Annotated in this window: 48 protein-coding genes and 2 pseudogenes (1 of these 50 running past the window's edge); 34 read left to right on the plus strand and 16 right to left on the minus strand. The window is 58.9% G+C overall.

The window, feature by feature from the left end; all coding sequences use genetic code 11:
• Positions 1-161: 161 nt before the first annotated feature.
• Complete coding sequence (locus OKC27_RS10995) at positions 162-1079, plus strand: FRG domain-containing protein (protein WP_182969154.1); 918 nt, start codon at positions 162-164, stop codon at positions 1077-1079.
• A gap of 155 nt (positions 1080-1234) precedes the next feature.
• On the opposite strand, the pseudogene OKC27_RS11000 reads toward OKC27_RS10995, so the two are convergent.
• Positions 1235-1366: pseudogene (locus OKC27_RS11000) on the minus strand (transposase family protein); the annotation flags it as partial.
• Positions 1367-1577: 211 nt separating this feature from the next.
• Between OKC27_RS11000 and OKC27_RS11005 the strand changes: the two are divergent.
• The 4 genes from OKC27_RS11005 to htpG all read left to right on the plus strand — a co-directional run bounded on the left by OKC27_RS11005 (position 1578) and on the right by htpG (position 7189).
• On the plus strand, positions 1578-2963 hold the full coding sequence (locus OKC27_RS11005) for an AlbA family DNA-binding domain-containing protein (protein WP_270806245.1): 1386 nt from the start codon (positions 1578-1580) through the stop codon (positions 2961-2963).
• Positions 2964-3057: 94 nt separating this feature from the next.
• Positions 3058-3834 (plus strand): hypothetical protein, encoded by a 777-nt coding sequence (locus OKC27_RS11010; RefSeq protein ID WP_182969152.1) that lies wholly within the window; start codon positions 3058-3060, stop codon positions 3832-3834.
• Positions 3835-4493: 659 nt separating this feature from the next.
• Positions 4494-5096, plus strand: a complete 603-nt coding sequence (gene recR, locus OKC27_RS11015) for a recombination mediator RecR (protein WP_042062229.1) — start codon at positions 4494-4496, stop codon at positions 5094-5096.
• A 179-nt stretch (positions 5097-5275) separates the two neighbouring features.
• A complete protein-coding gene (gene htpG / locus OKC27_RS11020; RefSeq protein WP_042657608.1) occupies positions 5276-7189 on the plus strand; it encodes a molecular chaperone HtpG in 1914 nt (637 codons plus the stop codon).
• A gap of 104 nt (positions 7190-7293) precedes the next feature.
• Here the strand turns inward: htpG and OKC27_RS11025 are convergent, their stop codons facing one another.
• The 6 genes from OKC27_RS11025 to pspF form a co-directional block, all read right to left on the minus strand.
• Complete coding sequence (locus OKC27_RS11025; protein WP_182933976.1) at positions 7294-8079, minus strand: peptide ABC transporter ATP-binding protein; 786 nt, start codon at positions 8077-8079, stop codon at positions 7294-7296.
• Between the two features lie 34 nt (positions 8080-8113).
• Positions 8114-9112, minus strand: a complete 999-nt coding sequence (locus OKC27_RS11030) for a peptide ABC transporter ATP-binding protein (protein WP_042657607.1) — start codon at positions 9110-9112, stop codon at positions 8114-8116.
• The gene (locus OKC27_RS11035) at positions 9112-10005 is read right to left on the minus strand and encodes an ABC transporter permease subunit (protein ID WP_042657606.1); all 894 of its coding nucleotides are present in this window, start codon (positions 10003-10005) and stop codon (positions 9112-9114) included. Before OKC27_RS11035 ends, OKC27_RS11030 begins: the two co-directional genes overlap by 1 nt.
• A 35-nt stretch (positions 10006-10040) precedes the next feature.
• Positions 10041-11000: an ABC transporter permease gene (locus tag OKC27_RS11040; protein WP_042657605.1), complete on the minus strand. Its 960-nt coding sequence runs from the start codon at positions 10998-11000 to the stop codon at positions 10041-10043.
• Positions 11001-11002: 2 nt separating this feature from the next.
• Positions 11003-12598, minus strand: a complete 1596-nt coding sequence (sapA, locus tag OKC27_RS11045) for an ABC transporter substrate-binding protein SapA (RefSeq protein ID WP_182939732.1) — start codon at positions 12596-12598, stop codon at positions 11003-11005.
• A gap of 108 nt (positions 12599-12706) precedes the next feature.
• Positions 12707-13735: a phage shock protein operon transcriptional activator gene (gene pspF / locus OKC27_RS11050; RefSeq protein ID WP_182939471.1), complete on the minus strand. Its 1029-nt coding sequence runs from the start codon at positions 13733-13735 to the stop codon at positions 12707-12709.
• A 196-nt stretch (positions 13736-13931) separates the two neighbouring features.
• Between pspF and pspA the strand changes: the two genes are divergently transcribed.
• The 17 genes and pseudogenes from pspA to OKC27_RS11135 all read left to right on the plus strand — a co-directional run bounded on the left by pspA (position 13932) and on the right by OKC27_RS11135 (position 30516).
• Positions 13932-14618, plus strand: a complete 687-nt coding sequence (gene pspA, locus OKC27_RS11055) for a phage shock protein PspA (protein WP_182939472.1) — start codon at positions 13932-13934, stop codon at positions 14616-14618.
• Positions 14619-14621: 3 nt separating this feature from the next.
• Positions 14622-14858 (plus strand): envelope stress response membrane protein PspB, encoded by a 237-nt coding sequence (gene pspB, locus OKC27_RS11060; RefSeq protein ID WP_005333672.1) that lies wholly within the window; start codon positions 14622-14624, stop codon positions 14856-14858.
• On the plus strand, positions 14855-15259 hold the full coding sequence (gene pspC, locus OKC27_RS11065) for an envelope stress response membrane protein PspC (protein ID WP_021231384.1): 405 nt from the start codon (positions 14855-14857) through the stop codon (positions 15257-15259). Before pspB ends, pspC begins: the two co-directional genes overlap by 4 nt.
• A 158-nt stretch (positions 15260-15417) precedes the next feature.
• Positions 15418-16824, plus strand: coding sequence for a YcjX family protein (locus tag OKC27_RS11070; protein WP_182939473.1), 1407 nt, complete (start codon positions 15418-15420; stop codon positions 16822-16824).
• A gap of 65 nt (positions 16825-16889) precedes the next feature.
• A complete protein-coding gene (locus tag OKC27_RS11075) occupies positions 16890-17921 on the plus strand; it encodes a YcjF family protein (protein ID WP_182939474.1) in 1032 nt (343 codons plus the stop codon).
• A 190-nt stretch (positions 17922-18111) separates the two neighbouring features.
• Complete coding sequence (locus tag OKC27_RS11080) at positions 18112-19035, plus strand: LysR family transcriptional regulator (protein ID WP_005346246.1); 924 nt, start codon at positions 18112-18114, stop codon at positions 19033-19035.
• A 197-nt stretch (positions 19036-19232) separates the two neighbouring features.
• Positions 19233-20378, plus strand: coding sequence for an ABC transporter substrate-binding protein (locus tag OKC27_RS11085; RefSeq protein ID WP_042657598.1), 1146 nt, complete (start codon positions 19233-19235; stop codon positions 20376-20378).
• A gap of 142 nt (positions 20379-20520) precedes the next feature.
• Complete coding sequence (locus tag OKC27_RS11090) at positions 20521-21534, plus strand: ABC transporter ATP-binding protein (RefSeq protein WP_058051635.1); 1014 nt, start codon at positions 20521-20523, stop codon at positions 21532-21534.
• Complete coding sequence (locus tag OKC27_RS11095) at positions 21531-22499, plus strand: ABC transporter permease (protein ID WP_182939475.1); 969 nt, start codon at positions 21531-21533, stop codon at positions 22497-22499. The genes OKC27_RS11090 and OKC27_RS11095 overlap by 4 nt, the downstream gene beginning before the upstream one ends.
• Before the next feature lie 35 nt (positions 22500-22534).
• Positions 22535-23362, plus strand: coding sequence for an ABC transporter permease (locus OKC27_RS11100; protein ID WP_182939476.1), 828 nt, complete (start codon positions 22535-22537; stop codon positions 23360-23362).
• A 29-nt stretch (positions 23363-23391) separates the two neighbouring features.
• Positions 23392-24822, plus strand: a complete 1431-nt coding sequence (locus OKC27_RS11105; RefSeq protein WP_182939477.1) for a gamma-aminobutyraldehyde dehydrogenase — start codon at positions 23392-23394, stop codon at positions 24820-24822.
• 153 nt (positions 24823-24975) lie between these two features.
• A complete protein-coding gene (phhA, locus tag OKC27_RS11110; RefSeq protein WP_182939478.1) occupies positions 24976-25770 on the plus strand; it encodes a phenylalanine 4-monooxygenase in 795 nt (264 codons plus the stop codon).
• A gap of 63 nt (positions 25771-25833) precedes the next feature.
• Positions 25834-26322, plus strand: a pseudogene (locus tag OKC27_RS11115) (4a-hydroxytetrahydrobiopterin dehydratase).
• 148 nt (positions 26323-26470) lie between these two features.
• On the plus strand, positions 26471-28018 hold the full coding sequence (gene tyrR, locus OKC27_RS11120) for a transcriptional regulator TyrR (protein ID WP_058051631.1): 1548 nt from the start codon (positions 26471-26473) through the stop codon (positions 28016-28018).
• 188 nt (positions 28019-28206) lie between these two features.
• Positions 28207-28764: a YfiR family protein gene (locus OKC27_RS11125; protein ID WP_139405984.1), complete on the plus strand. Its 558-nt coding sequence runs from the start codon at positions 28207-28209 to the stop codon at positions 28762-28764.
• Positions 28761-29999, plus strand: a complete 1239-nt coding sequence (locus OKC27_RS11130; RefSeq protein ID WP_182939479.1) for a diguanylate cyclase domain-containing protein — start codon at positions 28761-28763, stop codon at positions 29997-29999. Before OKC27_RS11125 ends, OKC27_RS11130 begins: the two co-directional genes overlap by 4 nt.
• Positions 30000-30027: 28 nt before the next feature.
• Positions 30028-30516, plus strand: a complete 489-nt coding sequence (locus tag OKC27_RS11135) for an OmpA family protein (protein WP_182939480.1) — start codon at positions 30028-30030, stop codon at positions 30514-30516.
• Positions 30517-30613: 97 nt separating this feature from the next.
• Here the strand turns inward: OKC27_RS11135 and OKC27_RS11140 are convergent, their stop codons facing one another.
• On the minus strand, positions 30614-31351 hold the full coding sequence (locus tag OKC27_RS11140) for a TerC family protein (protein WP_005352619.1): 738 nt from the start codon (positions 31349-31351) through the stop codon (positions 30614-30616).
• A gap of 120 nt (positions 31352-31471) precedes the next feature.
• Here OKC27_RS11140 and OKC27_RS11145 point away from each other — a divergent pair, with 120 nt between their 5' ends.
• The 3 genes from OKC27_RS11145 (at position 31472) to OKC27_RS11155 (ending at position 34727) form a co-directional block, all read left to right on the plus strand.
• Entirely contained in the window at positions 31472-32587 is a 1116-nt protein-coding gene (locus OKC27_RS11145) for an ATP-NAD kinase family protein (protein WP_270806246.1), read from the plus strand.
• Positions 32588-32686: 99 nt separating this feature from the next.
• Positions 32687-32965, plus strand: coding sequence for a YfcL family protein (locus tag OKC27_RS11150; protein ID WP_042062259.1), 279 nt, complete (start codon positions 32687-32689; stop codon positions 32963-32965).
• 97 nt (positions 32966-33062) lie between these two features.
• Complete coding sequence (locus tag OKC27_RS11155) at positions 33063-34727, plus strand: AMP-binding protein (protein ID WP_182939482.1); 1665 nt, start codon at positions 33063-33065, stop codon at positions 34725-34727.
• A 112-nt stretch (positions 34728-34839) separates the two neighbouring features.
• Here the strand turns inward: OKC27_RS11155 and OKC27_RS11160 are convergent, their stop codons facing one another.
• The 3 genes from OKC27_RS11160 to OKC27_RS11170 all read right to left on the minus strand — a co-directional run bounded on the left by OKC27_RS11160 (position 34840) and on the right by OKC27_RS11170 (position 38268).
• Positions 34840-36003: a trans-sulfuration enzyme family protein gene (locus tag OKC27_RS11160; RefSeq protein ID WP_182939483.1), complete on the minus strand. Its 1164-nt coding sequence runs from the start codon at positions 36001-36003 to the stop codon at positions 34840-34842.
• Between the two features lie 139 nt (positions 36004-36142).
• Complete coding sequence (locus tag OKC27_RS11165; RefSeq protein ID WP_182939484.1) at positions 36143-37186, minus strand: isopenicillin N synthase family dioxygenase; 1044 nt, start codon at positions 37184-37186, stop codon at positions 36143-36145.
• Between the two features lie 443 nt (positions 37187-37629).
• Positions 37630-38268: an NAD(P)-dependent oxidoreductase gene (locus OKC27_RS11170; protein ID WP_182939485.1), complete on the minus strand. Its 639-nt coding sequence runs from the start codon at positions 38266-38268 to the stop codon at positions 37630-37632.
• A 101-nt stretch (positions 38269-38369) separates the two neighbouring features.
• Between OKC27_RS11170 and OKC27_RS11175 the strand changes: the two genes are divergently transcribed.
• The gene (locus tag OKC27_RS11175) at positions 38370-39260 is read left to right on the plus strand and encodes a LysR family transcriptional regulator (RefSeq protein WP_182939486.1); all 891 of its coding nucleotides are present in this window, start codon (positions 38370-38372) and stop codon (positions 39258-39260) included.
• A gap of 63 nt (positions 39261-39323) precedes the next feature.
• Here the strand turns inward: OKC27_RS11175 and OKC27_RS11180 are convergent, their stop codons facing one another.
• Complete coding sequence (locus tag OKC27_RS11180; RefSeq protein WP_139405969.1) at positions 39324-40226, minus strand: LysR family transcriptional regulator; 903 nt, start codon at positions 40224-40226, stop codon at positions 39324-39326.
• 83 nt (positions 40227-40309) lie between these two features.
• On the minus strand, positions 40310-41233 hold the full coding sequence (locus OKC27_RS11185) for a LysR substrate-binding domain-containing protein (RefSeq protein ID WP_182939487.1): 924 nt from the start codon (positions 41231-41233) through the stop codon (positions 40310-40312).
• A 301-nt stretch (positions 41234-41534) separates the two neighbouring features.
• Between OKC27_RS11185 and metE the strand changes: the two genes are divergently transcribed.
• Both metE and OKC27_RS11195 read left to right on the plus strand, forming a co-directional pair.
• Positions 41535-43799, plus strand: coding sequence for a 5-methyltetrahydropteroyltriglutamate--homocysteine S-methyltransferase (gene metE, locus OKC27_RS11190; RefSeq protein WP_182939488.1), 2265 nt, complete (start codon positions 41535-41537; stop codon positions 43797-43799).
• Between the two features lie 174 nt (positions 43800-43973).
• Positions 43974-44723 (plus strand): substrate-binding periplasmic protein, encoded by a 750-nt coding sequence (locus OKC27_RS11195; RefSeq protein WP_182939489.1) that lies wholly within the window; start codon positions 43974-43976, stop codon positions 44721-44723.
• Between the two features lie 36 nt (positions 44724-44759).
• Here the strand turns inward: OKC27_RS11195 and OKC27_RS11200 are convergent, their stop codons facing one another.
• Entirely contained in the window at positions 44760-45623 is an 864-nt protein-coding gene (locus OKC27_RS11200; RefSeq protein ID WP_182969147.1) for a LysR family transcriptional regulator, read from the minus strand.
• Between the two features lie 167 nt (positions 45624-45790).
• Here OKC27_RS11200 and OKC27_RS11205 point away from each other — a divergent pair, with 167 nt between their 5' ends.
• From OKC27_RS11205 to OKC27_RS11225, 5 genes are all read left to right on the plus strand, one after another.
• Positions 45791-47224, plus strand: coding sequence for a glycoside hydrolase family 1 protein (locus OKC27_RS11205; RefSeq protein ID WP_270806247.1), 1434 nt, complete (start codon positions 45791-45793; stop codon positions 47222-47224).
• A 193-nt stretch (positions 47225-47417) separates the two neighbouring features.
• Positions 47418-49178 (plus strand): 30S ribosomal protein S12 methylthiotransferase accessory factor YcaO, encoded by a 1761-nt coding sequence (ycaO, locus tag OKC27_RS11210; protein ID WP_182939492.1) that lies wholly within the window; start codon positions 47418-47420, stop codon positions 49176-49178.
• Positions 49179-49559: 381 nt separating this feature from the next.
• Positions 49560-50408, plus strand: a complete 849-nt coding sequence (gene focA, locus OKC27_RS11215; RefSeq protein ID WP_042062281.1) for a formate transporter FocA — start codon at positions 49560-49562, stop codon at positions 50406-50408.
• Positions 50409-50454: 46 nt separating this feature from the next.
• Positions 50455-52737, plus strand: a complete 2283-nt coding sequence (gene pflB, locus OKC27_RS11220; protein ID WP_042062283.1) for a formate C-acetyltransferase — start codon at positions 50455-50457, stop codon at positions 52735-52737.
• A 155-nt stretch (positions 52738-52892) separates the two neighbouring features.
• Complete coding sequence (locus OKC27_RS11225; protein ID WP_075112995.1) at positions 52893-53327, plus strand: YcgN family cysteine cluster protein; 435 nt, start codon at positions 52893-52895, stop codon at positions 53325-53327.
• 250 nt (positions 53328-53577) lie between these two features.
• On the opposite strand, the gene OKC27_RS11230 is transcribed toward OKC27_RS11225, so the two are convergent.
• Positions 53578-55194 (minus strand): peptide ABC transporter substrate-binding protein, encoded by a 1617-nt coding sequence (locus tag OKC27_RS11230; protein ID WP_182939493.1) that lies wholly within the window; start codon positions 55192-55194, stop codon positions 53578-53580.
• A gap of 382 nt (positions 55195-55576) precedes the next feature.
• On the opposite strand from OKC27_RS11230, the gene fbp reads away from it, so the two are divergent.
• Positions 55577-56611, plus strand: a complete 1035-nt coding sequence (gene fbp, locus OKC27_RS11235) for a class 1 fructose-bisphosphatase (protein WP_005336993.1) — start codon at positions 55577-55579, stop codon at positions 56609-56611.
• A gap of 217 nt (positions 56612-56828) precedes the next feature.
• On the opposite strand, the gene mfd is transcribed toward fbp, so the two are convergent.
• Positions 56829-57671 carry the 3' end of a transcription-repair coupling factor gene (gene mfd, locus OKC27_RS11240; RefSeq protein ID WP_182939733.1) on the minus strand. The gene runs 2625 nt beyond the window's last position, so only the last 843 of its 3468 coding nucleotides appear in the window; the start codon falls outside the window, past its right edge; the stop codon is at positions 56829-56831.

Here is a 57671-nt window from a genome sequence, read left to right on the forward strand (position 1 = left end):
AAGAGCCGGCTGGAATGACGACTATCGGGCTCAGTTATTCTTTGGTTAAAATATCAACAAAGTGTGCTCCCGCCCTGTACTGGAATCTGTGCTCTCGCCCTAGTACGAATATTGGCCGCCTGAGCCAGTAGATGGCGTTTAAATAAAAATAAGGAGTGACATTGGAAATAAAAGAAACACAGCTAGGGAGCCTGAGAACTCTACTTGGGATTATGCCAGAGCTGGAAGATAGAGATAGTTTATTTTTCTTTCGTGGGCATGCTAATAAAGAATTCTCGCTACTGCCTTCGATATATCGAAATCAGCGTTGGTTTTCAAATGAAGACAAGATCATTCGAGAGATTATCATGCGCTGCCCTAACGAATTCATCTCTATGAAGAGCAGTTTTGAAAAGCTAGTAAAAATGCAGCACTATGATTTACCTACAAGATTGCTTGACATTACAGAGAATCCATTGGTTGCGCTTTATTTTGCTTGCGTTGGCGAATATGAAAGGGATGGGGAAATTATTTTCTTTAAAATCCCTAAGTCAGAGGTTAAATATTTCGATAGCGATACTGTCAGCGTTGTGTCTAACGTTGCATGGGCTAAAGCTGATTTTGAAGTGGCTGAACGATTTGATGGAGATTATAGTAAGTTTCATCATAAAGAAAATCATCATGCTTTAAAGCTAATGCATGATATTAAACAAGAAAAACCACATTTTTTGGAAAGAATAAACCCGAATCATGTAAAAAGTGTAGTTTGTGTAAAGCCAAAAATGGATAACCCTAGAGTCGTCCGGCAAGATGGTGCGTTTTTATTGTTTGGTATCGGGCAAAATAAACACATTCCAGCTACTCTTCCCGATGAGTGGATTTTTAGGCCGAAACATAAGCGATACATTATCAAGTCATCAGATAAGTTGAGCATTTTGAAACAGTTATCTGGGGTCGGCATTTCAAAAGCAAAACTATTTCCTGAGATGGACATGGTTTCACAGTTTATTAAAAATGATTATGGTTTGGATAATGTTGAATTTTCTTCAAGCATTAAAGAATACGTACCGTTCAGCATTAAAGTATCATATTCCCGCTGAGTTGAATGCTATGTCCTTTAATTAAGGACGCTATCTATGTCCATTGAATTGATTAGAAGGGTGCAACGCTTTAGAACTAAATCGTCGGACATTAGTTTCCCAGAACACATAATCGACTTTGAAAGTGGTAACTTTTCTATTTCATGCATCCCCTAGCCGTCGGCGCCCCCGATCACCGCGCAAACGGTAAGAAACAGTACGTCATAGAAGGCATAATTAATTTTTGCGTTTTGGCGACGATCATGAATGTCAGCAAAAAACTGAGTTAGAACGGCATCAATCGGCATGGAGAGTCCCTAAAAAGAGAGCATAAGATCACAAGCTGATCTTGAGGTCAAATCAAAATCACAGGCAACATTTTTACATCATATTGCCAACTGTAAGTTCACGGTCTCGCCCTGATATAGTATATGGTGTTATATATAGATATATTAATTTTAATTAAAGCCAAATATCAATTGTAGTTCCAGCCATTTGGTAGGTATAGGGAGAAATGCGTTGCTTAATTACTCTTATTATCCATTTGAAAGTCATCTTGATGATATTGACGAGGAGGATCTTCTTTTATTAAGGGATGTTTCAGAGGGTTGGTATATTGACTATAAGATTCAGGGGTTGAAAATTGTCGACTATGCAAAGCATATGTCTGCTTTTGCCAATCAATATGGCGGTTGGTTAATCCTTGGTGTTAGTGAAAGCTCTGATGGGTGCCGTACTGCTGCGGAATTCATTGGTGTACAAAGAAGTGATTTAGAAAAAATATCTAGAGATATTAGAGAAGCGGCCTCGGCCCATATTAACCCTGAGGTTTTATATGTAGAAAAAATAATCCACGGACCACTTGTTGATATTGGGCTAGCAGAGGGGAGATCAATTCTAATTATTGGAATTCCTATGAGCCATAACACCCCTCATATACACTCTTCTGGCAGAATATATCGAAGGTTGGCTGATCAATCTAAGCCCAGAGAAGAGACAGATAGATATATTCTTGATGAATTGTGGCAGCGTGGTCATGATAAAAAAATTAAAATGTCTAAATTTCTAACAGATGTCCCTATGCTTCCATCCAACCAAGCCGACGCGCCATGGGCATATATCTATTTAAAACCGGCACAGGGACAGCTTGGGCCTTCAAAAAAACTGTCATTTTCTGAGTTTTCTAATATTGTAAGAAATACAAATAAAAACATTTTAGGTGTACATGCCCCAATGACTGGAGTTAACTCAACTACAGATGGGTTTATTGCAAGACAAATACAGGTTAGTGATCCAAGTCAACCGACACTTACATTGAGGTGGTGGCATGATGGCGTAGCACGATTTGATATTCCATTGAATTTGTTTGATTTGAGTCAGTTTATCAAAACCCATGGTGAAAATAATTATTGCAAAGAGTACTGTCAGCTTGCCTATGACTTAGGTCACTCAAACATAAAAATAGTTGACTACTCTATTTTTGTACAAATAGTAGCTTCGTTATCCAATTGTTATCTTCACATGTTAAAAGCTACAGACGATAATCGAGATATTTTCTCATGTTTCACTCTAAGAAATGTATTTCATACATCTCCATTTGTAGACTCCGAAAAATTCATTAAAAGATCTAGAGAGTACTCTATTCCATTAACCATGGATAAAAATATTGTTGTGCCACAGGAACCTAGTGAGCAGAATATGTCTTTCCATGAGAGGGCGACGCGCATAGTTAATTTTGATTGTTATCAGGAATATCAACCTGTGCCCTATGTATTTGCAATGCCAATTGTCTTCCGAGTATTTGAAGCAGTTGGAATTACATCCGATGCAAATGAGTTAATAGATGATACCGACGCTTGGGGTTTTAGTAAAGTTCGCAATGTCCCAACAAATACTTTTCAATAGGCATACTTTTTCTTATATTAATTTATATGAATATTAATGTGGCAAAATATAAATTGATGACGCTAGATGTCATGATTATAAACAGAGTGGTCTTATGACTATATATATAGATAGTATGGAATTTAACGTTATTACAGAAAAACAAGGGGTTTCATGGAAACCTATAAAGGACATTGAGATAAAAAATGATAAGCGTTATTTAATATCAGATAGAGAGTTTGATTATAAAAGTACAAAAATAAATGTTGTAGAAGTACTTGATGGGAAATATCGGAGAGTATCTACTAGAAAGACTTCAAAAGGTCCATACCTTAACTTTGATGTTACTATATCAGCTGATACAAATAGAGTGAAACGCTCAAAATCTTTACTTCTTCATAGAGCGAGATTAATAGCGTTTATTGGCGAGGATATATCTAAGCCGTATGCTAGACACGGGAGCTTGGGGCGACATAACAATGATATAAATAACTTGCAGTGGGGGACTCATCAAGAAAACATGAATGATACCAAAGAACATGGAAGTCATAAAGGAGCAAATAACACCCAATCAAAGATCACAGAGGAGTTAGCATTGTCTATTTATGTTCTTTCTAGATTAGGCCTAATAGATTCTACAATTTTAAATTCGTTACCAATTGGAAAGGGGGCTGTAGCCGCGATCAAAGCGAATAGAAAATGGGCGCATTTAGTCACGGATGACATAAAATCTTTAGTTGATAAAAGTATAAAGCTGAACGAAATAAAGTGTAAGTCTATGGTTGAAAAAGCTTTATTAGAGCAAAGTGTTTTGTTTGAACAAGAGCGAGCGTTACTAAAAAAGAAAATAAAACAAAAAATTATGACTAGTCTTTCAGCGGCTTTAGAATAATAAATGGCTACATATTTTATGCTATACGTCATTTATTACTAGAAGAGAGTTTTTCTCTAAATTAATAAGTATGCTGAAGCTATTGCGTTTGGAATATAATGTAATTGGTATGAAACATACCATAATTTAATGATTAATTATATTGACAGTGCAACATAAACATGACATTGTTTTGTTTTGTTTTGTTTTGTTTTGTTTTGTTTTGTTTTGTTTAAAACCGTAACTGGTTGATTCACAATGCTTTAGTGAGTGATTTCGAGGGTTCGAATCCCTCCCTCACCGCCAAATTGCAAAAACCGACCTGATGGTCGGTTTTTTGTTTTTAGGCGCCATCCAGACGTGGTGCTGGCAGTGTGGAGCGAAAAACTTCGCTTGGTTTGTCCGAAGCTGCGGCTCGTCTTAAAAAGCGGCAATGCCGAATAGTTCTGTGGCTTGTCGGCGCGGATCTGACGTTCAGCGCCATAGTGCACTGCCAGATTGAAAGCCTTGATGGAAACATCAGGGCTTTTTGCTATCCGCGTTTTTCGCGGGCGCTGTGGGCAAGCCGATGGCGATGGGGGGCTGGCTCGGGTATAGTCCTGCGCCAATGGCGTTATCCTGTTTTGCTGACCCGTCGTGGCCCTGGTGGTAGCGAGGGGCAGGCCTGTGTAAGGAGTGTTATGAAGTTCAGTCCCCTGCTCGATGAGATGATGAAAGCCCTGCAGGTATTGCCGGGGGTGGGGCCCAAGTCTGCCCAGCGGATGGCCTTTACCCTGCTCGAGCGTGAGCGCAGCGGCGGCTTGCGGTTGGCCCAGCTGCTCTCTCGCGCCCTGACCGAGATTGGTCATTGCAGCCACTGCCGCACCTTTACCGAGAACGATCGCTGCGATATTTGCGCCAATCCCAAGCGGGAAGAAAACGGCCTGCTCTGTGTGGTGGAGAGCCCGGCGGATGTGGCCGCCATCGAGCAGACCGGTCAGTTCTCCGGTCGCTACTTTGTGCTGATGGGCCATCTGTCGCCGCTGGACGGCATCGGTCCGGAGGAGCTGGGGCTCGATATTCTCGAGCGCCGGTTGAAGGATGAGCACATCAGCGAGCTGATCCTCGCCACCAATCCCACTATCGAGGGGGATGCCACCGCCTGGTATATCGCTGACATGGCCCGTCATGCCGGGGTGGAGGTGAGCCGCATCGCCCACGGGGTGCCGGTAGGGGGTGAGCTGGAGCTGGTGGATGGCACCACGCTGTCCCACTCCCTGATGGGGCGGCAGCGCTTGAAATAACAAGGTGAGCCGGTTTGTTGCCCCCGAATCAACAGGGGGCGAACTGGACAATAAATAGCCGTTTGAGCTGATTTAAAGGGGCGAGTGAGCAGGATTGCAGACTCGCCCCTTGATATTTGATTGGCCGTCCCCATCTAGGTTGGGCATATGTTCAACCCGATGTTTCTGAGGATTGGTCCATGACCCAAAGTGTTCATGCCGAAACCCACGGCTTTCAGACTGAAGTTAAACAACTGCTGAGCCTGATGGCTCACAGCCTCTACTCCAACAAAGAAGTATTCCTGCGCGAGCTGATCTCCAACGCCTCCGATGCGGCGGACAAGCTGCGCTTCAAGGCGCTTTCCGATGCCTCTTTGTTCGAAAACGACGGCCAGTTGCGTGTGCGTCTGGTGGTGGATAAAGAGAAGCGTACCCTGACCATCTCCGATAACGGGATCGGTATGACCCGTGATCAGGTGATCGAGCACCTGGGTACCATCGCCAAGTCCGGCACCGCAGAATTCTTCAAAAACCTCTCTGGCGATCAAGGCCGTGACTCCCAGCTGATCGGTCAGTTTGGGGTCGGTTTCTACTCCGCCTTCATCGTTGCCGACAAGGTGACCGTCGTTTCCCGTGCCGCCGGTACTGCTCCGGAGCAGGGTGTGCAGTGGGAATCGGAAGGGGAAGGCTCCTTCACCGTCGCTGACGTGACCAAAGAGGGTCGCGGTACCGACGTTATCCTGCATCTGCGTGCCGAGGAAGAAGAGTTCCTCGACGACTGGCGTCTGCGCTCCGTGGTGAGCAAGTACTCCGATCACATCAGCGTGCCGGTCGAGATGTTCAAAGAGGGCACCCCGGATCGTGAAGAGGATGGCGAAACCATCGTCGGTACTCCGGGCGAGTGGGAGCAGGTCAACCGCGCGACTGCACTCTGGACCCGCAACCCGAAAGATATCAAGGACGAGGAGTATCAGGAGTTCTACAAGCACGTCGCTCACGACTTCGAAGATCCGCTGCTATGGGGTCACAACCGGGTGGAAGGGGCGCAGGAGTACACCAGCCTGCTCTACGTACCGGCCCGCGCACCGTTCGACCTCTACAACCGCGAGCAGAAGCACGGTCTGAAGCTCTACGTGCAGCGTGTCTTCATCATGGATGACGCCGAGCAGTTTATGCCGACCTACCTGCGCTTCGTCAAAGGGGTGCTGGATTCCAACGATCTGCCGCTCAACGTCAGCCGTGAAATCCTGCAGGACAACAAGGTGACCGCCTCCCTGCGCAAGGCGTGCTCCAAGCGCGTGTTGACCATGCTCTCCAAGCTGGCCAAGGATGATGCCGAGAAGTACGCCAAGTTCTGGAAAGAGTTCGGCAACGTGCTCAAAGAGGGCCCGGCCGAGGATTACGCCAACCGCGAAGAGATCGCCAAGCTGCTGCGCTTTGCCAGCACCGCTGGCGAGGGTGAAGCCCAGACCGTCTCTCTTGAGGATTACGTTGGCCGCATGAAGGAAGGCCAGCAGAAGATCTACTACATCACTGCTGACTCTTATGCCGCTGCCAAGAACAGCCCGCACCTCGAGATCTTCCGCAAGAAGGGTGTCGAAGTGCTGCTGATGTGGGAGCGTGTGGACGAGTGGCTGATGAGCCACCTGACCGAGTTCGACGGCAAGCAGCTTATCTCCGTCACCCGTGGCGAACTGGATCTCGGCGATCTGGAAGACGAAGCCTCCAAGCAGGCCCAGGAAGAGGCCGAGAAGGCCAACGCTGGTCTGGTTGAGCGGGTCAAGAAGAGCCTCGGCGAAGCGGTGAAAGAGGTGCGCGTTACTCACCGTCTGACCGATTCACCCTCTTGCATCGTCACCGACGCTTACGGTATGAGCACCCAGATGATCAAGCTGATGCGCGCCGCCGGTCAGCCGGTACCGGAGCAGAAGTACATTCTGGAGCTCAACCCCGACCACGCGCTGGTGAAGAAACTCGACACCATCGAAGACGAGGCGCTGTTCGGCGAGTGGGTCACCCTGCTGCACGAACAGGCCCAGCTGGCCGAGCAGGGCGGGCTGAATGATCCGGCGAGCTTCGTCTCCCGCATCAACCGCCTGCTGCTGCAAGCCTAAGCCGCAACTCCGATAACAAAAAGCCCACTGCATGCAGTGGGCTTTTTTGATCCCGCCGTGTGAGCGCGGCGAAAACAGCGGCAAGGGAGACGGCCAGCGCCTCTCTATTTACGGTATTCGTTGTTGTAGTTCTGGATCAGACGCCGGGTCACCTCGTGCTGGGGATCGGCAAACACCTTGAGGGTCTTGCCGCGCTCCACCACGCGCCCTTCATGCATCACCAGCACCTCGTCGCTGATGTGGCTGACGATGCCCAGATCGTTGGCCACCAGCACATAGCTGAGCCCCATGGTCTCCTGCATCTCCAGCAGCAGGTTGATGATCTGGGAGCGTACCGAGATATCCAGCGTGGAGAGCGCCTCATCGGCCACCACGATCTTGGGGTTGAGGATCAGCGCCCGCGCCAGCGCCACCCGCTGCTGCTGACCGGAGGAGAGCATCTGCGGGTAGAACAGGGCGTGATCCGGCAGCATCCCCACCATGCGCAGGGTCTGCACCACCTTCTCGCGGCGCTCCTCTTCACTCATTTCGGTGTTGAGGCGCAGCGGGGTTTCCAGGATCTGGCCGACCCGGATCTTGCGGTTCAGCGAGGTGTTGGGATCCTGAAAAATCATCCGCAGTAGTTTGCAGCGAGTCTGGTAATCACCGTGCACCATCAGCTGGCCGTCGATGGCGATGTCGCCGCTGGTGGGTTCGATCATGCCAGCCAGAATGCGGGCGAGGGTGCTCTTGCCGGAGCCCGCCTCGCCGACGATGGCCAGAGTCTGCCCAACTTCGAGGTCGAACGAGAGAGGTTTGATCGCCTCCACCGCCTGACGACGGAACAGACCGGTGCGGTTCTGGTAGGTTTTGCTAAGGCCTCTGACCTGCAACAGGGATGGCTCGATCACAAGCGGGGCTCCTTCATGGGGGCATTAACGGTCATCATTTTTTCGGCTCCTCCATGTTCAGCGGGAAGTGACAGCTGAACTGATGGCCCTTGATCTTGTTCATCAGCGGGGTCTGCACGCACTGCTTCTGGGCGTAGGGGCAGCGTGGCCCCAGACGGCAGCCGATGGGCAGGTGTTGCAGCGGCGGGATGACGCCGGGCAGGGTTTCGAGGCGCGACTTGTGGCGCACCAGCTTGTCAAAGTCGGGGATCGATTTGAGCAGCGCATCGGTATAGGGGTGATGCGGGGTCTCGAGGATCTGCTCCCGGGTGCCCACCTCCACCATCTGGCCGCAGTACATCACGTTGATGGTATCGGTCAGGTTGGCGATCGCTGCGATGTCGTTACTGATGATCAGGATGGTGGTGTTGCCCAGCTTGTTCATCTTGTCCAGCAGCCGCAGGATCTGGGAGTGGGTGGTGGATTCCATGGCGCTGGTGGGCTCATCGGCCACCAGCAGGCGCGGCTTGTTGGCAATGGCCATGGCGATCATCACCTTCTGGCACATGCCATCCGACAGCTCGTGGGGATAGGCGCGCATCACCTTGCGGTGATCCTTGACGCCGACCCGGTGCAGCAGGGCGATGGCCTTCTTCTTGCGCCACTGGAAGCGCTGCCAGAATTGCCCCTCGAACGAATCGGTCGGGATCGCCTCTTCCAGCTGGGTGCCGATCTCCTCGGAGGGGTCGAGACAGCTGATGGGATCCTGAAAAATCATGGCGATCTCGCGACCCATGATGCGGCGGCGCTCCTTGGGGGCCATGGTCAGCAGATCCATGTCGTTGAAGCGCATCCGGTCGGCACGTACCGTCCAGTTATCCTTCTCGATACCGACGATCACCTTGGCCACCAGACTCTTGCCTGAGCCGGATTCACCCACCAGACCGCGGATCTCCCCCTCGGTCAGGGTCAGGCTCACCTTGTCCACCGCCTTGACCTTGCCTTGCGGGGTGTCGATCTCGATGGTGAGATTGCGTATGTCGAGCAGAGGCATCAGTCATTCCCCTCTTTGAGTGCTTCACGAATGCCTTCACCAACTAAATTGGTGACCAGCACGCTAAACAGGATGGCGATGCCGGGCAGGGTGACGGTCCAGGGGGCGAGATAGATGAGGTCGCTCGAATCGGCCAGCATGGTGCCCCACTCCGGTTGAGGGGACTGAGCACCGAGGCCAAGAAAACCGACTGCCGAGATATCGAGGATGGCTGCCGACAAGGTGCGGGTGGTCTGGGCCACCAGGGTTTCGACGATGTTGGGCAAAATGGCCAGCCGCATGATCCTGAAGGGAGGCGAGCCATCGAGGCGGCTGGCGGTGATGTACTCCTTCTGCATCTCGGCATGCACTGCGTTGTAGGTGGCCCGGATAAAGGGCGGGATCAACGCGAGGGTAATGGCAATCAGGGTATTGCCAAAACCCGGCCCCATGATGGCGACCATGATGATGGCCATCAGCAGGGAGGGGATGGAGAGCAGGGTATCGAGCAGGTGGTGCAGCACGCTCGACTTGAGCCCCTTGCTCATGCCACCGAGGATGCCGATGGCGGAGCCCACCACCATGGCGATCACCACCACCACCAGCGCATAACCGAAGGTGAGCCGCGCCCCCACCACCAGCCGGGAGAGCATGTCGCGCCCCAGATCATCGGTGCCGAGGAAGTAGTCGATATTGCCGGTCGCCGCCCAGGAGGGGGCCAGCAGCAGCTTGTCGGCATGCTGTTCATCGATGCCGTAGGGGACGACCAGCGGCCCTACCAGCGTGATGAGCAGCAACAGCAAAAAGCACCAGAGCCCCGCCATGGCCAGCGGATTGCGGCTGTAGGAGGCCCACGTCTGCTCAAGGGGCGAGAGGATCTTGAGCTCGGGATAGATGTTCGATTTATCTTGCATAGGATACCTGGCTCCTGGTCACGCCATGAGCGCGTTCAATCTTGTTTGGCATACAACTCTTTGCGCCGTGCCGGATAGATAAGGGTGGTCAGCAACTCGGTGCTGACGCTGGTCAGGATCACGAAACTGGCGACCACCAGGGTGGCGCCACGAATGGCGGCGTAATCCTGCAGGGCGATGCTGCTGATGAGCCAGCGACCGATCCCGTGCCACTCGAACACCACCTCGGTGATCATGGCGGAGGTGAGCACGCTGCCCAGTTGCAGACCCAGCAGCGGCAGTACCGGCGGCAAGGCGTTCTTCAGACCATGGCGCCAGACGATCTGCGCCTTGGAAAGCCCCCGGCTCGCCGCCGCCTTGATGTAGTTCTGCTTCATCACGTCGATGAGGGAGCTGCGCACATGGCGGATCACCTCGGTGGTGGGCACCACCGCCAGCACCAGTGACGGGAGGATCAGGTGGCGCAGGGCATCGTGCAGCGCCGCTTGCCGCCAGGGCTCGTGGCTGAGCAGCACATCGATCACCGCGATGCCGGTGATGGGCGGCACGTCATAGAGCAGGCTGATCTGACCCGATGCGGGTAGCCAGCCAAGGTCTAGCGAAAAGAGCATCACTACCAGCAGCGCCAGCCAGAACACCGGCACCGCATAGCCGATCAGACCGGCGGTCATGATGGAGAGATCCAGCGTCTTGCCCTGTGACAGTGCCGCCAGGGTGCCAAGAGGGATCCCCACCAGCAGCGAGATGGCAAAGGCGGCCAGACAGAGGATCAGGGTCGCCGGGAAGTAGTGGCGGATCTCGTCCAGCACCGGCAGCCCGGAGACGCTGGATAGCCCCAGGTCCCCTGCAAAAATGCGGCGCAGGAAGTCGGGGTAGCCGCTCCAGAAGCTGATCTGATGGCCGATCAGCCGATAGTCCAGCAGATAGGCGACGAAGGTCAGCGCCAGCAGGGTGATGAGCAGCAGGTTGATGCGGCGCAAGGTGTATAGAAGCATGCTTACTCCCTGTGAGCCTGGTTGAAGGAGGTGCCGCCAAAGGGCATCAGCGTCAGCCCCTCGATGTCGCTGCGGCTGACCTGGGTACGCAAGGCGTGCGCCAGCGGGATCAGCGGCAGCTGTTCGTTAAGCAGGGTCTGGGCATAGTAGTAGTTGCGCAGCCGGAACGAGAGCTGGGGCGTGGTGACCGCATCATCCAGCAGCTGATCGAAGGCCGGGCTGCACCAGCGGCTGTAGTTGTTGCCCCGCTCCACCGCCGAGCAGCTCAGCAGCTGGCGGAAGAAGTTGTCCGGATCGGCGTTGTCGGCAATCCAGCCGGAGAGCAGGCTGTCGTACTGCCCCTTGGTGAGGCGGCCTTCGATCACCGGCCACTCCCGTTGCACGATCTTGAGCTTGATCCCGACCTTGGCCAGATCACTGCGGATCAGCTGGGCGGTCTTGACCGCATCGGGGTTGTAGGGGCGGGCGTCCGGTTGTACCAGCACCTGCATCTCGAACCCTTTTTCCAGTCCCGCTTCCTTGAGCAGCTGGCGCGCCCGTTTCAAGTCGGGCTTGCGCTCGGGCAGGCTGGGGTTGTAACCCCATGAGAGGGGGGGCAGCAGGCTGTTGGCGGGCAGGCCGGTATCGAAATAGACCGCCTGCAACAGGTTGTCGATATTGATGGCGCTGGCAATGGCTTGGCGAACCTTGACGTTGTTGAACGGCGGCTTGCGGGTATTGAGGGCCAAAAAGGCCACGTTCATCCCCGACTGGACCGAGAGGCTCAGCTCCGGATTTTGCTTGATCACCGAGAGCTGGCTGGCGGAAGGGGTGCTCATCACGTCGCACTCGCCGGTCAGCAGCTTGGCCAGCCGTTTGGCGGATTTGGGAGTGATGTCGTAGACCAGCTGTTCAATCTTGGCATCGCCGCCCCAGTAGCCGGGGTGGCGCAGATAGCGGATGAACTCGTTGTGGCGATACTCCTTGAAGCTGAACGGGCCGGTGCCGATGGGGCGGCTATCCAGCAGGGCTGGCGTGCCCGCCTGCAGCATCTGTTCGGCGTATTCGGCGGAGAGGATCACCGCATAGTCGCTGGCCAGGGTGGCGAGGAAGGAGGCGTTCGGCTGGTTCAGCTCGAATACCACCGTCTGCGGCCCCTTCTTGCTCACCCGCTTGATCAGCAGATCTTGCCCCAGGCTGTAGAAGTAGGGGTAATCGCCGCCGGAGACATTGTGGTAGGGGTGCTGCTCGTCAAGCTGGCGGGCATAGGTGAAGACCACGTCATCGGCATTGAAGGTGCGGGTGGGCTTGAACCAGGGGGTATGGTGAAACGTCACCCCCTTGCGCAGAGTCAAGGTATAGGTGAGGCCATCCTCGCTGATCTGCCAGTTGGTGGCGAGCGCCGGCTCCAGCGCCAGGGTGTTGGGGTTCACCTCCAGCAGGCGGTCGTAGAGCGGACGGGCACTGGCATCCAGTGTCACCCCGGAGTTGGAAACATGGGGATTGAAGGAGAGGGGTGAGCCCTCAGCACAATAGATGAGTCCGGTTTTGGAGGCCTCGGGTTGCTTCTGGCAGCCGGTGACCAGCACCAGCAGACCCAGCAGCAAGGGTGTGAGCATTCTCATTGTTGAACCATGTTCTTATAGGGGCTTTGTACGCACGTTTTGATACAAATGTGCCAGCGCGAAGGCTGGCGTGTTGCTGGCGTCGGCATCAACTGCGCTCCTTCACTCTTGTTCTGCATCGTTATCGCCATCCAGCAGCTGATACTTGCGTAGCATGCCACGGAACTGGTGATAGCTTAAGGCCAGCAGTTGAGCGGCTTTGCGCTGATTATACTGGGATTGCTGCATCGCTTGCTTGAGTAAATTAATCTCGTATTCCGCCACCGCCTGCTTGAGATCGAGCGGCAGGGTGAGGGGGGATGCGGATTGTACCTCGCTTCGGGCCTCTTGCGCAGGTTGCGTAGCCTGTGGTCGCCAGGGTGAATCAAACGGGTTGATCACCAGGGTCGAGAGCGGCAGCTGGGGATTGCCCTGACGGTAGATGCTGCGCTCCACCACGTTCTTCAGCTCCCGCACGTTGCCCGGCCAGTGGTAATCAAGCAGTAACTGGGTTGCTTTACGCGAGAAACCGGCAAACAGCGGATAGCCCAGCTCCCGGGTCATGCTGTGGGCGAAGTGCTCCGCCAGCATCAGGATATCTTCCCGCCGCTCCCGCAAGGGGGGGAGGGTGATCACATCAAACGCGAGCCGGTCGAGCAGATCGTGGCGAAACTGCCCCTTGTCGGCGAGCGCAGGGAGATCCTCGTTGGTGGCGCAGACCAGCCGCACATCCACCTTGAGGGGCTTGGCCCCGCCCACCCGCTCGAACTCGCCATATTCGATGACCCGCAGCAGCTTCTCCTGCACCCGGGCGCTGGTGGTGGCCAGCTCGTCGAGGAACAGGGTGCCGCCATCGGCCCGCTCGAAGCGGCCCTGATGGCGCTTGGCCGCGCCGGTAAACGAACCCGCCTCGTGACCGAACAGCTCGGTCTCCAGCAGGCTCTCGCTCAGGGTGGCGCAGTTGATGGTGACAAAGCTTTGATCCCAGCGCGCCGAGAGATAATGTAGGCGGTGGGCGATCAGCTCCTTGCCCGTCCCCCGCTCACCGATGATCAGCACGGGTTTGCGCAGCGGGGCGAGCCGTGAGGCCTGCTCAATGATCTCGAGAAATGCGTTGGATTCCCCCAGCAGGCTTTCCGTGGCCGTGGTCATAGTGATCCCTGTCAGTTGTAAAAGCTGGTCAATCTTACCAAAAGTTGGTGAATTTAATCATCACTTGCGCGAGGTATCTTGCAATCCAGCCATTCTGCCCCATATAAATCAACAAGTTAAATTTTGTTCCAGATTGGCACACAAGTTGCCATTGTCAATGGAGAAACAACGCCATGCCAATAACAGGAGTGCAATCATGAGTATTTTTTCCCGTCTGGCCGACATCATCAATTCCAACCTGACGGCCCTGCTCGACAAGGCAGAAGATCCCCAGAAGATGGTGCGCCTGATCATCCAGGAGATGGAAGACGAGCTGGTCAAGGAGCGTTCCAATCTGGCCCGCTTCCTCGCCAGCCAGAAAGAGATTGGCCGTCAGGTCGCCCGTCATCAGGAGCGGGTCGATGAGTGGCAGGCCAAGGCCGAGCTGGCCCTGACCAAGGGGCGTGAAGATTTGGCCCGCGCAGCCCTTATCGAGAAGAAGAAACAGACCGAGTTGTCAGAGACCCTCTACCGCGAGCAGCAGGCGGTCGACAGCGGCATCGAGAAGCTGGCTGAAGAGATCCGCCAGCTCGAAGCCAAGCTGGAAGATGCCCGCGCCCGTCAAAAGGCGATGGCCATTCGCACCGAAGCGGCCAGCAGCCGTCTCAATGTGCAGAGCCAGGTAGCCCGTGGCGAGAGCCAGGCGGTGGTGAGCAAGTTCGAGCGGATGGAGCGTCGTATCGACGAAATGGAAGCGCGCGCCGATCTGGGTCAGTCCGACAAGGCGCTGGCGCAGCAGTTTGCCGAGCTGGAAGTGGACGATCAGATAAGCAAAGAGCTGGAAGCCATGCGCCAGAAGCTGGGCCAGGGCGACAGCAAGAGCGAAGGTAAACAGGGGGAGTAACAGATGGAAGATCTGCTGGGCGTATTGATGGTTCCCATGGTGGTCTTCATGGTGGTGGTGGCCCCCATCTGGCTGGTGCTGCACTACCGTGCCAAGGGGCGGATTGGCGCCGGTCTTGCCGATAGCGAGCGGGAACAGCTGCAAGGGTTGCTGGCCCGCACCGAGAAGATGCAGGAGCGGGTTGGCGCGCTGGAATCGATTCTGGATGCGGAAGTACCCGGTTGGAGGAACAAGGTATGAGCAGTGTCAGTCGTGAAGGGCGTAACCTCTATCGCGATCCCCAGCGCGGCAAGATAGCCGGGATCTGTGCCGGTTTGGCAGAGTACTTCGGGGTAGAGACCTGGATCGTGCGGCTGCTCGCCATCAGTGGCCTTATCTTCGCCGGTTTCATCACCTTCACCGCCTATATCGCCGCCTGGTTCTTGCTCGATAAAAAGCCGGTCACCCTCTATTCGCAAGAGGATGCCGACTTTGCCGAGGTGCGGATGAAGGCGCGCAGCTGGCAGGCAGGTGTCACCCCTCATCAGGCGCTGGGCCGTATCGCGCAGGAACTTGACGCGCTGGAGCCGAGAGTTCAGCGGATCGAGAAGCTGGTGACCTCCAGAGAGTTCACCCTGCAGCGGGAATTTCGCAAGCTGTAGTGCCTGTCGAAAGTGCCTGCTGAAGCACCCAATGTCGATGGTGGAGTCTTTTGTGATGCGCCACCATCGACACCAACTATCCAGACGTGGATAAGTGGTCGACCTATCGCACGGCCAAACACGCCGGATGCAACCACCAAGGGAGAACGGATCAAGCCTTGATACTCAATAAACTGGAACAGAAGTTGACTCGCCTGCAACACAAGGCGAACGACGTGGTGAACCGGGTGCGGGATCGCCATATCCGGCTGGCGGTGACCGGCCTCTCGCGCAGCGGCAAGACCGCCTTTATCACGGCGCTGGTCAACCAGCTGGAACATGCGGCCATCGATGGCCGTTTGCCGTTGTGGGATGCCCTGCGTCAGGGGCGCATCCTCGGCGCCCGCCGGGTGCCGCAGCTCAATGCCCATATTCCCACCTTTGCCTACGAACGTGGCCTCGACTCCCTGTTTGGCGATCCACCGGCCTGGCCCGAGCCCACCCGCGGCGTGGCCGAGGTTCGCCTCGAAATTCGCTATCGCACCCGTCATCCCCTGCGCAAGCATCTGGGGGAGATCTCCACCCTCTACGTGGATCTGGTGGACTACCCCGGGGAGTGGCTGCTCGACTTGCCGCTCCTTGAGATGAACTACGAGCAGTGGAGTGAACAGGTGCGTGAGCAGCTGCGTCGCCCAGAGCTGCAAGCACTCGCCGCCAGCTGGCTGACACCCGGGTGGCAGGCCGATCAGCGCTTCGAAGAGCGGCCGGTGGCTGAGCTGGCCGAGCGTTACACCGCCTATCTTCATGCCTGCAAACAGGAGCTGGGATTGCACCTCATTCAGCCCGGCCGCTTCGTCTTGCCGGGGGAGTATGCCGGTGCCCCCATGCTGCAATTTGTCCCCTGGGTGTGGGAGATGCCTGCCAGCGAACCCGCCGATGGCACCCTCTACGCCACCCTCAAGCAGCGCTTCGAGCAGTACAAGCAGCATCTGGTGCAGGGTTTTTATCAGCAGCACTTTGCCGGCTTTGATCGCCAGATCGTGCTGGTGGACTGCCTGCAGCCCCTCAATGCCGGGGCAGCCAGCTTTGGCGACATGCAGCAGGCCATCGCCCGCATCATGGAGAGCTTTGCCTATGGCAAGAGCAACTGGTGGCGGCGGCTCTTTTCGCCGCGCATCGACAAGCTGCTGTTTGTGGCGAGCAAGGCCGATCACGTCACCCCCGAACAGCATGCGCCCATGGTCTCCCTGCTCCAGCATCTGGTGCGCAGCGGCCGCGGGCAGGCCCGTTTTGAGGGGATCACCACAGAGTGTCTGGCGCTCGCCGCTATCAAGGCGACCGAAGTGGGCAAGGGGGTGGCCAATGGCCGCGAGTTCCCCGCCATCCGTGGCACCAGCCTGAGCGGTGAATCGCTGCTGCTGTTCCCGGGGGAGGTGCCACCCCATATTCCCCCTGCGCAGTGGTGGAACAGTCAGGGCTTTGATTTTCAGGCGTTTCGTCCCATGCCCATGAGCGCCCATCAGGCGCTGCCCCATATCCGGCTCGATGCGGCGCTGGAGTTTCTGCTCGGGGATCACCTCGAATAACGGTGTGCGGCTCGGGGTTGTTTCCTGCGCTGCACACAGGAGACTGTTTTCAGGAGAACAAGGCGATGAACGATCAGATAAAAGAGCGGCCGCCGCTGCAGGGCAAGGTGATCCTTGAGCCTACCTTGACGGTGGCCAGTAACGAGCGACCGCCCGCACCGGCCCAGCGGCTGGAGGAGGCGAGCTTCGAGCGGCTCGACGAGCTGGACGATTTGACCGAGGTGGAGAGCACCCTCGTCATCAAACCGCGCCGCCGCCATCGGCTGCTGGCGTGGGGGCTGGGGGCGGTCGGTCTGCTCTCGTTGGGGCAATATGGCGCCTTTCTTTACGATCAATTCCTCACCACCCCGCTCTGGGGCAGCGCCTGGCTGGCAGCCTCAGCGCTGGTGGCGGCGGGGACTGCCAGCGTGGTGGGGCGCGAGTGGTTGCGACTGCGTACCCTCAAGCGGCGTCAGGATGTGCGCTCGCGGGCAGAAGATCTGCTGGCCCATCAGGGAGTCGGGCAGGGGCAGGCCTTTTGCGAAGGGTTGGCGGTCAAAAGTGGCGACAAGGGGCGCGAGGGGTATCAAACCTGGCTGGCCCAGCTCGACGAGAGCCACAGCGATCGGGAGGTGCTGACCCTCTACAGTCAGCTGGTACTCGGCGAGCGCGACAAGCTGGCACAGGCGCGGGTGGCCAAATGGTCGGGGGAGGCCGCGGTGTTGGTGGCGCTGAGCCCGCTCGCTACCGTCGACATGATGCTGATGCTGTGGCGCAACCTGCGGATGATCGAGGATATCGCCGATGTCTACGCCATCGAGCTTGGCTACTGGAGCCGCATTCGCCTCATTCGTCAGGTGTTTCGCAACATGCTCTACGCCGGTGCCACCGAGCTGGTGACCGAGGTGGGGATGGATCTGCTGGGCGCCGAGCTTACCGCCAAGCTCTCCGCCCGTGCGGCACAAGGGGTGGGGGCGGGGCTGCTCACCGCCCGCCTTGGCCTGCGCACCATAGAGGCGTGCCGCCCGCTGCCCTGGTGTGCGGACGAGAAACCGAAACTCGGTGAGCTGCGCAAGCGGCTGATCGGCCAGCTGGCGGGGTATCTCAATAAATCCTGATAGCCCTATCTGCACCTTGCTGCGATGACCCATGCCCCTGTCGTGCTCGCCAAGCCGCAGGGGCATGGTTTTAATCGTCAGATCATTGAGTTGGCAGCATGGCCCGACTTTGGCGAGGCGCCTGTTTACGGTTAAGCTGGCAGTCAATCGTATCAATCACACCAATCGTACCAATCGGCAAGGATGCCCGATGAACTTTACCTTTCGCCAGATCCGTTATTTTGTGGCCGTGGCCGACAGCTTTTCAGTGAGTCGCGCCGCCGCCGAGCTGCATATCTCCCAGTCGGCGGTCACCAGCGCCATTCGCGAGCTGGAGACCGAGCTGGGTGCCCCGCTATTCGAGCGCAACCCGCGCGGCGTCACCCTCACCACTCAGGGGCACCAGTTTTTGCTCCACGCCCGCCGCATTCTCGGCGCCATGACCGAGGCGAGCCACTCCCTCAAAGCAGTCGCTCAACAGGATCAAGGGCGACTCACCATTGGCGTGACCACCTTGGTGGCGGGTTACTACCTGTCGGAGGCGCTTGGCCGTTTTCGCCGCGCCTTTCCGGCGGTACAGATCGAGGTGAAGGAGGATGAACAGCCTTTTCTGGAGCACCAGATCGTCAACGGTGAGGTGGATGTGGGGATCCTGATGACCAACCGCACCATCCGGCAAGAGGCGTTCGATACCGAGCTGCTGACCCGCTCGCCGCTGCGGCTCTGGCTGGCCGCCAACCACCCGCTCTGCGCCGAGTCGACCCTCTCCCTGACGGCACTGGGGGAGGAGCCGATGATCTCGCTGACCGCCGATCAGCTCGATCAGATCATCGGTGGCGGCCTGCGCCGCTACGGCATCTCTCCTCGCATCGTGCTGCGCACCGCGTCGGTGGAGGCGGTGCGCAGTCTGGTGGCGAGCCAGCTCGGGGTTGCCCTGTTGCCCGATTTTGCCTATCGCCCCTGGTCGCTGGAACAGGAGCGGGTCGAGGCGCGCCCCATCAAGGAGCCCATTCCCGCCATCGATATCGGGCTGGTGTGGCGCCGTGGTTCTCGGCTGGATTGGACGGCGCGGGAATTTATCGATATCGCGCGGGATCAGAGCCGGTTGCGGGCCCGTCAGGCGCTCCCTCGCTAGCCATCTCTTGCGGGGTTGCCACTAAAATTCAGATTCATCTGCACTCGATATCGATTTAGCTGATACCTAAGCCACCAAAAATTGAAATATTCATCGTATTGCCACTCCCCTAAGCTCATTGCTGGTTAACAGGATGTTAACGCCCATGGCGGCGTTCCTTCACCTGATGCAAGTCAACACAATGCAAGGAGTGCATGATGAAATTGACCCCTCTGATGCTGGCTCTTGTGCCGGCGCTGCTGGCAGGCCAGACCCAGGCTGCCCCGACCGAGCTCGGCAAGGGTGAAGGCCAGCTCAATATCGTGGCCTGGGCGGGCTACGTCGAACGTGGCGAGACCGACAAGAACTACGACTGGGTGACCGGCTTCGAAAAAGAGACCGGCTGCAAGGTGAGCGTCAAGACGGCAGCCACCTCGGACGAGATGGTGGCGCTGATGAACGAGGGGGGCTTCGATCTGGTGACCGCCTCCGGCGATGCCAGTCTGCGCCTTATTGCTGGTGGCAAGGTGCAGCCGCTCAATCTGGCGCTCATTCCGAGCTACAGCAAGATTGATCCCCGGCTGCAAAATGCCCCCTGGCACACGGTGGATGGCAAGCACTACGGTGTGCCCTACCAGTGGGGCGGCAATATCCTGATGTACAACACCAAGGTGTTCCCCAAGGCACCGGACTCCTGGAACGTGGTGTTCGAGGAGCAGACCCTGGCGGATGGCAAGTCCAACAAGGGACGGGTGCAAGCCTTTGACGGCCCGATCCACATCGCTGATGCCGCCCTCTATCTGATGACCCATCAGCCCGCGCTGGGCATCAAAGATCCTTACGAGCTGAACGAGGATCAGTACAAGGCCTCCCTCGATCTGCTGCGCAAGCAGCGCCAGCTGGTGGGACGCTACTGGCATGATGCCTTCGTCCAAATCGATGACTTCAAGAATGAAGGGGTGGTTGCCTCCGGCTCCTGGCCGTTCCAGGCCAATACCCTGATCGCCGACAAGCAACCTATCGCCACCACTGTGCCCAAAGAGGGTGTCACCGGTTGGGCCGATACCAGCATGGTGCACAGCGATGCCAAGAACCTCACCTGCGCTTACAAGTGGCTGGAGCACTCCCTGAACAACAAGCTGCAGGGGGATCTCGCCTCCTGGTTTGGCTCGGTGCCTGTGGTGCCTGCCGCCTGCGAGGGCAATGCCCTGCTGGGCCCGACCGGGTGCAAAACCAACGGTATCGACAACTTCGATCGGGTTCGTTTCTGGCGCACTCCGGTCTCCCAGTGCAAGAGCCAGGGAACTTGCGTGCCCTATTACCGCTGGGTTTCCGACTATATCGCCATTCTGGGCGGTCGCTAAGGCAGGTTGAGCAAGGTGGTCGCAACGGCTGCCATCTTACCAACGGCAGGGGAGTTGCACCTCCTCTGCACAACCACCCAAACCGGATAACCAATGGGCCGGACAGGAGTCCGGCCCATCCCAGCACAGACAAGGACGCCCCATGAACGCCGTACAATTTGACCGGGTCAGTCGCCACTATGGCGAGGTGAAGGCGGTCGATGACATCTCTTTCCAGATCCCCTCCGGGGAATTCTTTACCCTGCTGGGGCCGAGCGGTTCCGGCAAAACCACCTGCCTGCGGATGATCGCGGGCTTCGAGTACCCGAGCGATGGGGAGATCCGCCTGTTTGGCGAACCCTGCTCCACCGTGCCGCCCTATGATCGCAACCTCAACACGGTGTTTCAGGACTATGCCCTGTTTCCCAACATGGATGTGCGCGACAACATCGGCTATGGCCTGATGCTCAAGGGGGTCGCCAAGGCCGAGCGCTACCGCAAGGTGGACGAGATGCTGGAGCTGGTGCGGCTGCCCGGCGTCGGCAAACGTCGCCCAAGCCAGCTCTCCGGCGGCCAGCGCCAGCGCATCGCCATCGCCCGGGCCCTCATCAACCAGCCACGCATCCTGCTGCTGGACGAGCCGCTGGGGGCCCTCGATCTCAAGCTGCGCGAGCAGATGCAGCTTGAGCTCAAGGCGCTGCAACGCCAGCTTGGCATCACCTTTATCTTCGTCACCCACGATCAGCAGGAGGCGCTCTCCATGAGCGACCGGATCTGCATCTTCAGTCAGGGCAAGATCGAGCAGATCGCCGCGCCAGATACCATCTACGACGCCCCGGCGACGCCGTTTGTGGCCCGCTTCGTCGGCACCGTCAATCTGTTCGAAGGAGAGCAGGCCAGACGGCTGTGCGGCGACGGCAGCCAGATGATGGTGCGCCCGGAGCGGATCCGGCTCAGTGAGGCGGGTACGCCGGGCTGGTCGGGGGAGATCCGCGAAGTGGAGTATCTGGGCCCCTTCGTCCGTTATCGGGTCAGCCTCGGGGAGCAGATCGAGATCATCGTCAACCATCCCAATGAGGGGCAGGCCCGCCTGAGCCGTGGTACCCAGGTCAGCCTCAGCTGGCCGGAGCAGGCCATCCATCGCCTGAGCGCCACTCATCAAGGGGCGCAGCCATGAGTGCCCCTCACAGTGCGAGTCTTGCCATGAACCATCAGCCCGACCCTGCCCGTTTCAGGCCGCTGCGGCGCCTCTCGACCCTGCTCTATGGCCGACCCGGCCTGCTGCTGGCGATCCTGCTGGGGCCGCCGCTGCTGTGGCTCGGCATCATCTATGTCGGCTCCTTGCTGATGCTGCTCTCCAACTCCCTGTTCGGGCTGGATGAGTTCAGCGGTCAGGTGCGCCACGAGCTGGGGCTGCAAAACTTTGTCGCCCTGCTGCGGCCGGAGAATCTCGATGTGATCGGTCGCACCGTCGGCATGTCGCTGCTGGTGACCCTGGCCTGCGCCCTGCTCGGTTTTCCGGTTGCCTACTACATGGCGCGCTACACCAGTGGCAAGACCCGGGCGCTGTTCTATGTGGGGATCATGTTGCCGCTCTGGTCCAGCTATCTGGTGCGGGTCTATGCCTGGAAGCTGATCCTGGCCAAGGAGGGTGTCATCAGTTGGTTGGCGCACAGTATGGGGCTGGAGTGGCTGCTTGATGCCATCCTCTCGCTACCTGTGATTGGGGGCCCGTCGCTCTCTTTTTCGCGGCTTGGCACCTTTATCGTGTTCGTCTACGTCTGGCTGCCCTTCATGATCCTGCCCATTCAGGCGGCAGTGGAGCGTATTCCGCGCTCCCTCCTGGAGGCGAGTAGCGATCTGGGGGCGACACCCGCCCAGACTTTTCGCAATCTGATCCTGCCGCTGGCGTTGCCCGGTGTGGTGGCGGGCTCCATCTTCACCTTCTCGCTGACCCTCGGTGATTACATCATCCCCGGCATCATCGGCAACTCGACCATGTATATCGGTCAGGTGGTCTACATGCAGCAGGGAACGGCGGGCAATCTGCCCTTCGCAGCCGCCTTCTCGCTGGTGCCAATCCTCATCATCGCCATCTATCTGGCGATTGCGAAACGACTGGGGGCTTTTGATGCGCTTTGACCCTATCGCTTTGAACCGGCAGCAAGGAGGCCGTCATGTCAGCTAGCTCAGTGATCAGTCAGGGACAGCGCCCTTCGGGCCTGCTCAAGTACGCCGCCATCGGCGGGCTGTTGTTCCTGCACTTTCCCATTCTGTTTATCTTCCTCTACGCCTTCACCAGCGAGAGCAAGAGTTACCAGTTTCCGCCCCCCGGGCTCACCCTCAAATGGTTCGAGGTGACCCTCAATCGTCCCGATGTGTGGCGTGCCATCCAGTTGTCGCTGGAGGTAGCGGGGCTGGCGACACTGGTGGCCATGATCCTCGGCACTCTGGCGGCAGGGGCCATTGTCCGCAGCCGCTTCTTCGGTCAGGAGGTTGTGTCACTGCTGCTGGTGCTGCCCATCGCGCTGCCCGGCATCGTCACTGGTATCGCGCTGCGCTCGGCCTACGGCTTGATGGAGATCCCGTTCAGCTTCTGGACCATCGTTATCGGCCACGCCACCTTTTGCGTGGTGGTGGTCTACAACAATGCGCTGGCCCGTTTTCGCCGCACCAACCAGAGCCTCATCGAGGCGTCGATGGATCTCGGGGCCGACGGCTTCCAGACCCTGCGCTACGTGATCCTGCCCAATCTGGCCACGGCGCTGCTGGCGGGGGGCATGCTGGCCTTTGCCCTGAGCTTTGACGAGGTGATCGTCACCACCTTCACGGCGGGCCAGCAGACCACGCTGCCCATCTGGATGTATCAGGAGCTGATCCGCCCCCGAGACAGGCCGGTCACCAATGTGGTGGCCCTCATCATAGTGGCCTTCACCACTATCCCCATTTTGCTTGCCTACTACCTCACTCGCGACACCCATGATGTCGCTGGCAGTGGCAAATAATGACTCAACGCGTGCGCAAGGATGCAACCATGAAACTCTCTACCCAACTCTTGATTGATGGTCAGTTTGTGACCGGCGAGGGGCAGGCCGAACCGATTCTCAACCCGGCCAACGGCGAGCAGATCGCCGCCGTGCCGGAAGCTTCGTTCGAACAGGTGAACCGGGCGGTGAACGGTGCCCAGCGCGCCTTCGCCCAGTGGAGCCGCACCACCCCGGCCCAGCGCAGCAACCTGCTGCTGCGTCTGGCGGATCTCGTCGAGCACCACGCCGAGGAGTTCGCGGCGCTCGAATCCCTCAACTGCGGCAAACCCTATCTGGCAGTGCTCAACGACGAGCTGCCCGCGGTGGTGGACTGCTTCCGCTTCTTTGCCGGGGCGGCTCGCTGCCTGCAAGGGCCGCTGGCGGGGGAGTATATCGAGGGGCACACCAGCATGATCCGCCGTGATCCCATCGGGGTGGTGGGCAGTATCGCCCCCTGGAACTATCCGCTGATGATGGCGGCATGGAAGATGGCGCCGGTGCTGGCGGCGGGCAATACGGTGGTGCTCAAACCCTCCGAGCAGACCCCGCTCACCGCCCTGCGCCTTGCCGAGCTGGCCAGCGAGATCTTCCCGCGCGGTGTCATTAACGTCATCTGCGGGCGAGGCGAGAGCGTGGGGGCGCCGCTGGTGGAGCACCCGCTGGTGCGGATGGTGTCGCTCACCGGCGATATCGCCACCGGCCAGAAGATCCTGCAAAGCGCCGCCCGCACCATGAAGCGCACCCACCTTGAACTGGGGGGCAAGGCGCCGGTGATCATCTTCGACGATGCGGATCTGGAGGCGGTGGTGGCGGGCATTCGCACCTTCGGTTTCTACAATGCAGGGCAAGATTGCACCGCCGCCTGCCGTATCTATGCCCAGGGCAAGATCTACGACAAGTTCGTCGCTGCCATGACCGATGCGGTGGCCTCCATCAAGGTGGGCAGCCAGTACGAGGAGGGGGTCGAGATGGGGCCGCTCATCTCGGACAGACAGCGCAACCGGGTCGCCAGCTTTGTCGAGCGGGCTCAGAGCAGCGGTCATGTGGAGGTGACGGCGGGCGGCAAGATCCGCCCCGGCAACGGCTTCTTCTTCGAGCCGACCCTGATTGTCGGGGCTCGGCAGGAGGATGAGATCGTGCGGCGCGAGGTGTTCGGTCCCGTGGTGTCGGTGACCCGTTTCAGCGACGCCGAGCAGGTGGTGCAGTGGGCCAACGACTCGGACTATGGTCTCGCCTCGTCGGTCTGGACCAAGGATTTGAGTCTCGCCAGCAAGGTGGCCAGCCACCTGCAATATGGCTGCACCTGGATCAACACCCACTTCATGCTCACCTCCGAGATGCCCCACGGCGGCATGAAGATGTCGGGCTACGGCAAGGATCTCTCCCTCTATGCGCTGGAGGATTACACGGTGCCGCGCCATATCATGGTCAAGTTGTAGTGGGGATTGGTTAGCGGGTTGTCACAATTTATTTACAACTATTTCCGGCAGCCGACTCATGGGTCGGCTGCTTTTTTTGTTGCCATTTCGTTACAGTGAAACCGTGATGAAACGGCAAGGCGCCTTGATGTGGCGCCAGAGGATGGAACCGCTATGGCAACCTGTTATACCGCACACCAGCCGGATGCTGACGGGGTGATCCACTACAGCAACGAGGAGCATGACACCTGGCAGATCCTGATCGAACGCCAGTTCGCCGCTCTTGCTGGCAAGGGGTGTAACGAGTATCTGGCCGGTCTCGACAGGCTGGGATTGCCCCGTGATCGCATCCCCCAGCTGGCCGAGATCAACGCCGTCTTGCAGCCTGCGACCGGCTGGTCGGTGGCGGCAGTGCCAGCGCTCATCTCGTTCGATCGCTTCTTCGCCCTGCTGGCCAATCGCCAGTTTCCGGTGGCGACCTTTATCCGGCGGCGGGACGAGCTCGACTACCTGCAGGAGCCCGATATCTTTCACGAGATCTTCGGCCACTGCGCCATGCTGACCAATCCGGCCTTTGCCCACTTCACCCACCTTTACGGCCAGTTGGGGCAGCAGGTGAGCAAGGAGCAGCGGGTCTTTCTGGCGCGGCTCTACTGGTTCACTGTGGAGTTTGGCCTCTTGGCGACACCTGACGGGCTGCGGATCTACGGCGGCGGCATTCTCTCCTCTATCGGCGAGACCGCCTATGCCCTCTCCGGCCAGCCGCTACTGCAACCCTTCGATCTGTTGACCGTGCTGCGCACTCCCTATCGTATCGACATCATGCAGCCCACCTATTTTGTGCTGCCGAGTCTCGATCATCTCTACCAGCTGACCGGGGAGGAGATCATGGCTGCTCTGGCCGAGGCCAGTCGGCTTGGCCTCTATCCGCCGCGCTTTGAGGTTGCCAGCGGCAAGCAGGCGAGCTGACCACAGGCAAACAACCCTATTTCATATTCATTAATTTTTCATTAATTCAAGCAGGAGTAACCCATGTCCGAACTGGCCAGCCAGCAGTGTGAAGCGTGCCGCGCCGATGCCCCCAAGGTGAGCGATGAGGAGCTGCGCGAGTTGATGCAGCTTATTCCCGACTGGCAGCCACTGGTGGTGGAGGGGGCGCTGCAACTGCGGCGGGAATTTACTTTTCGCAACTTCAAGGAGGCGCTGGCCTTTACCAACCGCCTAGGGGAACTGGCGGAGGCGGAGTTTCACCATCCGGCCATTCTGACCGAGTGGGGTAAGGTGACCGTCAGCTGGTGGACTCACAAGATCGGCGGATTACACCGCAACGACTTCATCATGGCAGCACGTACCGATCAATTGCCCAGATAAGTTGAGAGCAGGTTGAGGCGGATCATCCCTCTTCCTGCATCTCTGACCGAGTGGGGCAAGGTGACCGTCAGCTGGTGGACCCACAAGATTGGCGGCTTGCACCGCAACGACTTCATTATGGCGGCGCGCACGGATCAATTAATCAGCTGACGATGTGCGCAAACCGTGACTCGTGCTGGTTTGGGCCTGCCTGCGAAAGCGGGGCGGGCCCGCATTTTTATGGGCTGGCGCTCGCACTGGGGGGATCGAGACTGTATTATCCGCTCATTCATAGAGTTAGCTAGGAAGTGTGTCCCGAATGCGTCTTGAAGTCAGCTGTGAAGACCGCCTGGGCCTGACCCGGGAACTGCTCGACCGCCTGGTGGAGCACAATATCGATCTGCGCGGCATCGAAATCGATACCTCAGGCATCATCTATCTCAACTTTCCCGAGCTGGAGTTCAGTGATTTTCAGCACCTGATGCCGGAGATCCGCCGCATTCCCGGCGTCTACGACGTCAAGACCATCCCCTACATGCCCTCCGAGCGAGAGCACCACGAAATTGAGGCGCTGCTCAAGGCGCTGCCGGATCTGGTCTTCTCCCTCGACAGCAAGGGTAAGGTGACCCAGGCCAACCAGTCGGCCCTCACCACCCTCGGCTTGCCGGTGGAGGAGGTGCGCGGTGTGGCGCTCGGTTCGCTGGTCAAGGGCTTTTCCTTCACTCGCTGGCTGGAGGCGAGCGAGATCAAGCCGCAGACCTGCAAGCTCAGTTTCAATGGCGAAGAGTATCTCGCTGACCTGATGCCGCTGTTCGTGGCAGAAGCTCGCGGCAAGCAGGCGCTGGCCGGAGCCGTGGTGGTGCTCAAATCTGCCCGTCGGGTCGGCCTGCACTTCAGCGCGCTTCATGCGGTGGAAGTGGGGGGCTTCGAGCATCTGCAGGCCGAGAGCCCCAAGATGAAAGAGGTGCTGTCGCAAGCACGCAAACTGGCGATGCAGGACGCGCCGCTGCTGATCGTCGGCGAGACCGGCACCGGCAAGGAGCTGCTGGCCCGCGCCTGTCACGGTGCCAGCCTGCGCTCCAGCCACCCCTTTATGGCCCTCAACTGCGCGGCCATGCCCGATAACGTGGCCGAGAGCGAGCTGTTTGGCTATGCCCCCGGCGCCTTTGGCAACAACACCGAGGGCAAGCGCGGCGTGCTGGAGCTGGCCAGCGGCGGTACCCTGATGCTGGATGAGATCGGCGACATGTCTCCTCATCTGCAGACCAAGTTTTTGCGGGTGCTGCAGGATGGGGTATTTCGCCGGGTCGGTGACGAGCAGGAGGTGAAGGTCAACGTGCGTTTCATCTGTACCACCCAGAAGCAGTTGCTGGATCTGGTGCACGAGGGAACCTTCCGCGAGGATCTCTACTACCGCCTCAACGTGCTGAGTCTGGCACTGCCCCCCCTGCGCGAGCGCAAGGCGGACATCATGGTGCTGGCCCAGCAGTTTGTCTCCCGCTTTGCCAGCGAATTGCAGCGGCCCCGTCCGCGCTTTACCCGCAACATGGCCGACTACCTGACCGCTTACCGCTGGCCGGGCAACGTGCGCCAGCTGCGCAACTGCCTCTATCGCGCCATGACCCTGCTGGAAGGGGATGAGCTGGGGCCCGAGCAGATCGATCTGCCGGTGGCGGCCGATACCGCGCCGCTTATCGACGAGTGGTTTGAAGGGGATCTGGACGATGCGGTGAAGCGCTTCGAGAGCCAGCTGCTGGCCCGGCTCTATCCCGCCTTCCCGTCAACGCGCCAGCTGGCCAAGCGCCTGGGCGTGTCGCATACCGCCATCGCCAACAAGCTGCGGGAATATGGCATCAGCAAGAAGTGAGCTCGCGCTTGATGCCTGCTATCACAGAGCCCGTCACCAGACGGGCTCTTGCGTTTATTGACACTGCGCCCGAAAACGAGGGCAGGGGAGAGTTGTCAGAGCAGCATAAGCCACCTTACTATCAGGGTTCATTTACCCGAACCGCAGTGCCACTGCTGCGGTATTGTCAAGGCGGCCAGTATCTGATCATGCTGTTACTCGTTTCCCCCCGTCCCCTTGCTCGTCTGGCGCTCCTGTTGGTGGCGTTCGGGCTGCTGTTGCCCCGCGCACTGGCGGAAACGGCGGCGGAGAGCCGGGCGATGGCCGTCAGAGAGCTGGTGCTCGATATTCTGAGCTATACCCGCTGGCCCACCGAACCTGCGGTGCTGCGCCTGTGCGTGGCGGCGCCGACCGAATATGCCGGCGCCCTCTTTACCATCGATCGTCAGGCCAATGGCCGCACCGTTCAGGTCAATCGTTACGAGGCGAGCGACCCCGCGATCAGCGACAACTGCGATGTGCTCTATCTGGGGGTACTCGATGAACCGACCCGGCTTGCGCTGTTTGCCCGCTTGCAGGGCCACCCTGTGCTCAGCATCAGCGAATACAACCACGACTGCTCTACCAGCTCGGTGTTCTGTCTGCAGGCCTCGCCGCAGAGTGAACGGGTGCGCTTTAACGTCAACCTCGATGCCCTGGCGCTCAGTGGCGTGCGGGTGCATCCCGCCGTGCTCAAGCTGGCCCATGCCGACAAGGGGGTGCCATGAGACGACAGGTGAGCGCGGCTCCCCGCCGTCTGACCCTGCGTCAGAGCCTGGGGCGAACCCATCTGGTGGCCGCCATCACAGCCGTCAGTGTGGCGGGACTCTTCTTTACGCTGGTTGCCCTGCTGGTGGTGCGCTTTTACGCCGCCCACAATCTGGAGCTGGTAGCCCGCGCCATCAGCTACAGCGCCGAGGCGGCGGTGGTGTTCCACGATGAGGAGGCGGCGAGCGAGGCGCTCGGCGGGATTGTCGCCCACGAGGAGGTCGCCGAGGCTCGCATCGTCCTTACCGATGGGAAACCGCTCGCCAGCTGGGTGCGGCCCAGAAGCAATCCGCTGGTGACGCTCGAAGACTATCTGGCCCAACTGCTGATGCCGGGGCCGGTCAAGACGCCCATGCTGCGGGGTGGCGAGCAGATCGCCACCATCGAGTTGCGCGGTCATGGCGAGTACCTGCTGCTGTTTTTACTCTCGGCACTGCTGGCGATGGTGGTCTGTCTGGTGGTGAGCGCCTTGGTGGCTCTCTATGTGGCTGGCCGGATGCAGGTCTCCATCACCGCACCGCTGCGCAAACTGGCACGGGTTGCCCACTCGGTACGCCGGCAACGCACCCTGGGGATGCGGGCGCCACCGGCCGATATCGTTGAGCTAAACGAGCTGGGGGATGACTTCAACTCCCTGCTGGATGAATTGCAAGCCTGGCAGGCCCAGCAAGCCCGCGAGAATGCGAGCTTGCTCCATCAGGCGACCCACGATGCCCTCACCGGTCTACCCAATCGCGCCCTGTTTGAAGCGCGGCTCGCGCAGGCCATCTCCCTTGGCGAGCAAGAGGGGTTTGCGCTGCTCTATCTCGACTGCGATCGCTTCAAGCAGATCAACGATACCTTCGGCCACAACGGCGGCGACGATGTGCTGATCGCGCTCTCGAGACGGGTGCAACATCAGCTGCGTCCTGACGATCTGGTGTTTCGCCTCGGTGGCGACGAGTTTGCGGTGCTGGTTGGCCCGCTCGATCAGCGGCATGAGGTGGATGAGGTGATAGGCCGCATCCAACAGGCGATGAGCGAGCCGGTGGCGCTGCGTGATGGCCGTCAGCTGGTGGCCGGGGTGAGCATCGGCTTTGCCATCTATCAGGCAGGCATGAGTGCCAGCGCCTTGTGTGAGCAGGCCGATGCGGCCATGTATCAGACTAAACGGGGGCGTCACAGAGAGCCGGACGAGCTGGCTCAACAGGCATGAACAACATAGAAAAAGAGAGGAGCAAACCATGAAGATCACCCACCTGTTGAAAGTCACCCTGCTGGGGTTGATGTTGTCGCTGCTGGCCGGTTGCCAGAGCGCGCCCAAGGGGTTGACCCCGGAGCAGATTGCCGTGCTCAAGGAGCAGGGCTTTTATCTGACCGATGAGGGGTGGACGCTGGATCTGGCCAACCGGGTGCTGTTTGCCAACAACGTGGGGGCGCTCAATCCCCAGACTCGCCAATCCGTTGAAAAGCTGGGCAAGACCCTGCTTGGCGTAGGGCTGGACAAGGCGCGGGTGGATGGCCACACCGACAATACCGGCGAGAGCAGCTACAACCAGCAGCTCTCTCTGAAGCGGGCCCAGTCGGTGGCCGATGTGCTGGTCTCGGTCGGCATGAAGCCCACCAATCTGGAGATCCATGGCCGTGGCGAGACCATGCCGCTGGCGGATAACAAGACCAGAGAGGGGCGGGCCGCCAACCGCCGGGTCGCCATCGTCATCAGCGATCAATAACCCCTTCTTATCGTTTTGTTACCCATAAAAAAAGAGCGCCTGACCGGCGCTCTTTTTGATCGCGACAGCTGGGGTCGCGGGGGCATGTGGCGTGAGATTACTGCGCGCTGTTTTGCCCGTTATTGTCGTGATGGCTGCGCAGACGGATGTTGATCATCTCCACCACCAGCGAGAAGGCCATGGCGAAGTAGATGTAGCCCTTCGGAATGTGCAGATCCATCCCCTCGGCCATCAGGGCGAAGCCCACCAGGGTGAGGAAGGAGAGGGCCAGCATCTTGATGGTGGGGTGGGCATCGACGAAATCACCGATGGATTTGGCGGCGAACATCATGATGAAGACGGCGATCATGATGGCCAGCACCATCACCGGCACGTGATCGGCCATGCCGACCGCAGTGATCACCGAGTCGAGGCTGAACACGATGTCCAGAATGGCGATCTGGATCAGGGTGCTGATAAAGCCCGAGGCCGCTTTGCTGACACTCTCCGGCTCGGCTGCCCCTTCCAGGGTGACGTGGATCTCGTGGGCACTCTTGCCAATGAGGAACAGGCCCCCCAGCAGCAGGATCAGGTCGCGGCCGGAGATGGCCTCACCCAGCACGGTGAACAGCGGATCGGTGAGGCGCATCACCCAGGCCAGCGAGAGCAGCAGCAGGATCCGGGTACCCATGGCGAGCCCCAGACCCAGAATGCGCGCTTTTTGACGCTGCGCCTCCGGCAGGCGACCCACCAGGATGGAGATAAAGATGATGTTGTCGATACCCAGCACGATCTCGAGCAGGGTAAGGGTGGCGAGTGCGACCCAGGCAGAGGGATCAAGAACCCATTCCAGCATGATTGAACCTTGGTTGAAAATTGGTTGGAAAATTGAAGCAGCGCATTCTAGCAGGGGCGCCAGCGCTTGTCCCTGAGGGGGGAAAAGATAAAAATGGTGGCCATCGCAAGGGAGGCAGGCATGTTTCGATTAGGATTCATCATCAATCCGGTCGCCGGGATAGGCGGCGCAGTGGGGCTCAAGGGCAGTGACGGGGTGGTGGCCGAGGCGCTGGCCCGTGGCGCCGTGCCCAAAGCGCAAGAGCGGGCGCGGCAAGCCTTGTTGCCACTGTGCGAGTTGACGGCACCGTTCGAGCTGCTGACGGTGGCGGGAGAGATGGGGGAGGCGGTGGCCCGCGAGCTGGGATTGCCCTGTCGGATCATCTATCAACCGCTCGGGGGGAGCACCTCGGCCGATGACACCCGCCACGCCGCCGGGCTGATGCGCGAAGCCGGGGTCGATCTGCTGCTGTTTGCCGGTGGCGATGGCACGGCGCGCGATATCTGCGCGGCGGTGGGGGCGTCCTGCCATGTGCTCGGCATTCCGGCGGGAAGCAAGATCCACTCCGGTGTCTACGGGGTGACGCCCGCCGCCAGCGGGCGAGTGGTGGCGCGGATGATCGCCGGTGAACTGCTCAGCCTGATCGATGCCGAGGTGCGCGACATCGACGAGGAGGCATTTCGCGCGGGCAAGGTGCGGGCCCGCCACTACGGTCAGCTGAAGGTGCCCGGCGATCTGCGTTACATACAAGCAGTCAAGCAGGGGGGCAAGGAGTCTGAAGAGCTGGTGCTGGCGGATCTCGCTGCCGGTGTGGTAGAGCAGATGGAGACCGATACCCTCTATCTGATGGGCTCCGGCAGCACGGTGGCGGCCTGCATGGCCGAGCTGGGTCTGGAAAATACCTTGCTCGGTGTGGATCTGGTGGAAAATGGCCGACTTATCGGGCAGGATCTCAGCGCCGCCGAGATCCTGACCCGGATCCGCGGCCGTCGCTGCCGACTGATCATTACCCTGATCGGCGGACAGGGACATCTGTTCGGGCGCGGAAATCAGCAATTGAGTCCAGAGGTGATTCGGTGTGTCGGGCTGGATAATATCCAGGTGCTGGCAACCAAGGCCAAGCTTGCCGCTCTTGCGGGCAGGCCGCTGCTGGTGGACACCGATGATCCCGAATTAAACCGGGCGTTGCGTGGTTATCTGCGAATAACCACGGGATACAAGGATCAGGTCATCTACCCGGTGGCCAACCCGGAATAGGACGCCAGGGATGCTGCTGGCCTGGCGCCAGAGAGCCGCAATCAACCGGATTGCGGTTCCATACCCCCGAATTTTTTGCCGCAAATGAGGCTGCGTTACATGACGATTCACGATTTTGAGCACAAGTTGTTGGGACTGATCGACAGCATGGTTGCCACCGCAACCGACGATGAGCTGTTTGCGGGGGGTTACCTGCGAGGTCATATCTCATTGGCGGTTGCCCGGGCCGAGCTGGAAGGCAAGACCCTGGTGCGGGACGTCAAGAGCTATGTGTTGCGCAGCCTCAACGAGGCCATTTTGCAAGGTGAGCTCTCCGAAGAGGATGAGAAACTGGTGCAGGCAATGTGGATTCGTTTGCAACAACAGGCAGAAGCTTGATCGGATACACAGTTCAAACAGAAGTTTGAGTTTATTCTTCCCTGAAGTTAGTGAAAGGTTAATAATAAGTTTCGCCTTTTGTTTCAGGGATTAAACTATGGCCTCCTCCTCACGCATTGCCAATAAACTGCCGCTCGAGATGCTCTATCACTGGGAGCGGCAGTGTCCTGATCGAACCTACCTGCGTCAAACCATCAACCGCGAATATGTCGACTTCACCTGGGGTGAAGTGGCCGATGAAGCGCGGCGGATGGTGACGGCCTTGCGCCACCTCGGGCTGGTAGCCGGTGACAAGGTGGCGCTGCTCTCCAAGAACTGCGCCCAGTGGTTTATCGCCGATCTGGCGATGCAGATGGGGCAGTATGTGAGCGTGCCCATCTACCCGACGGCCAACGTCGATACCATCGAATATGTGCTGCGCCACAGCGAAGCCAAGGCGATCTTCGTCGGCAAGCTGGATGACTGGAAGAGTCAGGAGGCTGGCGTGCCCGCCGATCTGTTGCGCATCGCCTTCCCCTACGACACCATGCCGGCCAGCCACCAGTGGGACGACCTGCTGGAAGCGCACGAGCCCATTGCTGACAGCCCGGTGCAGGCCCCTGACTCCCTGTTGAGTCTGGTCTACACCTCCGGCAGTACCGGCAAGCCGAAAGGGGCCATGCTGAGCGTCGAGCGCTACGCCTGGTCGTGCGAGAAGCTGGTGGAGACGGTGGGGCTGTGCGCCAATGATCGCGGCTTCTCCTACCTGCCGCTGGCCCACATTACCGAGCGGGTCTATGTCTACGGCGGCAGCCTCTATGGTTGCGCCGAGATCGCCTTCCCCGAATCCCTCGACACCTTTATCGAAGACGTCAAACGCTGCCGTCCCACCGTCTTTATCTCGGTGCCACGGCTGTGGGCCATGTTCCGCATCAAGATCCACGAGAAGCTACCCCAGAAGAAACTGGAGTTGCTGCTCAAGATCCCGCTCATCTCCGGTCTTATCAAACGCAAGCTGCAAAAGGGGCTGGGGCTGGATCAGGCCCGGGTGCTCGGCTGCGGCTCGGCGCCGGTCTCCCCTGCGCTGCTGCAGTGGTATCTGAGCATCGGCCTCAAGGTGACGGAAGCCTGGGGCATGACCGAGAACCACGCCTACTCCACCATCAACTACCCGTTCCGTGCCGACAAGATCGGCACCGTCGGCAAGGCGGGGCTCGGGGTGACCATCAAGATCTCCGACGAGGGGGAGATCCTCTGCCGCTGCGAAGGGATGATGCTGGGTTACTACAAGGATCCCGAGCACAGCGCCGAGGCCATCGATGCTGAGGGCTGGCTCCATACCGGCGACATGGGCAAGCTGGACCGGGAGGGTTACCTCACCATCACCGGCCGGATGAAGGATGTGTTCAAGACCGCCAAGGGCAAGTATGTGGCACCGGTGCCCATCGAAGGGTTGCTGGGGCAGGAGCCCATCATCGAGCAGCTCTGCGTAATCGGTTATGGCATGCCCCAGCCCATTGCGCTGGTGCAGCTGGCCGAGAGCGCCATGAAAGGCAATCGGGACGAGATCAACGCCAGACTGGAAGCGGCGCGGGTACGGGTCAACGATCAGCTGGAATCCCATGCCAAAATTCGCGGCATTCTGGTGGTGAAAACCCCCTGGAATATCGAGAACGGCGTACTGACCCCCACCATGAAGATAAAGCGTCACCTGCTGGAGCAAAAATATGCCCATGTCGGGGAGCGCTGGCCTTCATCGCAAGTGGTGGTGTGGGAGGAGTAAATCCCGCATTTTCCACATCGCGACAAACAACAACGGCCCTTGATGGGCCGTTGTTGTGTTTGGGGGTTATTCACTCGCAGCTATGTGGCGGGAGTGAGAAACGAGCTCTCGGTTAGATCTGCGCCAGCGCGGCTGCCAGATCGGCGATCAGGTCGTCCGCATCTTCCACTCCGATACTGAAGCGGATGAGGTCGTCATTGACCCCGGCAGCGAGGCGACTTGCCTCGTCCATGGCGGCGTGAGTGGTACTGGCCGGATGGCAGGCAAGACTCTCGAGATCGCCCAGGCTCACCGCCTGCACGAACAGTTGCAGGTTGTCGAGCAGGGTGGCGCAGCGTGCAAACCCTCCTTCAAGTTCAATGCTCACCATGCCACCAAAGCCGCTGGCGAAGGCGCCGAGGGCATCGTGGCCCGGATGGCTGGTAAGCCCCGGGTAGATCACCTTCTTCACCGCCGGATGGGCCGCCAGAAACTCGGCCACCTTCTGCGCATTGTGCAGATGGGCATCCATCCGCAGGGGCAGGGTCTTGACCCCGCGCTGCAGCAGGTAGGCCTCCTGCGGGCCGATGGGGGAGCCGATATGCTTGAGGGCCACGGTGCGGATGGACTTCATCAGGGCGTGGGAGCCCGCTACCACCCCGGCGATAATGTCGCCGTGGCCGCCCAGATACTTGGTGCCGCTGTGCATGACGATGTCGATGCCCAGCTCCAGCGGGCGCAGCAGGTAGGGGGTAAGGAAGGTGTTGTCACACACTGTGATTGCACCCACCTTGCGGGCCGCCTCTACCACCACCCGTGGATCCACCACCTTGAGGGTGGGGTTGGTCAGGGTTTCGAACAGTACCACCTTGGTGGCGGGACGGATGTTGGCCAGCAGATCCTGATCGCTCTCGTAGGCGGTGACCTTGATACCGGCGCGGCTGAAGGTTTGCTTGAGAAACGCATCGGTGCCGCCATAGAGCGGGCCGATATAGGCCACCTCATCGCCGCTGTCGGCCAGCGCATACATGATGGCGCTCACTGCCGCCATGCCGCTCGCGACTACCAACGCTTCATCGGCTCCTTCGAGGGCTGCCAGTTTCTGCTCCAGCTCGGCGGTAGTGGGGTTGCCAAAGCGGCTGTAGATAAAGCCCGGTGCCTGACCGGCGAAACGCTCCTTGCCCGCCTGAGCGTTGAAGTAGCTGAAGGTGCTGCTCTGATAGAGCGGGGTGGTGAGGGCGCCGGTCTGGGGATCGATCCGCTGGCCGCTGTGCACACTCATGGTCTTGAATTTCATCGTATTACTCCGTTCTGGCCACGCTCTGGCCATGACTGGTTGTGTTTTGTAGTTCGTTGCTTGTTGTTTGTTGTCAACGCGGGTATGTGCATGCGGCTTGTGGCTTATGCATATACCCGCCTGCGGATCTCTGCGCTGCTTAGGCCGGTATCGCTTCGCTTTCAGTGCGCGGGAGGCGAGCGGATTCCACTGGCCCATAGTGACGCGCCGCCACATCCGGGTGGGAGCGCAGCCGTCCTTTAAGCACGTTCTCCCCTACCTGATAGAAGAGCTGGTTGGCCGGGTCACTCTCCGGCCCTTGCGCCTGTGCTGCCAGCGCGGGGGAGAGGGTGAGCAGCGGCACGGTGGCATCGAGCCGCGCCGCCATAAAGAAGGCGCAGGAGAGGCGCGAAACCCCGGGCGGCGGGCTCACCACCCGATGCAGGGTCGCCTTGAGATAGCCGTTGGAGGCCAGTTCCAGCAGCTCGCCGATATTGACCACCAGCGCTCCTGGCAGGGGGGGCGCGGATATCCAGCCGTCGGCCGTCTCGACCTCAAGCCCCGAGTGATTGTCCTGCATCACCAGCGTCAGGTAGCCGGGATCCTTGTGGGCGCCGACCCCCTGACTGCTGCCGCCCGCATCTTGCCCCGGGTAGTGAATCAGCTTCATGTGCTGGTAGGGGGCGACGCGGACGCTGTCGTCAAACACTTGGGCCGGTTGCTCCAGCACCTCGGCAAAAGCGGCCAGCAGGGTGAGGGTGATGTCGCTCAGCCGATCTTGCCACGCCAGCAGATGGGCTTTCATCTCGGGCAAGGCGGTCGGCCACTGGTTGGGGCCGATCAGCCGCTGCCAGGGTTCACGGATCTGAGCCGAAGGCAGGGCCTGCGCCTCGTTCATGATATCGAACTGCTCCCGCAGATCCGGTCGCTGGCGGGTCAGCTCGGCGCCGACCCGGTTGTAGCCGCGAAAGTGGGGGCTATTGACCATCTGCACCGCCAGCTTCTCCTGCTCCGGCAGAGCAAAGAAACGCTCTGCCAGCGCCAGGGTTTCCCGTTGTTCGGTCTCGCTCAGACCGTGTCCTGTCAGATAGAAAAAGCCGACGTCGCGGGCGGCCGCAGCCAACTTGGCCAGCATAGTGCGACGCAGGTCGGGTGCCCCCTTGAGGGCAGCCAGATCGATGATCGGCAGTGATGACTGTTCCATGTACACCTCCTCACTCTTTCGTTATCTCTGGCGCCATCTCTTGCATGGCCTCCGCTGTTGGCAGGCCTGATGAGCGGCAAACGGGTGGCACGACAGCACGGCGGTATGTGCTTGCTGTATGGCGCCATCTGGAATGAGGGTGATGCTACTGTTCGGTGTTATAAGACGGAAACAACAAATTATTCTTAGTTATATACAAAATTCGAAATGGAATTCGGCACTTGATGGGGTGGCTGTTTATTGCGCAGCCGTTGAGGGGGAAAGTGGAATGATGAGCGGAGGAGGGGCAACCAGAGGCAAGCTGCCAGCGGCAAAATGACCAAAACAGAAAATGCCCAAAGCAGAAGGGAGGCTGATGCCTCCCTTGTGGTTTAGCGGTTTTTCACCTGACCGGAGTAACGGGGGAGTGACCGCGAATATCTGGCCTGAATCACCCGTGGTTTTCAGTAACCCAGGGTAAAGCGCTGGCGCAGGTGAGCCGGTTTTTCCGCCTCGTTCAGCACGCCATCGGCCAGATCGCCAACCGTGATCCTGGCAGGTTGTTCACCACTGAACAGCACCTGATCACCCCCCATGCGATAGCCGCCGCGCTTCTCGCCGGGTTCCAGGAACACCGGGGGAGAGACAAAGCGCCAGTCGAGGGCGGTTTCACGGCGCAGGGCGGTGAGACCGTCACGGGCGGCCAGGGCCCCCTGTTGCCATTCGGTCGGGAATTCCGGGGTATCCACCAGTTGTACGCCGGGAGCGACCTCCAGACTGCCAGCTCCACCGACCACCAGCAGCCAGCCATTGATGGCTTTGGTCGCCTCGACAATGGCGCTGGCCCCTTTGAGGTACTGGTCGTAGATATCCGGCGCACTCCAACCCGGGTTGTAGGCGCTGATCACCCGATCGTGCCCCTTGAGCACCTCGGCCAGCGCCTGAGGGTTTTGGGCATCCACCGCCACGGCAGTGACCTGCGGATGGGCGGCCACCTTGCTGACATCGCGAACGATGGCGGTGACGTGATGGCCGCGGCTGACGGCCTCGTTCAGGATGGCTGAACCGACAAAACCGCTGGCACCGATCAGGGCAATCTTCATGAGAAACTCTCCTTCACTGTTGGAATGGGGCTATCCTACGCCCCCGGATGTGATTTAATAATCACCGCAAAAATGCATTCACTTATAAGCTGAATTTAATAATGGAACAGCTCAGACGTTACGCCATCTTCGCCGCCGTAGTGGAGGCGGGCAGCATGACCGGGGCGGCCAAATCTCTCGGCATGACCCCCTCTGCTGTCAGTCAGCATATCAGCCAGCTGGAGAACCTGCTCGGGCTGACCCTGCTCCATCGCTCTACCCGACGGCTCAGTCTGACCGAGGCGGGGGAGGTGGTGTGGCAAGGGTGCCGGGCGTTGCAGCAGACCCTGAGCGAGACCGAGCTGCGCCTCTCGGAGGTGCGCGATACTCTGCTCGGTGAAGTGCGGATCACCGCGCCGGTGGGCATGGCGGGCCAGCCGCTGGCACTGGCGCTCTCGCCGCTGTTGCAGGCCCACCCCGGCCTCACCATCCAGATCATCGCAGATGACGAGAAACGGGATCTGATTGCCGAGCGGATCGATGTGGCGCTGCGGGTTGGCAGTTTGCCTGACTCGACCCTGGTGGCTCGCAAGCTGGGCCAGACCCGGATGCTGCTGTGCGCCGCGCCCGCCTATCTGGCGCGCAAGGGAACGCCTCGCACCCCCACCGATCTGGCGACCCACGACTGGCTCTGTGGCGAGATGCTGGGCAGCGGCTTGCTGCTGCTGGATGAAAAAGGGGGGGAACACAGGGTGAGATTCAAGCCCAAGGTGCTCTGCAACAACGTGTTGCCCCTGCGCCAGTTTGCGCTGGCGGGGCAGGGGATTTCGCTGCAGCCGGAAGGCGAAATCAGTGAGGATCTGGCGCAGGGGCGTCTGCTCGAACTGCTGCCCGGTTTTCGGGTGGCACCGATGGAGATCCACGCCATCACGCCGCAGCGGGAGATCCCGGAGAAGGTGCGGCGGGTGGTGGAGGCGCTGCGCAGCTATTTCGGCACGACGCTGTCAGTCTGAAGGCCAGTTGGGCCGCCGTCAGGACGAGGATCCGTGCTGGCTGTTGCTCACCGTTAAGTCGGCTTAAATCGAGCAGACGGTTCTCACCTGCTGCTTGAGCCAGTTGAGCCCGGCATCCTGATTGGAACTCTTGTGCCAGCTCATGTAGACCGGGCAATCCTCCGAGAGCCAGGGGAGGGGGTAGCTGGCCAGGTCCAGAGTATGACCCAGCATCTCCATGTGCCACTGGCTGGCGACGCAGAGCCAGTCGGTACGACTCACCAGATGAAGGGCCGTGAGCAGGGAGTCGCTTTCGTAGGCGATCTGGCGCGGGGGCAGCGGCGCCTTGGTCAGGGTGTTGAGCAGCAGGTTGTCGAGCCGTCTGGCCTGCAACACCACATGTTTTTCGTTGAAGAAGGCGGTCATGTCGGGGGCCTGGCGGATCCTCGGGTGATCCTTGCGGCAGGCGATGCGCAGGGCTTGCGACATGATCTGCTCATTTTCGATCCCCTGCTCTGCCATCGGCTTGGTCGCCAGCACCAGATCCACGCTGTGCAGATAGAGGCTGTTCTGGCGCAGGGCTTCGTCCTGCACCTGGGTATTCCACTCCAGCTGGCAGTTGGGTGCCTGGGTCTGCAGCAGGTGGTTGAGTTCGGGCAGGAAGAAGATGTCGATATCGGGCACCCCCGCGATGCGGAAGGTGCGTCGGCTAGTATGGGGGTCAAAGAGATCGGTGCGTTGCAGGCTGCGCTCCATGTCGTGCAGCGGCACCATGATCTCGTGGTGCAGGCTCAGCGCCCGCGCCGTGGGGGTAATGCCGCGCCCCTGCCGCACAAACAGCGGCTCGCCCACCAGCGCAGTCAGACGGCTGATGGCCTGACTGATGGCGGAGGGGGTCATCTCCATCATCTCGGCCGCCGTGGTGACGCCGCCATAGCGGATCACGGCATCAAGGACGCGAAAGAGATTGAGATCGACTTGAGACATGGCGGCTACCGTTAAGCAAAATTAAAGTATCAGGATACTGATCTGCCCCTTGTCAGGCCAGCATTGCCTGCCACTGCTGTGATTTATTCCGCGCTCCAACCATCCCCCATCTTGCCGCGAATGCGTGCGAACAGGCTCTGCAGGCAGGCTTGATCCCGGTCGGCGGCCCGCACCGCGCCGTACATATGGCGACGAATACCGCTGCCGAGGGGGCGGGCGCAGAGCATCCCCTGTCTGACAAACTCGTCGCTGGCCCAGCGCGGCAGGGCGGCGACCCCGAGCCCGGCGGCGGCCATCTGCAACATAACAGAGGTGTTGTCCACCGGCTTGCAGCGGGCGGGCTCCACCCCGGCGGGCTGCAAAAAGCGGCTGAAGATATCCATGCGGCTGCGCTCCACCGGATAGACCAGCAGCACCTCCGCCCCCAGATCGCCCGGCTCGATGCGGCTCTGGTGGCAGAGGGGGTGATCCGGCGCCATCACCAGAGTGAGATCGAAGGCAAACAGCGGCTCGAAATGGAGATCGCCGCGGGCCTGCACGTCGGAGGTGAGCAGCAGGTCGAGCTGGCCGCCTAGCAGGGCATTGATGGCATCAAAGCCCGGCACCGATTCCACCTCCAGATCCACTCCCGGCCACTGGCGGCGAAATTCCGGCAACAGTGGTAGCAGCCACTGGATGCAGCTGTGGCAATCGAGTGCCAGATGCAGCCTGCCCGCATCGCCGCTCTGCAGGGCCTGCAGTTGCTTCTCGGTCTGGGCCAGGGCGGGCAACACCTGACGGGCGAGGGCGAGCAGCTGGCTGCCTGCCGCGGTCAGCACCAGCGGGCGGCTTTTGCGCAGGTAGAGCTCCAGATTGAGGCGGGTCTCCAGCTCTTTGAGCTGGTGGGAGAGGGCGGACTGGGTGAGGTTGAGGGTCAGCGCCGCACCGGCCAGCGAGCCCTGATCGGCCAGCGCGGTCAATGTTTTCAAGTGTTTGATCTCTATCCCTGAATTGCTTGGCACTGCCATAAGATGGCTCCTTGTGAGATTGCGTATGGCGCTGATGTTGCTGTCGGCGCGGCCTGACCTTTAGCCTCCTGCACCTCTTTATCCTGCCTTCTTACTCCTGCGCTTCTTAACTCTTGTAAAAACGGGCCTCTGTATCCTCGCGATGAACCTTACTTGCGGTCAGTTGAGGATTCTTTGAGAGCCAGTTGAAGAGGATTCAATAGCCAGCGTCACCTTATCTTGTCATTTTGGATGTGTAAACATCTGGATGGCTAAATCATCCAGTTTCCCATCAGATGAATGAGCATAAGGACATGAACCTATGACACGCGCACACACCCTGGGCTTCCCCCGTATCGGCGCCAAGCGCGAGCTGAAATTTGCCCTCGAATCCTACTGGCGTGGCGAGACCACTCAGGCCGAACTCGTTGCCGTGGGCAAGACGCTGCGTGAACGCCACTGGCAGGCCCAGCACGGCGCTGGGGTCAATCTGCTGCCGGTGGGGGATTTTGCCTGGTATGACCAAGTGCTCGGTACCAGCCTGCTGGTGGATGCGGTGCCTGCCCGTCACCGTCATGGCGAGACCGATCTCGACACCCTGTTCCGGGTGGCCCGTGGTCGTGCGCCGACCGGCCCGGCGGCGGCTGCAGCCGAGATGACCAAATGGTTCAACACCAACTATCACTATCTGGTGCCGGAATTTAGCCGTGACCAGCGCTTCAAGCTGGGCTGGAGCCAGCTGTTTGACGAGGTTGAAGAGGCCAAGGCGCTGGGGCTGCCGGTCAAGGCGGTGCTGTTGGGGCCAATCTCCTACCTGTGGCTTGGCAAGGAGAAAGAGAGCGGCTTCTCTCGCCTTGAACTGCTCGATCGCCTGCTGATTGTCTATCAGGAGATCCTGGCGAAACTGGCCGCGCAAGGGGTGGAGTGGGTGCAGATCGACGAACCGGCGCTGACGCTGGACTTGCCGGACGAGTGGCGTCTGGCCTACCTCAATGCCTACGAGCGCCTCGTGGGCCCCTGCAAGCTGCTGCTCACCACCTATTTCGGCTCGGTGGCTCATCAGCGCGACATCATCACCAGCCTGAAAGTGGATGGCCTGCATCTGGATCTGGTGGCCGCCCCCGAGCAGCTGGAGACGCTGGTGCCGCATCTGCCCGCCCAGTGGGTCATCTCCGCCGGGGTGATCAATGGTCGCAACGTCTGGCGCGCCAATCTGGCCAAGCTGGCGCCGACCCTGAAGGCGCTGAAAGCCAGACTCGGCGAGCGGCTCTGGGTGGCCTCCTCCTGCTCCCTGCTGCACAGTCCGGTGGATTTGACCCTGGAGCAGGAGCTGGATCCCCAGACCCGCAGCTGGTTCGCCTTCGCCCTGCAAAAATGCTTCGAGCTGGGGCTGCTCAGAGAGTATCTGGATGGCGGCGAGCTCGACAAGATCACCGCCTACAGCCAGCCCATCGTCGATCGGGAGTCCGACAGCCGGGTCCACAAGCGTGCGGTGCAATCCCGTCTGGCCAGCCTGACCAACAGCGATTTTGATCGCCATAGCCCCTATCCGGTCAGGGCCGAGCTGCAGCGCTCGGATCTCAAACTGCCGCTGCTGCCCACCACCACCATCGGGTCCTTCCCGCAGACCTCGCAGATCCGGGTATTGCGTCAGGATTGGCGCGCCGGTCGCATCGACGACAGCGCCTACGAGGCGGGCATTCAGGCGGAGATCCGCGATGCCATCAAGCGTCAGGAGGCCATCGGGCTGGACGTGCTGGTACACGGCGAGGCCGAGCGCAACGACATGGTGGAGTATTTCGGTGAGCTGCTGGACGGCTTTGCCATCACCCGCTTCGGTTGGGTACAGAGCTATGGCTCCCGCTGCGTCAAGCCGCCGGTGATCACCCGCGATATCGACCGCCCGACCCCCATGACGCTGGCGTGGACCCAGTTTGCCCAGAGCCTGACCGACAAGCCGGTCAAGGGGATGCTGACGGGCCCTGTGACCATCCTCTGCTGGTCCTTCCCGCGCGAAGACGTGAGCCGCGAGCAGTCCGCCCTGCAAATCGGGCTGGCCATTCGCGACGAGGTGGCGGATCTGGAAGCAGCGGGCATCAAAATCATCCAGATCGACGAGCCGGCGATCCGCGAAGGCTTGCCCCTGCGCAAACAGGATCATCAGGCCTATCTCGACTGGGCGGTGCGCGCCTTCCGTCTGAGCGCAAGCCCGGTGGCGGACAGCACCCAGATCCACACCCACATGTGCTACAGCGACTTCAACCTCATCATCGAGGCGGTGGCGGCGCTGGATGCGGACGTGATCACCATCGAGACCAGCCGTAGTCAGATGCAGCTGCTCGAAGCGTTCGAGCGCTTCAATTACCCCAATGAAATCGGCCCGGGCGTCTACGACATCCACTCGCCGAACGTGCCGAGCCAGAGCTGGATTGAGGGGTTGCTGCGCAAGGCGGCCAAACAGATCCCGGCCGAGCGGCTGTGGGTCAACCCGGATTGCGGCCTCAAGACCCGCGGCTGGGAAGAGACGGAGGCCGCGCTCAAGGTGATGGTCAATGCCACCAAGGCGCTGCGCGCCGAGCTGGCGTAACCAGAAGGCTGTGACCGCCATCGATAAGGTGGTGTGCTGACAAGCTAACGAGAGAGGGGAAGCCACTGCTTCCCCTCTCTTTTTGCTGGCTACTTTTTACACTGGATCCTGAACCTTGCCGCAGCCTGCTTTGCACTAGGCTCAGAGTGGACAGAGGTGGATGGAGTCGCGGCCATGAGAGTCAGTCTGGGGAGCGCAATCTTGTGGGGATTGCTGATGTGGCAGAGTGCCCTGGCAGCGCCCGCTAGCGAGTTGAAAATGGCCTACTTTGACGACTTCGCCCCATATTCGTGGCGTGACGAACAGGGCAAGATGCGCGGGCTGATGATCGACGTGATGGATCGGGTGGCGGCGCAGATGGGGCTGCGGATACGCCACGAAGGCTATCCGTGGCAACGGGCGCAAAAAATGGTGCTGATGGCGCAGGCAGATGGCTTCGTGACTGTCGCCACACTGGAGCGGCGCACTTATACCCTGATGGTGGCTGAGCCAGTCACATCGACGATCATGACGATATTTACTCAGCTTGGTCACCCCCGGATGGCGGAATTTCAGCAAGCCAGAGGCTTGGGCGACCTCAAGACGTTCACCTTTCTCGACTATCTGGGCAACGGCTGGGGCAAGGAGAATCTGGCCGGCTTCACCGTTCATCACACCATCAACGTCGATAACGTCTTCAAAATGCTGGCGGCGGGTCGGGGCGATCTGATGGTGACCGATCCGCTGGTGGCACGCTTCAAACTCAACCAGCTGGGGTTGTCCGGGCTGGTGGTCGAGGTGCCACTGCGGCTCGCCTCGACCCCGTTCAACCTCTGCATTGGCAACCATTCCCGCTTTAATACCCGGGTGAATGAATTCAGCCGGGTACTGCAACAGTTGCGGCAAAGTGGCGAGTTGGCTCGTATCGAAGCGCGCTATCGTTGATGCGCTGTTGCCATCTGCTGTTTTTCCACTGCGTGTCTATCTCGGCGTCATATCGGCGATGGTTGCCCAGAAGGCATCGATCAAGGGCCCCTTGCTGTGGGGCGGACGAATAAGCCCGATAGTCCAGCAGGCTTCACCATCTCTCAGAGGAAGGGTGAGCACATCCGGATGCTCTATGGTGGTGGAGGAGGGGACCAGAGTCCAGGCGATCTCGGCGGCTGCGGTGGCAACACCGGCGGCGAAGTCGTTGACGTACTGGATACCCTGAAAACGCAGCCCGCTCTGGGCCAGATAGTTCATCAGGTGATCGTAAAACGATGGCGCCTTGTCCCGGCGCAGGATCGCCAGCGGCTTGTCCACCAGATCGGCCAATTCCCTCACATCGCGGTAGCTGGCGGGCAGCACGGCGACAAAGTGGGCTTCGACCACCGGCAGGGCGTGCCACCCCTTGGGGGCGGGCAGGCGGCAAAAGCCGAGATCCAGCTTGCCTTCACTGAGCGCCAGTAGCTGGTGGTGGGTGGAGAGATCGTTGAGCTCGATGGTCACCTGCGGTCGCTCGGCACGAAAGCGGGCGATGGCGGCGGGCACCAGGATCTTGGTGGCCACGCCAAAGCCGATGCGCAGGGTGCCGACATTGCCCGCCAGCACGTCGCGGGCGGTGCGCGAGAGCTGCTCGCTCTGGACGACCACGGCGCGGGCATCCTCATACAGCGCCCTGCCCAGTCCGGTGAGGCGGGTGGTGCTGGCGTTGCGCTCGAACAGCTCGCCGCCCAGCTCCTCCTCCAGCCGCCTGATCTGTTTGCTCAGGGCCGACTGGGTAACATGCTGGCGCACCGCCGCCTGGCCAAAGTGCAATACCTCCCCCAGAGTGACGAAGGCTTTCAGATCCCGTAGCTCCATCAGGGCTCCTTTCATTCCTGTCGGGAATGTTGAGTGGTCATATTTGTCATTGGACGGAATTTTAGAAGTGTTGGATGCTGATGCCAATTCATTTCGGGCGCTCCCATACAGGAGCGCCGAGTTATCAGAGATGGCTGACACCATCAGCGCAGAAGGAGCAACACCAGATGCATCACCACAAGTTCAACGACTTCCCGAGCGATTTTCTGTGGGGCGCCGCCTCCGCTGCCTATCAGGTGGAGGGGGGCTGGAATGCCGATGGCAAGGGGCCCTCGGTGTGGGATCTCTTCACCAAGCTGCCGGGCAAGACCTTTGAAGGGAGCAACGGCGATGTGGCGGTAGATCACTACCACCGCATGGAAGAGGACGTGGCGCTGATGGCCGAGATGGGGCTCAAGGCCTACCGTTTCTCGGTGAGCTGGCCGCGCATCTACCCCACCGGTCGGGGGGAGATGAACGAGGCGGGTCTGGCCTTCTACGAGAAGCTGATAGACACCCTGCTGGCCCATAAGATCGAGCCGGTGCTGACCCTCTATCACTGGGATCTGCCGCAAGCGCTGCAAGATGAATACGGCGGCTGGGAAGATCGACGGATCATCGCCGATTTCGAGCGCTACTGCGTGACCCTCTATCAGCGCTTTGCGGGCAAGGTGAAATACTGGGTGTCGCTCAACGAGCAGAACTACAACCTGACCAACGCCTATCAGCTCGGCACCCATCCGCCCGCAGTGCAGGACCGCAAGCGCTTCTTCGCCGCCAACCATATCGCATTTCTGGCCAATGCCCGTGCTATCAAGGCGTTTCGCCAGCATGTGCCAAATGGCTTGATTGGCCCGAGCTTTGCCTACTCCCCTGCCTATCCGGCGTCGTGCGACCCGAAAGATATGCTGGCTTACGAGAATGCCGAGGAGTTCAACAACCTCTGGTGGCTGGATGCCTACTGCTTTGGCCGCTATCCGCAGGCGGCGCTCGCTTACTTGCGGGAAAACGGTGAGGCGCCGGAGATCCTGCCCGGCGATTTGGAGTTGTTGCGCGAGGGCACGCCCGACTACATCGGCGTCAACTACTACTACACCCTGACCTACACAGATAACCCCTTGGGTGGTCAGACCCTGCAGCGCATCAACACCACCGGCAAGAAGGGCACCACGCCATCGAGCGGCATTCCGGGTCTTTACAAGACGGCGCCCAACCCGCACCTTGAGACTAGCAACTGGGACTGGGCCATCGATCCGACCGGGATGTGTATCGCCCTGCGTCGCCTCTCTTCCCGCTATGGTCTGCCGCTGATGATCACCGAGAACGGCCTCGGCGAGTTCGACAAGCTGGAGGCGGGCGACAAGGTGAACGATGAGTACCGCATCGATTATCTGCGCAGCCACGTCAAGGCGTGCCAGGAGGCGATGCAGGATGGCGTCGAGCTGCTCGGCTACTGCGCCTGGTCGTTCACCGACATCCTGAGCTGGCTCAATGGCTATCAGAAGCGTTACGGCTTCGTCTATGTGGAGCGTGACGAGCAGGGGGGCTCCCTTCGCCGGATCAAGAAAGCGAGCTTCCACTGGTACAGCCAGGTGATCGCCAGCCAGGGCAAGCAGCTCTGACGGTTTCTCGCGTCGCGTAACCAGCGGGCCCGGGTAACCCCCGGGCCCGCTCTGTTTGTGGCGGGGGAGAGGGGACAAGCCGGTTTCTCACCGTGCGACTCATCCCTGTTTGCTGATTTTTGTCCTGCCAAAGCCGCCGACCCCTGCTATTATCTGCGGCCGAACATGAGCCAATAAAAATCAGGATATTGTGATGACTGACCACACGTTTATTCCCGGCAAGGACGCGGCGCTGGAAGACTCCATCGAACGCTTCCAGACCAAGCTGCAAGCCCTGGGCTTTGATATCGAAGAGGCCTCCTGGCTCAACCCCGTGCCGAACGTCTGGTCGGTGCATATTCGGGACAAGGAGTGCGCCCTCTGCTTCACCAACGGCAAGGGTGCCAGCAAGAAGGCGGCCCTCGCCTCCGCCCTCGGCGAATATTTCGAGCGTCTCTCCACCAACTACTTCTTCGCCGACTTCTATCTGGGCGAGCAGGTTGCCAATGGCGATTTCGTTCACTACCCGAACGAGAAGTGGTTCCCCATCGAGGGTGATCAGTTCCCGGCCGGTCTGCTCGACAGCTTCACCCGCAAGTTCTACAACCCGGACGGTGAAGTGACCGCCGACATGCTGGTGGATCTGCAGTCAAACAACGAGGAACGCGGTATCGTCGCGCTGCCGTTCGAGCGCCAATCCGATCACCAGACGGTCTATATCCCGATGAACATCATCGGCAACCTCTATGTCTCCAACGGCATGAGTGCCGGTAACACCCGCACCGAAGCGCGCACCCAGGCACTCTCCGAAGTGTTCGAGCGCCACGTGAAGAACAAGATCATCGCCGAGGCCCTGAGCCTGCCGCTGATCCCGGACGAGGTGATTGCCCGTTATCCGGGGATTGCCGCCTCCATCGCCGCGCTGGAAGCCGAAGGCTTCCCCATTTACAGCTTCGATGCCTCCCTGGGTGGCCGCTATCCGGTTATCTGCGTGGTGCTGCTCAACCCGAGCAACGGCACCTGCTTTGCCTCCTTCGGTGCCCATCCGCGCTTCGAAGTGGCCTTCGAGCGTACCGTCACCGAGCTGCTGCAGGGCCGTGGCCTCAAGGATCTCGATGTGTTCGTGCCGCCATCATTCGACAACGAGCAGGTGGCGGATCACCACAACCTCGAGACCCACTTCATCGACTCCTCCGGCCTTATCAGCTGGGATCTGTTCAAGCAGGATGCGGACTTCGAGTTTGCCGACTGGGATTTTCGTGGCACCTCGCAGGAGGAGTTTGATCACCTGATCGGCATCTTCCACGAGCTGGAGCAGCCGGTCTATATCGCCGACTACGAGCATCTGGGGGTCTACGCCTGCCGCATTCTGGTGCCGGGTATGTCCGACATCTATCCGGCCGAAGATCTGCTGCTGGCCAACAACAACATGGGCGCCAACCTGCGCGAAGTGATCCTGGCGCTGCCATCACTAGAGTGGGATGCTGAACAGTACATGGCGTTGTTTGATCAACTGGATGAAGAGGGGCACGACGAGCGCACTCGTGTCCGCGAGCTGTTGGGTATCGCCGCCGCTAAGGGCACCGCACTGCACACTCTGCGCGTTGGCGAGCTGAAAGCCATGCTGGCGCTGGCCGCCGGTGAGCTGGAGACGGCGATGGATCTCATCGACTGGACCATGGAGTTCAACCAGTCGGTGTTCACTGCCGAGCGAGCCAGCTACTACCGCGCCCTGCGCGCCTGCGTCGAGTTGTTCCTCGACGAGGAGCGGGATCCGGAGCAGTATCGTGCCGTCTTTACCCGCATGTATGGCGAAGATACCCTGGTCCAGGCATGGGCCAACGCCAGTGGCGAAGCGCGCTTCCACGGGCTGGAGGCGGCCGACTTGTCGCTCTCCCAGTTCCCGCTGCACCAGAAGCTGCTGGCTGCCTACGAGAAGCTGCAAAAAGCCAAGCGAGCCCATCACTGGGCGTGATCGTTGCTGTAAAGGAAGGGGCCGTGTGGCCCCTTCTGTTTATCGTGCGGCAAGGCACGGGTTTGTTATTCAAAGATGAAATAAAAAACAAAAAATACCCCTAATGGGGTTGATGACAGGGCAGGGGATGTGCAACCGGACTGCAAAGATATCTTGCCAATACCTGCTTTACGTGCATGCCAATAAATTCTTTAAAATCACTGTATTAAAAACGTGGCATTTCTGTTTCAGCTGAAACCTGGTGTAAACTGGCGCAGCCGTTGCACTAAAATATTTGTAGTAAAATTACATTCGCAGTCTGATAAACTTGATCAATGTCAATTTTGGCCATTTGGGCCTTTGTTATGATTTCAACAGGCAAAACATTCAGGTAGAAAATAATTGAAAGCTGAATCCCCATTCGATTGTCTCAAGCCCGAAGCCATCGCTGCACTGGCTGAAGACATCACCTATGCCAAGGCCACCAAGCCGGCATACAAGGTCATTCCATTGGCCATCACCGCAGGCGCGTTCATCGCCATCGCGTTTATCTTCTACATCACAGTCACGACCGGTTCCGGCTCTATGTCCTGGGGCATGGCCAAGCTGGTTGGTGGTCTCTGTTTCTCCCTCGGTCTTATTCTGTGTGTGCTGCTCGGTGCCGAGCTGTTCACCTCCACCACCCTGACGCTGGTGGCCAAGGCCGCCAATCGCATCAGCTGGGCGCAACTGCTCAAGAACTGGGGGCTGGTTTACTTCGGTAACCTGATCGGTGGTCTGCTGATGGTTGGCCTCATCATCATGTCGGCGGAATACACCGCGGCGGATGGTCAGTGGGGCCTCAATGCCCTGAAAGTGGCCCAACACAAAATTCACCACACCTTCTTCGAAGCGGTGGCGCTGGGTATCCTCTGTAACCTGATGGTGTGTCTTGCTGCCTGGATGGCCTTCGGTGCCCGCAGCGCGACTGACAAGGTAGTCGTCATGCTGCTGCCGGTTGCCATGTTCGTTGCAGCAGGTTTCGAGCACAGCATCGCAAACATGTTTATGATTCCGGTTGGTATCGCTATCCACAGCGTGGCTAGTCCGGAATTTTGGCAGGCCATCGGCCAGGATCCGGCAACCTTTGCTGACCTGACCGTATCCAACTTCGTCCTACACAACCTCATCCCTGTTACCATCGGCAATATCATCGGTGGTGGCGTGATGGTTGGTCTGACTTACTGGTTTATCTTCCGTCGTCATCATTAAGGATGATTTCGGGATACTACATCAATACCGTGTGAGGTAATGAAAAATGGCAGAACTTAACGAACAGTTCCAAAAAGCATGGGAAGGCTTCGCGGCCGGTGAATGGCAGACCTCTGTCAACACCCGTGACTTCATCCAGAAGAACTACACCCCGTATGAAGGTGACGAGTCCTTCCTGGCTGGCGCGACCGAAGCAACCACCAAGCTGTGGGACAAGGTCATGGAAGGCATCAAGATCGAGAACCGCACTCATGCGCCGGTCGATTTTGATACTGACCTGCCCTCCACCATTACCGCACACGATGCCGGTTATATCGATCAGAGCCTGGAGCAGATCGTTGGTCTGCAGACTGACAAGCCGCTGAAGCGCGCCATCATCGCCAACGGCGGTATCAAGATGGTTAAAACTTCTTGCGAAGTGTACGGTCGTCAACTGGACCCGATGGTCGAGAAGATCTTCACCGAGTACCGCAAGACTCACAACCAGGGCGTGTTTGACGTTTACACCAAAGACATCCTGAACTGCCGCAAGTCTGGTGTTATCACCGGTCTGCCGGATGCCTACGGCCGTGGCCGTATCATCGGTGACTACCGTCGTGTCGCTCTGTACGGTATCGACTTCCTGATGGCCGACAAACTGGCCCAGTTCAAGTCCCTGCAAGCTGACCTGGAAAACGGCGTCAACCTGGAAGCCACCATCCGTCTGCGCGAAGAGATCTCCGAGCAGCACCGTGCCCTGGCACAGATGAAGGTGATGGCTGCCAAGTACGGTTGCGATATCTCCGTACCGGCCAAGAACGCCAAAGAAGCCGTACAGTGGACCTACTTCGCCTACCTGGCGGCAGTCAAGTCCCAGAACGGTGCCGCCATGTCCTTTGGTCGTACCTCCAGCTTCCTGGACGTGTACATCGAGCGTGACCTGAAGAAAGGCCTGATCACCGAGCAAGAAGCCCAGGAGCTGATGGACCACATGGTCATGAAGCTGCGTATGGTTCGCTTCCTGCGTACCCCGGAATACGATTCACTGTTCTCCGGCGACCCGATGTGGGCGACCGAGACCCTGGCCGGTATGGGCGTTGATGGCCGTACCCTGGTCACCAAGAACAGCTTCCGTATGCTGAACACCCTGTACACCATGGGCCCGTCCCCTGAGCCGAACCTGACCATCCTGTGGTCCGAGAAGCTGCCGGTCGGTTTCAAGAAGTACTGCGCCAAGGTATCCATCGAGACCTCTTCTGTTCAGTACGAGAACGATGACCTGATGCGTCCGGACTTCAACAACGATGACTACGCCATCGCTTGCTGTGTGTCCCCGATGGTGATTGGTAAGCAGATGCAGTTCTTCGGTGCTCGTGCCAACCTGGCCAAGACCATGCTGTATGCAATCAACGGCGGTATCGACGAGAAGCTCAAGATCCAGGTCGGTCCTAAAACTGACAAGGTGACCTCCGAGTTCCTGGACTATGACGATGTCATGTCTCGTCTGGATAGCTTCATGGATTGGCTGGCCAAGCAGTACGTTGCTGCGCTGAACATCATCCACTACATGCACGACAAGTACAGCTACGAAGCCTCTCTGATGGCGCTGCACGACCGTGACGTATATCGCACCATGGCGTGTGGTATCGCGGGTCTGTCCGTAGCCGCTGACTCCCTGTCTGCTATCAAGTACGCCAAGGTCAAGCCGGTTCGTGACGAAGATGGCGTTGCCATCGACTTCGAAATCGACGGTGAATACCCGCAGTTCGGTAACAACGACGCTCGCGTCGATGACATCGCCTGTGACCTGGTTGAGCGCTTCATGAAGAAAATTCAGAAGCTGAACACCTACCGTGGTGCTGTTGCTACCCAGTCTGTTCTGACCATCACCTCTAACGTGGTATATGGCAAGAAGACCGGTAACACTCCGGATGGCCGCCGTTCAGGTGCTCCGTTCGGCCCGGGTGCCAACCCGATGCACGGTCGTGACCAGAAGGGGGCAGTTGCTTCCCTGACTTCCGTCGCCAAGCTGCCGTTCGCTTACGCTAAAGATGGTATCTCCTATACCTTCTCCATCGTGCCGAACGCGCTGGGTAAAGATATGGAAGCCCAGAAAGCCAACCTGGCTGGCCTGATGGACGGTTACTTCCATCACGAGTCCAACCTGGAAGGTGGTCAGCACCTGAACGTGAACGTGATGAACCGTGAAATGCTGCTTGACGCCATGGAAAACCCGGAGAAATATCCGCAGTTGACCATCCGCGTATCCGGTTATGCCGTTCGCTTCAACTCTTTGACCAAAGAGCAACAGCAAGACGTCATCACCCGTACCTTCACCGCTTCTCTGTAATCGAGACGCAGTGAGCAAAAACCGGCGCCAAGGCGCCGGTTTTTTTATGTCTGGTTTTATTGCTAAAGAACTCCGTGGACAATGCCAACCTTGAAATTCGGGATAACAATAGGTATAACCACGCGTTTCATCAGGTATATTAAGTGAGCGGTATGATGCAATCCTCCTTTTGGCAGACCAAGAGTCTGCAGCAGATGACTGAATCCGAGTGGGAATCCCTCTGCGATGGTTGCGGCAAATGTTGCCTTAACAAGCTCATTGATGAAGATACAGATGAGCTGGTTTTCACCAATGTGGCTTGTAACCTGCTCAATACCAAGACCTGCCAGTGTTCCGATTATCTTAATCGCTTCAAAAAAGAGCCTGACTGTCTGCAGATCACTCACGACAAGATTGCCGAATATGATTGGCTCCCGTCTACCTGCGCCTATCGTTTACTGGCTGACGGGGATACTCTGCCAGAGTGGCATCCGCTGCTGACCGGCAGTCGCTCCGCCATGCATCAGGCGGGTCAATCCGTGCGTGGCAAAGTGGTTCACGAGGAGCAGGCTGGTGAGTGGATTGATCACATAATCACTTGGGCCAGTTGAGCCAAGCTATCAAGTGCAATGTAGCCTTATCTAGAGGCTGAAATCGGGTTACCCATTTTAGCTTGTGTTTTGTACCTCAAAACCCCCGATACGCTGTATCGGGGGTTTTGTCGTTCAGAAGGTGGCTCTGGAGTTTCCTTGTTGTAGATATCCGTGGTCTCACTCAGATTGTCTGGACTTGAGCCAGCCCCTTCGGCTGTAACTAAAACAATGGCGGCGTCAAAATCTGGCTGGTCTGTGTAGTCAGTGTCTATTGGGCGACCAGATAGAGGTCCCGGCTATAGACGATGTCTTGCGGGCTCTCATAGGGATAACCCTTGACGAACGGTTTGAGCAGTCGCGATTTGACGTAGAAGTAGAGCGGCGCGATAGGGGCGTCAGCCTCGATCAATGCTTCTGCCTGCTGGTAGAGCTGATTGCGCTCGGCAGCATCCTGCGAGTCGTGGGCCTTGGCCAGCAGGGCATCGTACTCCTTGTTGAACCACTTGCCGCTGTTGGCGCTGCTGCTGGAGGTCAGGATATCGAGGAAGGTGGAGGCATCGTTATAGTCCCCGTTCCAGGAGTAGCGACTCACCCCGAAATCCCCCTCGTTGAGTGCCGAGACCATGGTTTTCCACTCCATGTTGTTGAGGGTGGCGGTGACCCCCAGGTTGTGTTTCCACATGGAGGAGACAGCCAGCGCGATCTTTTTATGGCTCTCGTTGGTGTTGTAGAGGATATCCACGCTGAGCGGTTTGTCCGGGCCATAGCCCGCTTCGGCCAACAGCGCTTTGGCCTGCTTGATCCGCTCCTCTTTGCTCTGCTGCTGACTGGTCGGTTTTTTCAGGTCAAAACCATCGACACTCGGTGGGGTCAGGCTGAAGGCGGGCAGTTGCCCTTGTCCCAGGATCTTGTCGGTGATGGTCTCCCGGTCGAGGGCCAGCGAGAGCGCCTTGCGCACTTTCGGATCATCGAACGGTTTGCGGTTCACATTGAACACATAGTAATAGGTGGCGAGCATGGGGGCGCTGACCAGATCTTGCGGGCTCTGGCTCTTGATGTGCTTGTACTGCTCCAGCGGGTAGGTGGTGTAGTGCAGCTCGCCGGTGCGGTAGCGGTTGTAAGCGGCGGTTTCGGAGACGATCTCCAGATAGACCACCTTGTTCAGGACGGTGTGCTGGTTGTCCCAGTAGTGAGTATTGCGCTCGGCACTCAGCCGCTCGTTGGGGGTCCACTCCTTGAGCACGAACGCGCCGTTGGAGACGATGTTGCCCGGTTTGACCCACTCCTTGCCGAATTTTTCAATGGTGGCCTTGGGGGTCGGGAACGTGGTGTAGTGGGCCAGCATCTTCAGGAAGAAGGGGACCGGATTTTTCAGGGTCACCTGCAGGGTGTAGTCATCCAGCGCTTTGATCCCCAGCTCTGACGGGCTCTTCTTGCCCTGGATCACCTCGCCAGCATTGACCACACCGGTTAACTCGATAAACCAGGCGTAGTTGGAGGCGGTCTTGGGATCGGCTGCCCGTTGCCAGCCGTAGACATAATCGGCGGCGGTTACCGGTTCACCGTTAGACCATTTGGCCTCGGGTCTCAGCTTGAAGGTGTAGATGGTCCCAGTCTTGTCGACCTCGTAGCTGACAGCGCCTGCGGGCTGGGTCTTGCCTTTGCTATCCAGTACGTAGAGCCCTTCAAACAGATCGTTGACGATCTCGCTGCCGGCACTCTCTTCCACCAGCTGGGGGTCGATGGTAGTGGGTTCGGTGCCGATATTGGTCACGTAGATTTGTTGGGCATCCGGCAGCAGCTTGGTACCGGCAGGCACCTGGGCAGCCCAGGCGGGAAGGGCAAACAGTCCGGCTACCATGCCGGCAATGAGAGTCTTGTTCATTGATAATCCTTGAGTTTTATTTGCTTCCAAAGCGAAATCAGTGTGCTGGATTGGCGATCGGATCTCAAGAGGCAATGGCTGAAGGATGAGCAGGCCCATCAGACTCCATTTTTATTGGCGCAAGGCCAGTCAGATCGTGGCTTGCAGCAGGTTATTACCACGAATTAAGGGGCCAAAAGTTATCGAATGAAACCGTATAAAAGGCGCCAGTTACCATAAAATCAGCTGAAATAGCCTAATTATTAGGCTGCTTAATTCGCTGCAAAAACAAAAAACAGACGTTACATTAGGTTACAAATCAAGGCCGCCGGAGATCGGCATTTTTTTTGCCGATGCCTGCAAACGTTTTCAACGCCAACGGATGCGATCTAAAGGAACAAAAATGCGAAACATGATCACCATGGGTGAGTTCATCGTCAAAAAGCAGGCGGATTATCCTACCGCGACTGGCGAGCTGACCTCGTTGCTCAGCTCGATCCGCCTTGCTGCCAAGGTGGTGAACCGGGAGATCAACAAGGCGGGACTGGCGGATATCATCGGTTCCATGGGCGCAGAAAACGTACAGGGCGAGGTGCAGCAGAAGCTGGATGTCTACGCCAACGAACGCTTCAAGGCGGCACTGGAAGCGCGCGGCGAGGTGTGCGGCATGGCCTCGGAAGAGGAAGAGGACTTCGTGGCCTTTGACTCGCCGCTCTCCAAAAACTCCAAGTATGTGGTGCTGATCGACCCGCTCGATGGCTCCTCCAATATCGACGTCAACGTCTCGGTCGGGACCATCTTCTCCATCTACCGCCGTTTGAGCCCGCAGGGTTCGCCGGTGACGCTGGAGGACTTCCTGCAACCGGGCAACCGTCAGGTCGCCGCCGGTTATGTGGTTTACGGCTCCTCCACCATGTTGGTCTACACCACCGGCTTTGGCGTCAATGGCTTTACCTACGACCCTTCCATCGGTTGCTTCTGCCTCTCCCACGAGAACATCCGTATTCCGGAAGAGGGCAAGATTTACTCCATCAACGAGGGTAACTACATCAAGTTCCCGGACGGGGTGAAGAAGTACCTGAAATATTGTCAGGAGCGCGACGAGGCGACCCACAGACCCTACACCTCCCGCTATATCGGCTCGCTGGTCTCCGATTTCCACCGTAACCTGCTCAAGGGCGGCATCTACATCTATCCGTCCGGCACCAACTCACCGAACGGCAAGCTGCGCCTGCTCTATGAGTGCAACCCGATGGCGTTTCTGGTGGAGCAGGCCGGTGGCAAGGCCTCCGACGGCTTTGGCCGGATCATGGATATCCAGCCCACTGCGTTGCACCAGCGTACCCCTTACTTCGTGGGCTCGACCAAGATGGTGGAGCGGGCCGAGGCCTTTATGCGCGAGTTCTCCGCCCACGAGGATCCGGCTAATCAGGGTTGATCGTCAGAGGTGTAGGTTGGTGCTGAGCGCAGCGAAGCCCAACGTTTACCGGTGCGATTCCCTCTCCCTCTGGGAGAGGGCAGGGTGAGGGGAATGGTTTTCACTGCCCCCCTCATCCCCGGCCCTTCTCCCACAAGGGGAGAAGGGAGACGTTCGTCACCAGCCAACATAAACAAAACGGGAGCCACTGTGGCTCCCGTTTTGTTTCGCTTTCCGCCTACAGGCTGTTGTTGGCCAGATCCGTCAGCAAGCCATCGACCAGTTTCAGGCGCATGGCGCGATCCTGGGTTGGCATCTGGAAACGCAGCCGGGTCGGCCCGTCCATCTTGTAGACCCGTGGCTGGCTGGAGAGCAGCTTGACCAGATAGGCCGGATTGACCTTGGTCTCCTGGGTGAAGTCGAGATAGCCGCCGCGCTCGCTCATCTCCACCCGGCGAATGCCAAGGGCGGTGGCACGCTGGCGGAAGGCTGCCAGCTCCAGCAGGGTTTTGGTCGCCTCCGGCAGCAGGCCAAAGCGGTCGATCAGCTCCACTTTCAGCTCGCGCAGCTCCTGCTCGTCCGCCGCACTGGCGATCCGCTTGTACATGGAGAGGCGCATGTTGACGTCCGGAATATAGTCGTCCGGCAGCAGCGCAGGCAGGCGCAGCTCCACCTCGGTGTGCTGGCTCATCAGCTGCTCCAGCGAGGGCTCCTTGCCATTTTTCAGCGCCTCGACCGCCTGCTCCAGCATCTCCATGTAGAGGGTGAAGCCGACCGATTCGATCTGGCCGCTCTGATCGTCGCCGAGCAGCTCGCCTGCGCCACGGATCTCCAGATCGTGGGTCGCCAGCGCAAAACCGGCGCCGAGATCTTCGAGCGAGGCGATCGCCTCCAGCCGCTTCGCCGCATCCTTGGTCATCAGCTTGGGATGGGGGGTGAGCAGGTAGGCATAGGCCTGATGGTGAGAGCGGCCAACCCGGCCCCGCAGCTGGTGCAACTGGGCCAGACCGAGATGATCAGCCCGATCCATGATGATGGTGTTGGCGCTCGGCACGTCGATACCGGTCTCGATGATGGTGGT

The organism is Aeromonas sp. QDB62 (assembly GCF_027705695.1).
In the GTDB taxonomy this organism is placed as follows: domain Bacteria; phylum Pseudomonadota; class Gammaproteobacteria; order Enterobacterales; family Aeromonadaceae; genus Aeromonas; species Aeromonas allosaccharophila.

Excerpts from the sequence above, each read along its gene's own strand:
- OKC27_RS11150 (WP_042062259.1), top strand. The coding sequence starts at position 32,687 with ATGACGATTCACGATTTTGAGCACAAGTTGTTGGGACTGATCGACAGC.
- OKC27_RS11030 (WP_042657607.1), bottom strand. The coding sequence starts at position 9,112 with ATGCCTCTGCTCGACATACGCAATCTCACCATCGAGATCGACACCCCG.
- OKC27_RS11200 (WP_182969147.1), bottom strand. The coding sequence starts at position 45,623 with ATGGAGCTACGGGATCTGAAAGCCTTCGTCACTCTGGGGGAGGTATTG.
- OKC27_RS11080 (WP_005346246.1), top strand. The coding sequence starts at position 18,112 with ATGAACTTTACCTTTCGCCAGATCCGTTATTTTGTGGCCGTGGCCGAC.
- sapA (WP_182939732.1), bottom strand. The coding sequence starts at position 12,598 with ATGCTCACACCCTTGCTGCTGGGTCTGCTGGTGCTGGTCACCGGCTGC.
- OKC27_RS11140 (WP_005352619.1), bottom strand. The coding sequence starts at position 31,351 with ATGCTGGAATGGGTTCTTGATCCCTCTGCCTGGGTCGCACTCGCCACC.
- metE (WP_182939488.1), top strand. The coding sequence starts at position 41,535 with ATGACACGCGCACACACCCTGGGCTTCCCCCGTATCGGCGCCAAGCGC.
- OKC27_RS11155 (WP_182939482.1), top strand. The coding sequence starts at position 33,063 with ATGGCCTCCTCCTCACGCATTGCCAATAAACTGCCGCTCGAGATGCTC.
- OKC27_RS11105 (WP_182939477.1), top strand. The coding sequence starts at position 23,392 with ATGAAACTCTCTACCCAACTCTTGATTGATGGTCAGTTTGTGACCGGC.
- OKC27_RS11195 (WP_182939489.1), top strand. The coding sequence starts at position 43,974 with ATGAGAGTCAGTCTGGGGAGCGCAATCTTGTGGGGATTGCTGATGTGG.
- OKC27_RS11075 (WP_182939474.1), top strand. The coding sequence starts at position 16,890 with ATGAACGATCAGATAAAAGAGCGGCCGCCGCTGCAGGGCAAGGTGATC.
- OKC27_RS11090 (WP_058051635.1), top strand. The coding sequence starts at position 20,521 with ATGAACGCCGTACAATTTGACCGGGTCAGTCGCCACTATGGCGAGGTG.
- OKC27_RS11085 (WP_042657598.1), top strand. The coding sequence starts at position 19,233 with ATGAAATTGACCCCTCTGATGCTGGCTCTTGTGCCGGCGCTGCTGGCA.
- OKC27_RS11165 (WP_182939484.1), bottom strand. The coding sequence starts at position 37,186 with ATGGAACAGTCATCACTGCCGATCATCGATCTGGCTGCCCTCAAGGGG.
- OKC27_RS11035 (WP_042657606.1), bottom strand. The coding sequence starts at position 10,005 with ATGCAAGATAAATCGAACATCTATCCCGAGCTCAAGATCCTCTCGCCC.
- htpG (WP_042657608.1), top strand. The coding sequence starts at position 5,276 with ATGACCCAAAGTGTTCATGCCGAAACCCACGGCTTTCAGACTGAAGTT.
- OKC27_RS11145 (WP_270806246.1), top strand. The coding sequence starts at position 31,472 with ATGTTTCGATTAGGATTCATCATCAATCCGGTCGCCGGGATAGGCGGC.
- OKC27_RS11185 (WP_182939487.1), bottom strand. The coding sequence starts at position 41,233 with ATGGCAGTGCCAAGCAATTCAGGGATAGAGATCAAACACTTGAAAACA.
- OKC27_RS11100 (WP_182939476.1), top strand. The coding sequence starts at position 22,535 with ATGTCAGCTAGCTCAGTGATCAGTCAGGGACAGCGCCCTTCGGGCCTG.
- pspC (WP_021231384.1), top strand. The coding sequence starts at position 14,855 with ATGAGCAGTGTCAGTCGTGAAGGGCGTAACCTCTATCGCGATCCCCAG.
- OKC27_RS11170 (WP_182939485.1), bottom strand. The coding sequence starts at position 38,268 with ATGAAGATTGCCCTGATCGGTGCCAGCGGTTTTGTCGGTTCAGCCATC.
- OKC27_RS11160 (WP_182939483.1), bottom strand. The coding sequence starts at position 36,003 with ATGAAATTCAAGACCATGAGTGTGCACAGCGGCCAGCGGATCGATCCC.
- pspB (WP_005333672.1), top strand. The coding sequence starts at position 14,622 with ATGGAAGATCTGCTGGGCGTATTGATGGTTCCCATGGTGGTCTTCATG.
- pflB (WP_042062283.1), top strand. The coding sequence starts at position 50,455 with ATGGCAGAACTTAACGAACAGTTCCAAAAAGCATGGGAAGGCTTCGCG.
- ycaO (WP_182939492.1), top strand. The coding sequence starts at position 47,418 with ATGACTGACCACACGTTTATTCCCGGCAAGGACGCGGCGCTGGAAGAC.
- OKC27_RS11095 (WP_182939475.1), top strand. The coding sequence starts at position 21,531 with ATGAGTGCCCCTCACAGTGCGAGTCTTGCCATGAACCATCAGCCCGAC.
- OKC27_RS11135 (WP_182939480.1), top strand. The coding sequence starts at position 30,028 with ATGAAGATCACCCACCTGTTGAAAGTCACCCTGCTGGGGTTGATGTTG.
- tyrR (WP_058051631.1), top strand. The coding sequence starts at position 26,471 with ATGCGTCTTGAAGTCAGCTGTGAAGACCGCCTGGGCCTGACCCGGGAA.
- pspF (WP_182939471.1), bottom strand. The coding sequence starts at position 13,735 with ATGACCACGGCCACGGAAAGCCTGCTGGGGGAATCCAACGCATTTCTC.
- phhA (WP_182939478.1), top strand. The coding sequence starts at position 24,976 with ATGGCAACCTGTTATACCGCACACCAGCCGGATGCTGACGGGGTGATC.
- OKC27_RS11010 (WP_182969152.1), top strand. The coding sequence starts at position 3,058 with ATGACTATATATATAGATAGTATGGAATTTAACGTTATTACAGAAAAA.
- OKC27_RS11175 (WP_182939486.1), top strand. The coding sequence starts at position 38,370 with ATGGAACAGCTCAGACGTTACGCCATCTTCGCCGCCGTAGTGGAGGCG.
- pspA (WP_182939472.1), top strand. The coding sequence starts at position 13,932 with ATGAGTATTTTTTCCCGTCTGGCCGACATCATCAATTCCAACCTGACG.
- OKC27_RS11130 (WP_182939479.1), top strand. The coding sequence starts at position 28,761 with ATGAGACGACAGGTGAGCGCGGCTCCCCGCCGTCTGACCCTGCGTCAG.
- recR (WP_042062229.1), top strand. The coding sequence starts at position 4,494 with ATGAAGTTCAGTCCCCTGCTCGATGAGATGATGAAAGCCCTGCAGGTA.
- OKC27_RS11225 (WP_075112995.1), top strand. The coding sequence starts at position 52,893 with ATGCAATCCTCCTTTTGGCAGACCAAGAGTCTGCAGCAGATGACTGAA.
- fbp (WP_005336993.1), top strand. The coding sequence starts at position 55,577 with ATGCGAAACATGATCACCATGGGTGAGTTCATCGTCAAAAAGCAGGCG.
- OKC27_RS11040 (WP_042657605.1), bottom strand. The coding sequence starts at position 11,000 with ATGCTTCTATACACCTTGCGCCGCATCAACCTGCTGCTCATCACCCTG.
- OKC27_RS11205 (WP_270806247.1), top strand. The coding sequence starts at position 45,791 with ATGCATCACCACAAGTTCAACGACTTCCCGAGCGATTTTCTGTGGGGC.
- OKC27_RS11230 (WP_182939493.1), bottom strand. The coding sequence starts at position 55,194 with ATGAACAAGACTCTCATTGCCGGCATGGTAGCCGGACTGTTTGCCCTT.
- OKC27_RS11125 (WP_139405984.1), top strand. The coding sequence starts at position 28,207 with ATGCTGTTACTCGTTTCCCCCCGTCCCCTTGCTCGTCTGGCGCTCCTG.
- OKC27_RS11180 (WP_139405969.1), bottom strand. The coding sequence starts at position 40,226 with ATGTCTCAAGTCGATCTCAATCTCTTTCGCGTCCTTGATGCCGTGATC.